This is a genomic window from Pseudoalteromonas sp. SMS1 (assembly GCF_021530565.1).
Classification (GTDB): Bacteria; Pseudomonadota; Gammaproteobacteria; order Enterobacterales; family Alteromonadaceae; genus Pseudoalteromonas.
Window position 1 is genome coordinate 173,014 of record NZ_JAKGBI010000013.1, and the last position, 57,671, is coordinate 230,684.

General features: G+C 40.8%; 47 protein-coding genes and 2 pseudogenes (2 of these 49 only partly in view). 31 read left to right on the plus strand and 18 right to left on the minus strand.

The features are described 5' to 3' along the window. The 7 genes from L1286_RS14605 to L1286_RS14635 all read left to right on the plus strand — a co-directional run. Positions 1-1,456 carry the 3' portion of a TonB-dependent receptor plug domain-containing protein gene (locus tag L1286_RS14605; RefSeq protein WP_235407797.1) on the plus strand. Its footprint begins 188 nt before the window's first position, so the window shows 1,456 of its 1,644 coding nt (coding positions 189-1,644); its start codon lies beyond the left edge, outside the window; its stop codon occupies positions 1,454-1,456. 60 nt (positions 1,457-1,516) lie between these two features. Continuing rightward, positions 1,517-2,074: a TonB-dependent receptor gene (locus tag L1286_RS14610; protein WP_235407798.1), complete on the plus strand. Its 558-nt coding sequence runs from the start codon at positions 1,517-1,519 to the stop codon at positions 2,072-2,074. A gap of 12 nt (positions 2,075-2,086) precedes the next feature. After that, positions 2,087-6,148 (plus strand): non-ribosomal peptide synthetase, encoded by a 4,062-nt coding sequence (locus tag L1286_RS14615; RefSeq protein ID WP_235407799.1) that lies wholly within the window; start codon positions 2,087-2,089, stop codon positions 6,146-6,148. Then, positions 6,138-6,515, plus strand: coding sequence for a hypothetical protein (locus L1286_RS14620; protein WP_235407800.1), 378 nt, complete (start codon positions 6,138-6,140; stop codon positions 6,513-6,515). The genes L1286_RS14615 and L1286_RS14620 overlap by 11 nt, the downstream gene beginning before the upstream one ends. A 2-nt stretch (positions 6,516-6,517) precedes the next feature. After that, on the plus strand, positions 6,518-7,267 hold the full coding sequence (locus L1286_RS14625; protein ID WP_235407801.1) for a hypothetical protein: 750 nt from the start codon (positions 6,518-6,520) through the stop codon (positions 7,265-7,267). Then, positions 7,267-8,136 (plus strand): mechanosensitive ion channel domain-containing protein, encoded by an 870-nt coding sequence (locus L1286_RS14630; RefSeq protein WP_235407802.1) that lies wholly within the window; start codon positions 7,267-7,269, stop codon positions 8,134-8,136. Before L1286_RS14625 ends, L1286_RS14630 begins: the two co-directional genes overlap by 1 nt. Positions 8,137-8,362: 226 nt before the next feature. After that, complete coding sequence (locus L1286_RS14635; protein WP_063373621.1) at positions 8,363-8,548, plus strand: YqaE/Pmp3 family membrane protein; 186 nt, start codon at positions 8,363-8,365, stop codon at positions 8,546-8,548. A 583-nt stretch (positions 8,549-9,131) separates the two neighbouring features. Here L1286_RS14635 and L1286_RS14640 read toward each other — a convergent pair. Then, a complete protein-coding gene (locus L1286_RS14640) occupies positions 9,132-10,772 on the minus strand; it encodes a methyl-accepting chemotaxis protein (protein WP_235407803.1) in 1,641 nt (546 codons plus the stop codon). A gap of 804 nt (positions 10,773-11,576) precedes the next feature. Between L1286_RS14640 and L1286_RS14645 the strand changes: the two genes are divergently transcribed. Further along, positions 11,577-12,002 (plus strand): hypothetical protein, encoded by a 426-nt coding sequence (locus L1286_RS14645; protein ID WP_235407804.1) that lies wholly within the window; start codon positions 11,577-11,579, stop codon positions 12,000-12,002. A gap of 207 nt (positions 12,003-12,209) precedes the next feature. Further along, entirely contained in the window at positions 12,210-12,455 is a 246-nt protein-coding gene (locus L1286_RS24305; RefSeq protein WP_442961734.1) for a DUF922 domain-containing protein, read from the plus strand. A gap of 314 nt (positions 12,456-12,769) precedes the next feature. Here the strand turns inward: L1286_RS24305 and L1286_RS14650 are convergent, their stop codons facing one another. Then, positions 12,770-13,669, minus strand: a complete 900-nt coding sequence (locus tag L1286_RS14650; protein ID WP_235407805.1) for a LysR family transcriptional regulator — start codon at positions 13,667-13,669, stop codon at positions 12,770-12,772. 120 nt (positions 13,670-13,789) lie between these two features. On the opposite strand from L1286_RS14650, the gene L1286_RS14655 reads away from it, so the two are divergent. The 5 genes from L1286_RS14655 to lepB all read left to right on the plus strand — a co-directional run bounded on the left by L1286_RS14655 (position 13,790) and on the right by lepB (position 19,129). Beyond that, on the plus strand, positions 13,790-14,749 hold the full coding sequence (locus L1286_RS14655; RefSeq protein WP_235407806.1) for an NAD(P)H-dependent oxidoreductase: 960 nt from the start codon (positions 13,790-13,792) through the stop codon (positions 14,747-14,749). A gap of 281 nt (positions 14,750-15,030) precedes the next feature. After that, a complete protein-coding gene (locus tag L1286_RS14660; RefSeq protein ID WP_235407807.1) occupies positions 15,031-15,423 on the plus strand; it encodes a hypothetical protein in 393 nt (130 codons plus the stop codon). Between the two features lie 810 nt (positions 15,424-16,233). Continuing rightward, complete coding sequence (locus L1286_RS14665; RefSeq protein WP_235407808.1) at positions 16,234-16,653, plus strand: helix-turn-helix domain-containing protein; 420 nt, start codon at positions 16,234-16,236, stop codon at positions 16,651-16,653. A gap of 72 nt (positions 16,654-16,725) precedes the next feature. Further along, positions 16,726-17,139 (plus strand): VOC family protein, encoded by a 414-nt coding sequence (locus L1286_RS14670; RefSeq protein WP_235407809.1) that lies wholly within the window; start codon positions 16,726-16,728, stop codon positions 17,137-17,139. A 1,351-nt stretch (positions 17,140-18,490) separates the two neighbouring features. Beyond that, complete coding sequence (gene lepB, locus L1286_RS14675) at positions 18,491-19,129, plus strand: signal peptidase I (protein ID WP_328284236.1); 639 nt, start codon at positions 18,491-18,493, stop codon at positions 19,127-19,129. 298 nt (positions 19,130-19,427) lie between these two features. Here lepB and L1286_RS14680 read toward each other — a convergent pair whose 3' ends face one another. The 4 genes from L1286_RS14680 to L1286_RS14695 form a co-directional block, all read right to left on the minus strand. Next, positions 19,428-20,315: a class I SAM-dependent methyltransferase gene (locus L1286_RS14680; RefSeq protein WP_235407810.1), complete on the minus strand. Its 888-nt coding sequence runs from the start codon at positions 20,313-20,315 to the stop codon at positions 19,428-19,430. Beyond that, positions 20,312-21,520, minus strand: coding sequence for an N-acyl amino acid synthase FeeM domain-containing protein (locus L1286_RS14685; RefSeq protein ID WP_235407811.1), 1,209 nt, complete (start codon positions 21,518-21,520; stop codon positions 20,312-20,314). Before L1286_RS14685 ends, L1286_RS14680 begins: the two co-directional genes overlap by 4 nt. A 1,038-nt stretch (positions 21,521-22,558) precedes the next feature. After that, positions 22,559-23,833 carry a sensor histidine kinase gene (locus tag L1286_RS14690; protein WP_235407812.1) on the minus strand — a complete coding sequence of 425 codons (1,275 nt, stop codon included), beginning with the start codon at positions 23,831-23,833 and terminating at the stop codon, positions 22,559-22,561. A 1-nt stretch (position 23,834) separates the two neighbouring features. Beyond that, complete coding sequence (locus L1286_RS14695; RefSeq protein WP_235407813.1) at positions 23,835-24,506, minus strand: response regulator transcription factor; 672 nt, start codon at positions 24,504-24,506, stop codon at positions 23,835-23,837. Positions 24,507-24,631: 125 nt separating this feature from the next. Here L1286_RS14695 and L1286_RS14700 point away from each other — a divergent pair, with 125 nt between their 5' ends. The 3 genes from L1286_RS14700 to L1286_RS14710 are packed head-to-tail and all read left to right on the plus strand — an operon-like array spanning position 24,632 to position 27,473. Then, entirely contained in the window at positions 24,632-25,666 is a 1,035-nt protein-coding gene (locus L1286_RS14700) for a glycosyltransferase family 2 protein (RefSeq protein WP_268832421.1), read from the plus strand. Further along, a complete protein-coding gene (locus L1286_RS14705) occupies positions 25,667-27,082 on the plus strand; it encodes an ArnT family glycosyltransferase (RefSeq protein WP_235407814.1) in 1,416 nt (471 codons plus the stop codon). Between the two features lies 1 nt (position 27,083). Continuing rightward, positions 27,084-27,473 (plus strand): GtrA family protein, encoded by a 390-nt coding sequence (locus L1286_RS14710; protein ID WP_235407815.1) that lies wholly within the window; start codon positions 27,084-27,086, stop codon positions 27,471-27,473. Between the two features lie 102 nt (positions 27,474-27,575). Here the strand turns inward: L1286_RS14710 and L1286_RS14715 are convergent, their stop codons facing one another. Beyond that, positions 27,576-30,116: a TonB-dependent receptor gene (locus L1286_RS14715; protein ID WP_235407816.1), complete on the minus strand. Its 2,541-nt coding sequence runs from the start codon at positions 30,114-30,116 to the stop codon at positions 27,576-27,578. Between the two features lie 153 nt (positions 30,117-30,269). Here L1286_RS14715 and L1286_RS14720 point away from each other — a divergent pair, with 153 nt between their 5' ends. After that, positions 30,270-30,794, plus strand: coding sequence for a YaeQ family protein (locus tag L1286_RS14720; RefSeq protein ID WP_235407817.1), 525 nt, complete (start codon positions 30,270-30,272; stop codon positions 30,792-30,794). Here L1286_RS14720 and yfaE read toward each other — a convergent pair. Both yfaE and nrdB read right to left on the minus strand, forming a co-directional pair. Continuing rightward, on the minus strand, positions 30,786-31,058 hold the full coding sequence (gene yfaE, locus L1286_RS14725; protein ID WP_235407818.1) for a class I ribonucleotide reductase maintenance protein YfaE: 273 nt from the start codon (positions 31,056-31,058) through the stop codon (positions 30,786-30,788). The two genes, L1286_RS14720 and yfaE, sit on opposite strands and share 9 nt — an antisense overlap. Continuing rightward, on the minus strand, positions 31,058-32,188 hold the full coding sequence (nrdB, locus tag L1286_RS14730; RefSeq protein WP_235407819.1) for a class Ia ribonucleoside-diphosphate reductase subunit beta: 1,131 nt from the start codon (positions 32,186-32,188) through the stop codon (positions 31,058-31,060). Before nrdB ends, yfaE begins: the two co-directional genes overlap by 1 nt. 985 nt (positions 32,189-33,173) lie before the next feature. Between nrdB and L1286_RS14735 the strand changes: the two genes are divergently transcribed. Further along, positions 33,174-33,962 carry a YwqG family protein gene (locus L1286_RS14735; RefSeq protein ID WP_235407820.1) on the plus strand — a complete coding sequence of 263 codons (789 nt, stop codon included), beginning with the start codon at positions 33,174-33,176 and terminating at the stop codon, positions 33,960-33,962. 58 nt (positions 33,963-34,020) lie between these two features. Here L1286_RS14735 and L1286_RS14740 read toward each other — a convergent pair whose 3' ends face one another. From L1286_RS14740 to L1286_RS14750, 3 genes are all read right to left on the minus strand, one after another. After that, on the minus strand, positions 34,021-35,985 hold the full coding sequence (locus L1286_RS14740) for a hypothetical protein (RefSeq protein ID WP_235407821.1): 1,965 nt from the start codon (positions 35,983-35,985) through the stop codon (positions 34,021-34,023). 282 nt (positions 35,986-36,267) lie between these two features. Continuing rightward, on the minus strand, positions 36,268-36,732 hold the full coding sequence (locus tag L1286_RS14745) for a nuclear transport factor 2 family protein (protein ID WP_235407822.1): 465 nt from the start codon (positions 36,730-36,732) through the stop codon (positions 36,268-36,270). Positions 36,733-36,770: 38 nt separating this feature from the next. Continuing rightward, complete coding sequence (locus L1286_RS14750; RefSeq protein WP_235407823.1) at positions 36,771-36,968, minus strand: hypothetical protein; 198 nt, start codon at positions 36,966-36,968, stop codon at positions 36,771-36,773. A gap of 287 nt (positions 36,969-37,255) precedes the next feature. Here L1286_RS14750 and L1286_RS14755 point away from each other — a divergent pair, with 287 nt between their 5' ends. From L1286_RS14755 to L1286_RS14770, 4 genes are all read left to right on the plus strand, one after another. After that, positions 37,256-38,785 carry a sensor domain-containing diguanylate cyclase gene (locus tag L1286_RS14755; RefSeq protein WP_235407824.1) on the plus strand — a complete coding sequence of 510 codons (1,530 nt, stop codon included), beginning with the start codon at positions 37,256-37,258 and terminating at the stop codon, positions 38,783-38,785. 120 nt (positions 38,786-38,905) lie between these two features. After that, on the plus strand, positions 38,906-40,312 hold the full coding sequence (locus L1286_RS14760) for a YfcC family protein (RefSeq protein ID WP_235407825.1): 1,407 nt from the start codon (positions 38,906-38,908) through the stop codon (positions 40,310-40,312). 284 nt (positions 40,313-40,596) lie between these two features. Beyond that, positions 40,597-43,161 (plus strand): putative bifunctional diguanylate cyclase/phosphodiesterase, encoded by a 2,565-nt coding sequence (locus L1286_RS14765; RefSeq protein WP_235407826.1) that lies wholly within the window; start codon positions 40,597-40,599, stop codon positions 43,159-43,161. Between the two features lie 401 nt (positions 43,162-43,562). Next, on the plus strand, positions 43,563-44,258 hold the full coding sequence (locus L1286_RS14770) for a hypothetical protein (protein WP_235407827.1): 696 nt from the start codon (positions 43,563-43,565) through the stop codon (positions 44,256-44,258). A gap of 40 nt (positions 44,259-44,298) precedes the next feature. On the opposite strand, the gene hemH is transcribed toward L1286_RS14770, so the two are convergent. Further along, on the minus strand, positions 44,299-45,318 hold the full coding sequence (gene hemH / locus L1286_RS14775; RefSeq protein WP_235407828.1) for a ferrochelatase: 1,020 nt from the start codon (positions 45,316-45,318) through the stop codon (positions 44,299-44,301). A 225-nt stretch (positions 45,319-45,543) separates the two neighbouring features. On the opposite strand from hemH, the gene L1286_RS14780 reads away from it, so the two are divergent. Beyond that, positions 45,544-47,094, plus strand: coding sequence for a methyl-accepting chemotaxis protein (locus L1286_RS14780; protein ID WP_235407829.1), 1,551 nt, complete (start codon positions 45,544-45,546; stop codon positions 47,092-47,094). Positions 47,095-47,236: 142 nt separating this feature from the next. Here L1286_RS14780 and L1286_RS14785 read toward each other — a convergent pair whose 3' ends face one another. Next, a complete protein-coding gene (locus L1286_RS14785; protein WP_235407830.1) occupies positions 47,237-48,445 on the minus strand; it encodes a tyrosine-type recombinase/integrase in 1,209 nt (402 codons plus the stop codon). A gap of 401 nt (positions 48,446-48,846) precedes the next feature. On the opposite strand from L1286_RS14785, the pseudogene L1286_RS14790 reads away from it, so the two are divergent. The 3 genes and pseudogenes from L1286_RS14790 to L1286_RS24310 all read left to right on the plus strand — a co-directional run. Beyond that, positions 48,847-49,310, plus strand: a pseudogene (locus L1286_RS14790) (transposase); the annotation flags it as partial. Positions 49,311-49,756: 446 nt separating this feature from the next. Beyond that, positions 49,757-50,215 carry an SMI1/KNR4 family protein gene (locus tag L1286_RS14795; RefSeq protein WP_235407831.1) on the plus strand — a complete coding sequence of 153 codons (459 nt, stop codon included), beginning with the start codon at positions 49,757-49,759 and terminating at the stop codon, positions 50,213-50,215. Positions 50,216-50,343: 128 nt separating this feature from the next. Further along, positions 50,344-50,478: pseudogene (locus tag L1286_RS24310) on the plus strand (integrase core domain-containing protein); the annotation flags it as partial. 212 nt (positions 50,479-50,690) lie between these two features. On the opposite strand, the gene L1286_RS14805 reads toward L1286_RS24310, so the two are convergent. After that, positions 50,691-51,509: a hypothetical protein gene (locus tag L1286_RS14805; protein ID WP_235407832.1), complete on the minus strand. Its 819-nt coding sequence runs from the start codon at positions 51,507-51,509 to the stop codon at positions 50,691-50,693. A 746-nt stretch (positions 51,510-52,255) separates the two neighbouring features. Next, positions 52,256-53,203 (minus strand): aromatic amino acid DMT transporter YddG, encoded by a 948-nt coding sequence (gene yddG / locus L1286_RS14810; RefSeq protein ID WP_235407833.1) that lies wholly within the window; start codon positions 53,201-53,203, stop codon positions 52,256-52,258. A gap of 211 nt (positions 53,204-53,414) precedes the next feature. On the opposite strand from yddG, the gene L1286_RS14815 reads away from it, so the two are divergent. Next, positions 53,415-53,939, plus strand: coding sequence for a peptide-methionine (S)-S-oxide reductase (locus L1286_RS14815; protein WP_235407834.1), 525 nt, complete (start codon positions 53,415-53,417; stop codon positions 53,937-53,939). A 225-nt stretch (positions 53,940-54,164) separates the two neighbouring features. On the opposite strand, the gene L1286_RS14820 is transcribed toward L1286_RS14815, so the two are convergent. Next, on the minus strand, positions 54,165-54,506 hold the full coding sequence (locus L1286_RS14820) for a hypothetical protein (protein ID WP_235407835.1): 342 nt from the start codon (positions 54,504-54,506) through the stop codon (positions 54,165-54,167). Between the two features lie 205 nt (positions 54,507-54,711). On the opposite strand from L1286_RS14820, the gene L1286_RS14825 reads away from it, so the two are divergent. From L1286_RS14825 to L1286_RS14835, 3 genes are all read left to right on the plus strand, one after another. Next, on the plus strand, positions 54,712-56,502 hold the full coding sequence (locus L1286_RS14825; protein ID WP_235407836.1) for an ATP-binding protein: 1,791 nt from the start codon (positions 54,712-54,714) through the stop codon (positions 56,500-56,502). 172 nt (positions 56,503-56,674) lie between these two features. After that, on the plus strand, positions 56,675-57,142 hold the full coding sequence (locus tag L1286_RS14830) for a hypothetical protein (RefSeq protein WP_235407837.1): 468 nt from the start codon (positions 56,675-56,677) through the stop codon (positions 57,140-57,142). Between the two features lie 126 nt (positions 57,143-57,268). Next, a complete protein-coding gene (locus L1286_RS14835; protein ID WP_235407838.1) occupies positions 57,269-57,604 on the plus strand; it encodes a hypothetical protein in 336 nt (111 codons plus the stop codon). Between the two features lie 66 nt (positions 57,605-57,670). Here the strand turns inward: L1286_RS14835 and L1286_RS14840 are convergent, their stop codons facing one another. Beyond that, on the minus strand, position 57,671 holds a 1-nt sliver of the coding sequence (locus L1286_RS14840) for a hypothetical protein (RefSeq protein ID WP_235407839.1). The gene runs 242 nt beyond the window's last position; a 1-nt sliver of its 243-nt coding sequence is all that appears in the window; its start codon lies off the right edge, out of view; the stop codon is cut by the window's right edge — 1 of its three bases falls inside, at position 57,671.

Here is a 57,671-nt window from a genome sequence, read left to right on the forward strand (position 1 = left end):
ATTGATGTTTTCAAGACGCGGGTTTGACGATGAAATTCAGCTTGTTCCCAGCAATAAGTTGATTTATGTCGCATTGGAGCCATACGAGTTTCAAGATACGGGATCACTAAATAGTCTACTGTCTACTGGAGGGAGACAAAGCCAAACGCTCGCAAGTACACCCGCCAGTGCCGTAGTTATCTCGCAAACCGAAATATCTAAATTCGGTTATCAAACGTTAGCAGAAGTGCTCAATCATATTTCAGGCCTTTACCTAGTTGAAGAGCACAGCTGGACTGGATCTGGACCTAACGTTGGAGTACGCGGTTACATGAGCAGCGGGGTTAATAATGGCCTACTGATCATGATTAACGGCGTTGCTCAATACGAAGATTATTGGGGCCAATTTCCATTAAATAGAACAGATATCCCGGTACAAGCCATCACCAGAATCGAAGTGGTCAAGGGCCCGATGTCAGTGACTTATGGCAATCAGGCGCTGCTCGGTACGATCAATATCATTACTCGAGCCGATACCAGCGAGTTAATGAGCGGGTCTCAAGATTTGGTAAGTTACTCGGTAAACAACCTCGGTGATATGCGTGCATCAGCTAAGCTTTCGTATGATGGTAACACGAATCACACATTTACATTTGGGGCTTCATACGACACAGGAAAATTTGACTCTCGAAGTTTGAATGCTGAGTCAAAATTCGCGTCTGCCTATGGCAACTCTCTGTCTGGACATTCTTTGTTTTTGGGGCTTTCTTCCAACTTTAGAAAAAACCTTGTACTCAATGCGAATATATCACAAGCGAAAAGAGGAATCTTGGCCGACTTGAGCTTTGCTTCAGAGCATTTTGGCAAATTTACAGGGCGTCAGTATGCAGACATAAATGGCACGAACTTAAGTCTCAGCTATCGGCATCCATGGCTTGATGGTGCAGCCCAAACAAAAGCTACCTTTGGCTACTTTACGCACAATTCACTGCAAGATTACGCCGCTGGTGGCGTGACCTACGGCTTCGCGAGTTATCGTTCAAAGGCGCTACAGTTTGAATGGGAGCTGTCTTTATTGGGTAGGAAGCTGTATCAAATCCCGCTTAATATCCGGTTTGGCGGACAAATGCGCCGCGCTTTAGACTTACACACTACATTTGATATTGGCACAGCAGTAGGGGTTACTGACCGATACATTGCGCTCGACCACGACGATACACTAGATACCCACTCGGTTTTTTTTCAATTAGATTATCAACTCAATGATATGTGGTTAGTCGATATTGGCGTGCGAGCTGAAGGTGTCTCCAGCTATCAAATGATTTTTGGATGCAAGGAACTTCTCAATGTGTGCAATGAGGCCCTGTTCTCGGAGCCGCCCACGCTTATAAACAGTCCTCGAGCTTTATATGAGCGAAAAGCAAATGTAGCCGCACTGACAACTGAATACACTCCAAAAGTGGCGGTTATTTTTTAAAAAGATAAATACCCCCGTTATAAAAATATTTATATTGTTGGGGGAAGAAAACCCTCCGATTTGTCTATTAGCTCTCAAGTGAGTGTGTATTACAGTGAATTAAATAGCTTGATTGTTCGCCATGGATTGCAAAGTTTTGCCCGAACCGGTGCTGTTAAAGGGGCTGAATTAACAGCAAAAATGACATGGGGCGGGCTATTCGCTCGGCTGGGAATCAATGATTACCGTGCGGAAGACTTTGAGATGGATAATCGAGTCCCTGCATCTCCGAGGTATCTGGCCCAATTGCGCGTAAGTACGACCTTAACCGAGGGGCTTGATGCCGGCGTATCACTCAGGTTAATGGATAAAATGTACAACAGCTTTTCTCATTGCGATGAACAACGCGGTTGTGAGTATATAAATCCTGAAAAACCGTACAGCGATAAAGCGATGTTAATAGATCTAAGCTTTACCGCTCCGCTCACTTTCGGCCTGCCAATGACAACGCAGTTTGGTGTAAAAAACGTATTTGGTACCCATCATACCCATCCAGTTTCTTCAAATAATGCTTGGTTGAAGCAAGGATTTCCTGCCGAGGCAAGGCGAGTATTTATGTCGTTCAAGTATCAGCTTTAAGGAGTATGGCGAATGTTTAGAAATATGATAGAGCGTTTGAGGTTTAGGGCTGACGCATTTCCAGATGCAATGGCTTTGTTAGATGATACACAGACCTTGAGCAACCTCACATTATGGGAAAAAGTTAGCAATCGTGCTCAGTGGTTTATAGAGAAAGGTATTAAAGCACAGGACAACGTTGCCATTTACCAAGCTCGTTCAGCAGATGCAGTGATAAGTATGCTTGCATTAATGAGCATCAGAGCCGTCTTTATTCCACTAGATAGACAGTTGAGCAACGATGGGATCAGCGCACGATTAAAAAAGGCACACTGCAAAAGGGTGGTTTGCGACTCCCCACCAAAGTTTCAAGTAGCTGGGGTTATAAGCGTTGATTTGACAAAAGAGCCCAAAATAGAAAGTACGCTGATCAAGTGTGAACCGTTTCGCTTTGGAGATTTAGTATACGTGTTGTTTACGTCAGGAACGACCGGAGAACCGAAGGGAGTTAAAGTAAAATATGACTCAGTTTATCGGCATTTAGCATGGAAAAATACGGTTTACCCTGTGTCAGGTCCAAGTATTGAGTTATTAAAAGCGCCACTTAGCTTTGATGTTTCAATTCGGGAGTTATTGGGGTTTTTGTTTTCAAAAAATGCGTTGTTCGTGCTCACTGAGGGGGATGAGAAAAGACCGGATATCCTGTGTCAAAAGATACATCAGCTGCACCTCACAGAGATTAGCGTAGTCCCCAGTTTTTTATTTGCATTATTGGCCTACATCGAAAAGTTCGTGCATATTGAAACACTCTCTTCGCTAAAGCGTATTTTAGTTGGTGGCGAGGTGTTGCCAAAAACGCTGGTTGATAAATTTATCCGGATTTTTGGGCGAGAGAATGTTGCGTTGATCAACCTTTATGGTCCCACAGAGGCGACAATTGAAGTGACACACTTTGATTGTTTATCAGGATCTTACACACACCTTGACTCTGTGCCAATAGGTCAGGCTATTTACCGAGATTCTTTGCACATTTTGGATACAGACGGCAAGCCAGTCCAAGAAGGAGAGATCGGAGAGCTTTACATTGTCGGCGAGCAAGTTGCGCTTGGTTACATTGGTACAAAAGAGCGAATGCAAAATGCATTCAAAACAAATTACTTGTCAGGAAGACGCTCATACAAAACGGGGGATCTCGTAAAACGTTTACGCGATGGAAATTTAGCATACTGTGGTCGTGTTGATCGTCAAGTAAAGCTCAACGGAAAAATCATCAATTTAGAAACATTGGCGTCAGAAATAGTGCCCTTGTTGCGTGCTGAGGACATTCGGCTAACCGCTAATACAGATGATGCCGCCCATACGTCGATTTACCTTTTTGTACTGGTGGAGGTTGTCATAAAAAGAGGGCTTACCCCAAGAGACATTCAACAGCATATCCTTAAACGCTGCCATGTACGTATCCCAACTGGGCAAATACTAACGGTGTTGTCGTGGCCAAAAACGCAAAGTGGAAAATGTGACTTAAAAGCGGTAGCAGATTTTGTAGTGTCCTGGCCAAAACAATCAGCAACGCGCAGCATGCTGGATTACAAAGCGGAAGGTATCGTTACTCAATTTGAGCAAGTAGTGCAGGCTGCACCTAATCGTACGGCATTAATTTTCGGTCAAGAGAGAATCTCATACAATGCACTAAATAAAAGGATAAATCGAGTCGCAAGTTGCTTACGGTATGAGCATAACATTAAGAATGACTGCATGGTGGCTATTTGCGCAACACCTAGCATTGATTTTATCACTGCAATATTAGGTGTGCTTAAAGCCGGTGGCGCATTTGTAACACTCAAAGCTGGAGACCTGTTTCAACCAAATGAAGCCTATTTGCAGTTATCAAATTGCTCACCAGTACTCCTGCTGACAGACACAGAGCATAAAGATAGGTTTGTTTATCCAAGGTTATGCATAGAAGAGCTTGCAACAGACACATACTTACCGACTCAAAACTTACCAAATTTCAGAACGCCAAAGAGTTTAAATTATTTGTGTTATACGTCTGGATCCAGTAGTGAGCCCAAGGGCGTATTGATTGAAGATTTTGGATTGCATCATCGTCTCTACAATAAGCAACAACGGGATCCTGTTAGGCCGTCTCAAGGGTACTTGCAATTGACGACACCACAATTCGATGGCGCGATTTGGGAACTATTTGGGTGGATATATTCGAGTAGTTATCTTGTGATAATGCCTGAGTGTGAGCGTACCAATCCAGAAAAGCTTTTACACTATATCGGCGAGTACAACATTGCTGAGATCTTGATGGTGCCAAGTCAATTGCATGCTTTTTTAAGTTATGTACGCACCCATAACTACGAACATACGTTAAGCCTGCTAACAAGAATACGAGTGGGTGGCGAGCAAGTACAGCGTGACACTATTGAATTGTTTAAACAAACAAATACAAAAAACAAAATCGCATTGATAAATAACTATGGCCCTACTGAAGCAACGATAGATGTATCTCAAAGGACGATACATACATTGGCGATTCAAGACCCAATTTCGATTGGCACAGCGCATGAAGGTGTTGAACTGTTAGTGCTAAACGAGCAACTAGAAGAAGTCGATAAAGGAGAGTTAGGTCAGTTGGCTATCGGTGGGATTGGTTTAATGAGGGGGTATATGAATGGTGGTGAGGTGCTTCAAAATGCATTTGTTGCGCATCCATACAACAGCCACAGCCAGCTTTATTTGACAGGGGATTTGGCATACCAAACAGACTGTGGCGAATTTGTCGTTGAAGGTCGAGTTGACGAGCAGATAAAAATTCATGGCAAACGCGTAGACCTGTCAGATTTAAGGCATGTTTTTGAAGAAGTACTGCCTTTTGACACCTTTAAAGTTTTGACTATGAGTACGACGCTAGGCACACACATCTTAGTGTTTTTATTGGATAGGGCTGTAAATAATTTGGCGTCATTAACCATGGAGGAGCTCAAACAACTGGTCAAGTTTAAACTGCCAGATTATATGGTGCCTAAAGCGTATTATAGCATTGACGAATTCCCCAGATTAGACAATGGCAAAATTGATCGGGCTGCGTTGCTGAGGATGCATATTGATAATGACCCCAATTCTGATCATGACGGGATGGACATAAGCTTATTTGGCGTGGTTAAACGAGTTTTTAATTTACCTTACATACCAACGGCGGATCAGCGTCTTGACGAGTTGGGGGCAGATTCTATCAATATTATCTCATTAGCTGCTGAACTAAAATCCCACTTGGGGTGGCAAGTTGAGCTGGAATTATTAACACCTGATCGAACATTACGCAGCATCAGTAAGTTACACTTTGGTGATGTGAATAGAGCCAGGTACATAACCTATAACGAACAACATAAGCCGACTATATTTTGTTTTCCGCCGGCATCTGGATTGGGGTTTTGCTACAAACCTTTGTCACAACAGCTTCAAAATAGGTCATTGGTGTCATTTCACTTTATTGAGTCTTGCAGCGACATTGTCGGCACGTATTGCGATGACATCAGTCGATTGAGACAAGCTGAAATTCACCTAATAGGGTTTTCTGGCGGGGGCAATTTAGCGATGCAAGTTGCGCAAATGTTGAGCGAGCGAAAAATCGATGTACACAGTGTAACACTTATTGATGCATTTATTCACACCGTGCCCTATAAGCGCTTACCAGAAAAAGTGCGCGCAATGCGTGATAAATTAACACAACAAACTTTAGCAGAGCTGACTCATTCTGGATTGCCAGTAAATATGATTCAAAACCGTATATTTGCGTACTACCAACATCATTGGCAAAGTCTACTCAATGACGAAAAGATAAATTGCCCGATTCTGCAAGTAAATGCACAGGACCAAGCGTTAATAAATGAGATTAATAGTGACCCTGAATTAGGGGAAGTATTGCACGATAACTGGTCTTTTTGGACAGAGCATCCCGATTCTACCAAGGTGTATGTTGATGCATCTCACTACGAAATGATGACTCGCCCGTACGTAGAGTGTATTGCAATACATATTAAAGATTTCATGGCGTCTATTAACACGGAGCAGGGCCATGAATATTGAGATATATGCCAACCAAAATAGTTCTGTTATCCAAAACTTTATAGATAATGCCCCACAAGGGGTCAATATGTATTTTGATAAGAATGAATTGGTAGATATGGATATTTACCTGTTCATTTATTTGCCAGAGGAATTGACCAATAAACACATTCCCCCAACATTACCTCAGTTGGTAGACTATTCAAACAAGCACCCTGAGAAAACCGTGTTTTGTTTTGCCGAAGAGCAAGGCGTAGAACAAATTACTGCCCATCAACTCAAATCTATAAGAGCAGTTGGGAAGCTAGTGGAAGAAAATGGCGCAAAGTGGTTGACGAAATTGCCTGCATCATTGTGTTCGCTCGAAATTGCAACGGAGAGGTCTTAGACATGTTGAAGGTAGAGCTCGTAACTGGCTTTGACCATTTGTACGATAAGGCATCAATTGATGCGCTATCATTGCATGCTCAAGCTGATGCAAAAGTACTGAGTGAGCAAGGCAGTTATCTCGACGCATTAGCGGACTCACTGCCATCCGAAGAGCAATTATATATTTCGTCTGTTGATTCCCTATTTAAACGTTACGAGGCCGGGTTTGGGCCCATAAAAGATTTCTTGCTTGGTTTGAAATTTATATCTAATAATCGCAGTGGCAGTATTAACGTGAGATTAAATATATTTGTTTTCTCATTTTTAGCGCATGCAAAAAATCTGGATTTAATGTTTGCCACAGAAGTGCAAGCGGCACATCGTGAACGTTTTTTGAGCTGGCAAAAGACGATTGACGAACTGGTATGCTTTGAGTCAAAGGGGCGTACTATGTCTCGTGAACATCTTAGCATCGTTAAGCCGTATTTAAAGCTACGTAAAATTCTTGAGCGAGACTCAGCTCGTAATGAGTTGGCCTTGTTAGCGTTGTTGACTTTTTCTTGTCCCATGCAAGAAAGTGAAATATATAAAATCCTAGGAGGTACCCAGTCAGGTCTCAAAGCACTCCTTTTTACATTGTTTGATACGGGGGTGGTCACTAAATCTGCAGGGCGGGTCACCATAGAAGAGCAGTATATTCCCATAGCTGTGTTTTTTGTTCGAGCAAAATTAGGGGTAGACCTTATGCAACTTGCTAAGCGGTGGGTGTAATGACCGAGCTTATCAAGTATTTTCAAAATATCTATGTTGCTGTGTATGTTGTGCTGCTTATTGCTAGTCAGTTTATCGTGTTAGCGATTTTTACTTTGGTTAAAACTCGACGCCGCTTTGTGCGTGCAAAAGCTGGCTTGTCAGCGCAAAAAATGTTGTCTCATGGCAACGAGCTAGCTCAGCACCGCCAATTTACTAAGGTACAAGCGTGGGTGTTTATTTGTCAGTTTTTCGGCTTACCGGTAGTGCTTTGTATTGTTGCCTATTTTGTGAGTAAACAGTCCGCAGACATTATTGACAGCCTGACAATTTCATTTTTATTAATGTTTTTTTGGTTGACGTTTGTTGGTACAGATGCATTAAAGTCTTTGTTGTCTGGCTTTGCGTTTAAGGTCTTAACAGGGTTTAACAAAAAGGTTCAAGTGGGTGATGTCATGCAGATTGCAGAGTGTAAAGGTGAACTTATTAGCCTAGATAGCTTTCATACTCAAATAAAGCAATCTAATGGGTACATAGTCACATTTCCAACAGCAGATATGTGGCATTTACGTTTTGCATCTGCCACGTCAGGGAGTGCAAGCGCCCCTTGTGAAATCCCATTCTATCTTGCGAGCTTCATCGAAGCAGATAAATTACAAAGTTTTGAACGCGGTTTGTGGAATGAGCTTCAAAACTCACGGTACGTGGATTTAAGTGAACCTATTAAGATTAACTTTAAACAAAACAGCGAGAACATAGAAGTGTGTGCGGTGGCGCACGTGGCGTTAGCTCGGAATGAGTCAGTGTTTAAAAGTGAGTTGTATAGAGCCATGTTATTAAACTGTGCCAAAGACCGTATCTGTTTAGCGAATAGTGAATGCACCTCATAATTTAGGGTTGTCACATGTTTAATTTAGGTAAATATTTTTGTGTGAAAAAATACAAGTTCTTTGCTTAATAGACTATCTTTTATTACGTAGTTGCACGGGCTGGACTCAGCGTATTCTGAATCATCATACAATGTGCCCAAAGCATGTATCGATAAAAGTGACGACCAGGCTGGTGAATCTCCAACACCAGATTTCCTCCCACATTAAAACAGTGTAGAGAACAAACATGAGCTCAAATAATATCAGCATAGTAAATTTAATCTTCGCTATTTTCTTACCGCCAATTGGGGCTTTTTTACAAGTCGGTTTTAGTGCGCATTTCTTTATCAATATTGTTTTGACATTACTCGGTGGATTACCAGGTATGATCCATGCTATTTGGTTAGTTGTGACAAATAAAACCGGTGACTAGATACAATGTGATGTTTTTAATAAACAAACTTACCAGTGTGTTAGTGGTGATGAGGGCGCATCGTTTGGTCCATCTTGGGCATGTTTTTCGTTTTAGATACGAATTCGTTAAATTAGATGACGGCGTTTATGAAATTGATGTAGCGTGACGTACATCCCTCATTCCGCTTTTGTGTATAGCACTGTGTTTAAAAAATGGGGAAACGATTTTAAAAAGTGTACGGCAGTACTCATAAAATGATATCTCAGCCAATTCAATCCCCGCTCTAGGTGAGCAAGGCCGCGACGTGTGGTTTTCGAAATCCTCGTACTCACTCGCGGTCAGTTTTACACTTGTCACTTGGCTTTTTTCATATTGGCAATCTTAGACGCCGATAAAAAGGGCTGCCCATGTTAAATGACCCTGGTCGTAGCTTTCTTTGCGCAAGACTCGGCTTTATTGGTCCTTTACTGCACCTTCCTGTTTTTACCCGTATTGGAAATAATAATTAATTCGTGACAAAACATTAATGTCTTTGACTGAGTAAGATGTAAAGGTTAACGCACAAAAGCGTGTGCAACAAACCTGATTGGCCTTTACGCGCTTATAGTTTAAAGCGAGACAACTCTTCGGTCAGCTGCATGCTGTCTTTATTGACTGTTTCAAGCATGTTGATCACTTTGTCTAGCTCTGCTATCGAGTCACTCGCTAAATCTCTTAGGCGAATAATATTGTTATCCATTTCTAAAGATGCGTCTGACTGTTGCACCATGGCCTGAGCAATATTGTCTACGGCAGCATTGGCGTCATGTTCAAGTTCCATCGCTTGTTTAAGCTGTTCTGAGACTTCTCTGACTTCATCTCTCGTTTCATCAGTTAATGTATTCCCGTTCACAACTTTATCTACAGCTTCACTCCCCATTCGTTGTAACGCGTCAACCGTCCCCTGTATTTGATCAATTGATTGCTGAGTCCTGTGTGCCAGTGCTCTCACTTCGTCTGCAACTACAGCAAAACCGCGACCTTGTTCGCCCGCTCTAGCGGCTTCAATTGCCGCATTCAGTGCAAGTAAATTGGTTTGTTCAGCAATCGATTTGATCACGTCTAGTACGACGCCAATTTCCTTGCTTTCAGAGCTTAGGTTAGTAATGACGGTCACTGATTCAGACATGACTTGTGATAGGGCGTTAATGTTCTCAACTGAATGCGCCATTTGGCTACTGGCCGAAATTAGGTTCTTGTCTGTTTCATTAGTACTTTGTGCTGCTTGGTCTGCATTGTTTGAAATGTCTTTAATGCTCACAGTGACTTGATTGATTGCTGATGCAATCGATTGAGTTTGTGCTTCCTGTTCTTGTATTTTTGTATGTATGGCACTCGTTGCATTGCGCACGTTATTGACAGATGTTTCAAGATGGTTGGCTGTTTCAATGATAGACTCAATGAGTGACTTGAATTTCCCCTGAAAATGATTAAATTGAACAGCGACATTACCTATTTCATCATCGTCATCTACTTCAATATACTTAGTTAAGTCACTTTGTCCAGACGCTAAATTTGCGAGGGAATCTTCCAGTTTTTTAGTGCGGCGTAACACAAAACGTTCGAACATCGTAACGAGTGTAACAATCATTATTATCAATACGATTAAAGCACCAATTAAAATGTAGTTTCGGATATTTGATGTTAATTCAGTCACGTTATCCAATGGCTTGGTCACTTCAAGCACACCTCTGACATCACCAAGTTGCCAGTTTGCCCTTGGCGTTAAGGGGTGCGTGTTGTGGCAGTTTACGCAGGCTTGTGCTTGCATTGTATCTGCGACTGCAATTCTCAAATATTGACTTCCATTTTTTTCAAAAAGTTTGGAGTAAACTTCTTTTGGGTTTGCCGTTAGGTAGCGCCATGCCTCTTGTTGAAATGAATCAAGCTGCCTTTGCTTGCGATTTGGGAAGGGGTATTCACTATAAAGCTGAACTTTAGTGCCTGATTGAGATATTAATTCGCTGAGCTCATGAATTAACGTGGCGGGCAAAGGAAGTGCATTCTCGTTATTTCGGTGTTCATAGTGGGGGGACATGCCGAATGCTTTCGCCTTAGCAATGACGTTTTTAGTGTAGTAGCCTCGCAGTGTTTTAAACTGGTTCACTGTTACGACTGCGTCATCGGACGTAATCTGTAGCATGGTTGATTTTATGATAGACGGTAAAATGGTTGCAACCAAAATAGCAACGATTACCATCATAAGTCCTAACGGGAGGACGAAGCGCCGCGTCATAGACTGACTTTTCATAGCGGGACCATCTTCACAATAACCCTGTGTCTTTAGAGCATAGTACAAACCAACGAATTACTCGTATTTTAGTATGCTAAAACCCATTGTAATTCTCGCTTGAATCGACGGTGCTTTCAAAGTAATCACCTCGCAAGCATTCAAAAAGTACCTAGTCATTTGGTTAGGTACTTTTTGAATCATTATCTAGGTTTAACTCCCGCAACCTAGCACAGTACGCATATTGTGCCCCCATACTAATTACATTTTTCTGCGTATAAAGAATTTTGCAATGAATATGCACATTGAAATGAAGGTTTGAAGCAAAATTTTTAATATCAAATTTATATATTGAGAGTTGCTTAATATGTGAAAAGGAATAAATACGGTGGGAATAATTTAACAGGGCATTGGATACTTATTGATGATAATCGCATAATTAAAAACAACTAGGTGTGCAAAAGTAAATTAATCATAAAATATTAATTAAGGTTTTCATATTGGTACTTATTTTCAGGCAGCTAGTTTGTGTTGGATGTGTTGATTTTATGTTATTTGACATTTGTATGTATCATTTTTTAATCAATAATAAATTCCATATTGATAAGTAAAGTAGAAATGCCTTTATTTCTTACAAAAAACATCTTTTCAGAAATAGTTAAATAAATACAGTTGCTTATGTGTTTTTTGTGGCGTGAGGCCGGTGTGTTGACATAGAGTGATGTGGGTGACACATTGATATTGGCAGTACAAATAAAATAATAAAAGGAAATTAAAATGAAAAAATATACGCTAGTGACAATTTTAGGCCTAGGTTTGGCGAGTGCTTCTGCATCGGCGCAGGACTTAGTTGTTGAGTGTCTAATAAGCGGCACACCTACACAACAAACTTTAACCCCTCATTTTTGCTATAGCCAAACAAATGTACCTGACGGTGGCGTTTACTTTAAATTGAAGTCGACTAAGCCCGTTGCAGATGTTACATGGTCCTATGGTGGCAGTGCTGGGTCTTGGCGGTGTAATGGTAATTCTTCTTGTTTTTACACGGTGTCTCGCCACGTGACCTATGGTTCGGTAGAAGCATGTGTCACGCGTGTTTTATACACAGATGGAACGTGGGAAAATGCGAACGCATGTGCAACCGGTGAGTTTTGGTATAGCGGCGGAGGCCCAAACCCCCTGGATAATAAAGAAGTGGAATAGGTCCAATTTGTACTTATACAAGGCTGCTTAGCAGCCTTGATTAGCTGTTGAAAAGTGAAAATACCATTATTGATATTTGCTAGATTTTCATGGCACTTCAGCGCTAAGGTTGCGCTCACATCAAAGTATGATTTATTAAAACTACTGAATCGTGCAACCCCGATAAAGAGAGACAATGGCACTTTTCATGGAAATGCTCAATATTAAATGAATTGGTACTTTTGGTGGATAACAAGTGACCAAGGATATGCCATATCAAAAGCCAAAACAGCGTTAAACCTGAAGTATACACTGCACAAACTGCGATCGTCCTTGCCAAAGGTAAATGCTGTTTGGTTGAGTCGCTACCCAAATTTATTAAAGCACCAAAAAAGCCAGAAATTTGCAAAAGAAAGCGCAAATAAAATGGACAGACAACTACTCAATTTTAAACCAAGAAAAACTGTACGTTAGTAAGTAAAGCAGGAAACAAAGTAGCTTTACAATTAATGGATGAATTAAAAGCAACAAACAAAAGGTATGATGCAACAACTGATCATGGAAAGAAAGAGTGCCTTGCTACTTGCGCACCGATACCTTAATAGTGCATTCATTCACCTTCATTTCGTGCCGCAGCAAAACAGTCGGTACCTGTATATGTGAGCATGACAACCAACTTTTTATCATACATTGACTTTCAACTCTTTGGCTAGTGTTGCTAAGCCTGTTTTATGTCACATGCTATAAAATTTCAGTCATGCTTATTGTAGAGCTAGGCGCGAGTGTTTCTATTGTGTCAGTTTTTCTACTAGATAGTCAATTAACACCCTGACACGCTTAGCTTTTTGCGCATTTTGATGAAAGTACAAATAGAGTGGAGAGTAGGGGTACCAATGGTTTTTTAATATCGGCATAAGCTGCTCAGTATCAAAGTAATTTTGCACCATTGGCGCAACAATACGACCTATCCCAAGCCCATTTAAAGCAGCATCGAGCATTAAATCTGTGTCGTTGACAATTAAGGCATGAGACATATCAACAGGGAGTGTTTCTCCGTTGTTATCGAGCAGTAAAGGTGCCAACTGGTTAGATGAGATAAACCGATATTGAATCAGTTTATGCTGCCTTAATTCACTTGGTGAGGTGGGTTGCCCATATTTATCAATGTAGCCTTTTGAGGCAAAAAGGGCTTCGCTCATTGGCAGAGTTAATCGCTTTGCAACCATACCTTCTTGAACGCGTTCACCGAACCTGATCCCCAAGTCAAAACCTTCTTTTAATATGTCGACAGTGGCATCTGAAATCGAAATTTCTAGTTCTATGTTCGGATAGCGCTTACAAAATTCGGCATAAATTGGCCTCAGAAGGCTTTGGTATACAAATCTTGGCGTAGTTAACCGTACCTTTCCAGAAGGATCTTTACCTAACTCGCTGATACCTTCTACCGCTCCTTTAAGTTGATCAACGGTGTCATGAGTGCGATCAAACAGGAGTTTTCCGGCTTCAGTTAGTTCAATTCGCCTTGTGGTACGTGTAAACAGGGGAAGGCCTAGTTCAGCCTCTAACGTTTTTAACGCATTACTTACAGAAGGAGGGGCAATTTCAAGCTTTCGGGCTGCTTTGGCAATACTGCCCTCTCTTGCAATGGTATGAAACATAATTAGTTGGTTGAATGTTGAACCGTTCATCTTAGCAGTAAGTCCATTATTAGTTATTAACTATTAATCTATTACATTTTTACCCTCTAATCATTATTAATAATGTAATTTAGACTGAAATTGTTTTTTAACTGTTCAAATGAGGCAATTATGAGTCAAGTTGTGGTGATTTCTGGGCACCCCAATTCACAGGGGTCTAATGCAAACCAAGTCATTCTCAATGCGTTAAATCAAGCCATTTCAAATCTAGATATTCGATATCTGGATAAACTATACGCCGATTATCAGATTGACATCAAAAGTGAGCAAGATGCACTCATTGATGCGGACATTATTGTTCTTCAATTTCCTTTTTACTGGTATTCCGTCCCTGCGTTGCTCAAAAAATGGGTTGACGAAGTTTTTGCGTATGACTTCGCGTTTGGTGCAAATGGAGACAAACTGAAAGGAAAGGATTTGATATTGTCCTTTACTGTTGGTGGCCCAGAGGAGTCGTACGACCCGCTAGGCTACAACCACTTTTCTATAGAGCAACTCATTTACCCATTAAAGCAAACAGCTTACTTGACAGGGCTCAACTTTAACAGACCCATTTATACCCATAGAATGGTGTACATAGAGGGGGTTTATAATAAGCTGGAAGATGTAAAAAATCGCGCTGCGTCTCACGCACAAAGACTTATTGAGCTCATTGATGAGCTCAAGAATACCCCTGAGGCAACAATCAAAAAGTTTGTAAAACACTGGTTTGAGAACTTTGATCTATTGCCAAGTGACTCAGCATTTTTTACAAAGTATCTGTCAGGCGATGTTACTTTGTCGATGCCTGAAGGGGTGTTTACAGGGCACAGTGGTTTTAGAGATTGGTACAAAGGGGCCAGAGAAACTTTTAAACCAAACTGTGAACATGTGGTCGAGCAGGTCACCGTCAATAAAAATGGGGAGGACTCTTACCTTGTGGAGTTACGTGTAAGGCTGATAGCAGACACATTTGCAGATTCTAAACTAAAAGGCGAGAAAATAAATCTACTGGTTAATGAGCTATGGCAGCTTAAAGTGAGAGAAAATAAAGAAGTTGAAATATCTCAATATAGTGTAGAGGTTTTGTAGCAAAATCTGGATAAGCATCCAAAGCTGGATTGATGTTTGTGGATCAGATGCGCACTTTCAACTGATTGTGTGTGATTTTTATCTTAAGGTAAATTCAAGTTAAATGAAACGGTGATAAAAGGAAATATTAGAAGCAGGTATGAGAGCGCATCATCAATATGGTAAAAAGCCATATAATAAGTTACTAAAAGGGCGTAAAATGCCATGCTTGTGCTTCTTCGCGGTCATTAAACCAAGTATTTTACACCCAGTAGCGAGGCGTTATGTTTCAGAGGGAATGTTTGCGTAAACCAACACTCATATACTCTTTGTCAGCTTTGATGTTTATCATTTCAATTATCCTAGATTTTCGTACTGGATTAGAAGATTATAAATTGATCTCGATTACAGTCGGGTTTATTTCTGTGTTTATTTATATAGGGTATAAAGCTGCAAAAGGCCCTATAAGCAAGGATGTAGATGTTGCAGCCAAAGCAGCTAGATATTCTGTATTGATTTTTATGTTGTTTGGTGCTGGCGCTATATGGTATTTGATTGAGCCATTGAAAATAGTTAACACTGGTAGGTATAAATATCATTCTTGGACTTTTGGAAGCTTTTTACTCTCAATAAGTTTATTTTGTTTGTATGTGCGTCTTTTAATGCTTTATAAGCTAAGTAATAAGTCTAATTGAAATTTAACAAGTGGATAAAGTCGGACGTCAGATTACTGGCAGTGTTCACTTTGTTCTCAATGTTAGTTCGCTAATTTTCTCCGCCCATCGGGGCGTTAGGTTCTTTATGGTGCAACTAATAAAATGGAGTTCAATTCATGCAATATTTACGACTATTAATTTAGTCGGGTTGATGGTGTTATCACTAGGTTATGGCTTCTCTGAGGATTCACCAGAGTATATGAATGTGTTCGTAACCCTTTGGGCAAGGTTTACGGAGTTGTTACTATTTCCGTTAAATGATTTATGGGTAAACCTCCCAAAAGGTAACTTCTGGGGTAGTGGTTTTGGTTCATTGTTAGTTTATATAGTCAACAGTATATTGTGGGGCGCAGCGATAACACTAAGCTTTAAAGTATATCGAAAAACCAAGTGCTAACACGCCAATTACTTGATAGCTGCTAAGCCTTGATTCAGTTTTGTACTTGCCGTGGTCGAGTTTTAAAAACATATCATAGGTGGAGATTACTTGTTGCTTTGGGGCACAGTGAACCATGAAAGGTGCATCTAGTTCGTCATAAGCCAAAAAGTATTCGTGTTTTCTGTAACTACGAAGGGTTGTTGCGCCATTCGTTCGTTACCTCGATTACTCAAACTATTTGGGCCTGCTTTGAACTGAGATTTATATTGGCATCTCACGTTTCTTACCAAAAGGTGAGACTCTCCATACAAAAATTAGCTAATTCAAGATAAGCATGGCAGGCTATATGTATTTAAAGCGGAGTCAGTTCCACTGCTGGGTAACATGCACTGTGAGGAGTGAAAGAATAGATGGCTATGGGTAGTAAGATAAAAAGGTTAAATGCTGGCTGGGAATTTATTGCAGAGCACTTTAACACGCCAGTTAGTTTATCTGATGTAGCGAATCATTCCTGTATGTCCTCTTATCACTTTTTGCGCGCTTTCAAGGACACGTATGGAGAAACGCCTCACGAGCTTTTGATTCGAATTAGAATCGAAAAAGCGAAGAAAATGCTAATTACAGAAAACTTCAGCGTCTCTGAAATTTGCGAGCGAGTTGGTTATATTAGCCTTGGCAGTTTTTCTTCATTGTTTTTAAAGCAGGCAGGTATGGCACCTACTGTATATCGACGTAAGCTTTGGTCGTTGTCTTCTGAAGCATATTGTTTTCCTTCACAGGCAATACCAGCATGTTATGCCTATCATTTTTTAGGGAAGTTGGCCAAGTGAGCAATATTGAAGAAATACCTTGATGATTATTTCTTTAGAATAAGTGAGGTCTTAACAACAGGAGATTGAAAAATGATCACATCCATAGCACATGCAACAATATACGTTCTCAACCAAGATGAAGCGCTGGATTTTTATAAAAACAAACTCGGTTTCGAAGTCGGTGATGACATGAAAGTAGAAGGCGGGTTTCGATGGTTAACAGTATATCCGAAATCTAAACCAGAGCTGCAATTGGTTTTGGCTGAGCCAAAAGAGGGACCGATGTTCAACAAAGAGGCTGCTCATAAGATAAGAAGTTTAATCGAAGAAGGGGCATTTGGCGCTGGCGTTTTCGAAACAGCAGATTGCCAAAAAACGTATGAAATGCTTGTGGCAAAAGGGGTTGAATTTATCCAGCCGCCTACTAAGCAGCTTTATGGCATTGAAGCTCTGGCATTAGACAACTCAGGCAATTGGTTTAGCCTAGTTCAACGCGAAAAATAAGAATATAAAGTGCGAAAAGCGTCGCTGTTTTCGACGCTTTTAATTTATTTGTAGGGGGCGTGAATCGGCATCAAATGCGCCCCTTTTCATGTACTGCGTGGCTCAGGCAAGCATGAAATAGTGAGGATGAGGGGCGCGTTAAATGGTGCTTGTGTTTATCCTAAAAAACATGATTAGAAGAAAATCACTACCTCAGCGGCAACGTTTTTAAGATAGGTAAACGATGTATTTACATAGATGATTACTTTACATATTATCTTGCGAGTACACTTAATGAGCAGGTGGCGGCGAATACCGCATATAAGTAACCAAGAACGAAAATCAATGGGGTCAGAGTGATTGATCTAAGTGAACAAAACGTCTGTTCATCTAATCTAGTCTTTGAAACTGATAATACGTCTCTTAATTACGTCTGTCATTAGATAGTCTAAGGAGAATCTACATAGATTTGGCCGCACGTCCAACATCTCACTTAAGTTTATATTGTTATAAAAAAGTGGTTTTTGCTTGTTTCCCGGTCAAAATTGAATATGCCCACAGTGGTTTATTACAAGGTTTAACTTACAAGGTATGTTCCTAATGAGCCTACTCAACTTGTTACGATCTCCAAGCGCATTTATGAGGCCTCAACACCGGTAAAAAGCACGCGCTATCCATCACTCAGTGATATGAGTAGCAGGTGATTAACTACTAATAACTAAGGCTATGCGCGTTTTTGTAATTGTTAGTTAAGCATTTATGGCGCTTAGCACTGCATGAGTTCCATGAGAAAAAGTGATAATACGTTCAGAAATAGTAAATGAGCAGCTAATCAACGTGGCTTTGTGGCGTTCCTTTCTTTTGATGTTAAATAGTGTATGCGACTCTTTTCCATATTAGCGTAGAGTATGCATCTCCCAGCGTAGCAAAATATCTAAATTTGACGCATTAGTGGTTATTTACAAATGCTTTATCCCATGTGAGTATGAGGGCTTTTTATATCTGTCGTTTTATGTGTCATGTTTTCAGCTGATATCCTGAAGAGTGCAATGATAGGGGAGTAAGAGGTCAATTGGAACATTTATGGAAGCCCAAGGGTTGGGTGAGTATTTTATATGGTTTAGTGTTACAACCATTTGCTTTTTTGTACGTCAATCGAGCCAAGTTGTTTTGGTTTTATTTAATTGCATTCGTATTGGGTGCCTTAATCGATTCAAAGCTACATGCAATACCAGACAAGGAAGCCTGGTATCAAAACATTAACTTCGTGTGGTTTATTCTAATAATTTGTCCTGTTCATGCATGTCTAGTATCTAGGAGGTATGACAAAGAGCAAGTCAGGAAATGGTATGCCAGCTGGTGGGCCACTTTAGTGTGTTTTATTATGTTTGTTGCATGTTTAATTATGGGAAGAGCTTTTCTTTATGAACCATTCTCTATTCCCGGAAAATCAATGAGCCCAACATTCAACCCCGGTGACCATGTAATTGTGAGTAAATATGGATATGGGAACTACAGATATTCAGGAATACAAATACACACAGCAGAACCAACAAAAGTGCTTCAACGAGGAGTGATTGTTGTTTTTCAACACCCTTTGGACCCCAATATTGATTTCGTCAAGAGAGTAATCGGGTTGCCTGGAGATAAAATAATCTACCGTAACAAAACTGTTTACATTAAACCTGCATGTATAAATGAGTCGGATGAATGTCCCAACTATAAGAAAGTTGAGAAAGAACATCAGTTTGCTCAAAAAGAAGGTGGTTCGGAATATGCGTATTACCAAGAGTCTTTAGACCCGGTGACGTACGATATTAAATTGAACAACGATCATAGAGATATGGTTAGCCGTTATTTTAATCAACCTGGTAGTCGGTCAGATGAATGGATAGTACCTGATAACCATTATTTTGTGTTAGGTGACAATAGAGACAATAGCCTAGACAGCCGTTACTGGGGATTTGTGCCCGATAGTAATATTATCGGTAAAGTCACTGTGAAGTGGTAATTCGTGACGATGTTATCAATGGGGTCAGAGTCATTGGTTTCATATACATTGGTTATTTTGGTTGTTATCAAGTTGCAGGTTAAACGTCTAAGATGGTGTTTGCCTCTGATTGCAAGCCCTATGGACTGAATAACGCCACGTTAAAGCCGTTTTTCAGTCCACAGGAGCTGATGTTTCTCGACCTTGCCTTGCAAGGTATCGCCTGTTTCATGGCAGCTTCATTTCAAGCTGGCTACGCTATTATGGCAAAGGTCTCGATACCTGAGTAAGGATAAAAATGGCGGTTGAGAATGTGTGGTCATTCAAATGTACAGTGCACAAAATATTCGCCTTGATACATCTTTTGCTGCAGTTTTCCCTGTATTTGCTGTGCGACTAATTCCTGTCCACCAGCGATAGAGTGAAGTTGGCATAGGTGTGTTTTTAAATAGCTTTGCATCGTGTGGCTATCGATATCCCACAATATAGGCTCTCCAAGCTTTTCTAAGTGTCGGTATAGCATTTTGGGCACAGTGTTTCTTGGGCTTTCTTTGGGCTCCAAAGTAGAAAACACAAACTGCGTTCCCGCACCAGTTAACGCTCGGATAGAATCAAAAATTGCGTTAACGTCTTTTTTGTTTAAATACATTAAAACCCCTTCGCAAATAAACAAGGTCGGTCGCTTTGGGTCGAACGCTTCGAATTCGGTCAGGGCAGTTTTTAGCTGTTGACGGCCAAAATCTACAGCTAAAAAGTGCATGTTTTGATTCTGATTAGTCCCTTGCTCCAAGGCTTTTACTTTTTGTTCCTGAGTAGCAGGGTGGTCAATTTCGATAAAATTGGCATTGGGGTAATCATGTTGAAGACGCCAGCACAAAGAGTCGAAACCTGCACCTAAAACGACAACTTGAGTGATACCGTCTGATAGTGCATCCAGTGTTATATGCTCAATATGTCGTTTACGCAATACATAATGCAGGGAAATACCTGGCAATAATAACCGTTCTCTCAGTTTTGCGAGTTTGCAAAACCACCAACTGCTGAGCTGTTTTAGTCTATGGCGGCCTTGTTCGCTACCTTGTAATATTTGTGTTGAGACCGAGATCACGTTGTCAGTTACCAAGGTACCATACTGTGAAGTTTTGGCAGCAAACAACAGTCCCTGAGCCACGGTAAAAGCAGTAGAACTGGCATTATTATCTTTCATGATAGCGCCTCATTGTAAAAAACAATGCTATTTTCAGTTAAGCCAATGCTGCCTGTCTTCGCCTTCTGTTCAAGAAACGCTTGGCTTTCGTCGCGTTCAACCCCAGATATCACCGAAAACGCATGTCCGCCCATTCTGACAACTCGTTGATGTGGCTTTTTCAGCATGGGTTGTGCGGTTTTTGCAAGTTGCTCAAGAAAGAACTGTAATCTTTCTTCGCGTGAAGCGTGGGCGTAAATCAATGCTCTTCGACCTACATCTCTAAGCTTCTGATCCATTACCTTGAGCACTTCTTTCATGTAGTTCTGATCTTGATTGACTTTGTTCCAGAAATCTATCTTCCTTAGAACGAGTAGATCCGTGTTGACAATGGCGGTGGCATTGACTTTACGTGCCTGTTCATCGATCAGACATGATTCACCAAACAGTTCTCCGGCTGTTAAAGTTGCCAGGTCAAAATCTTGCTGCTGATTGGTGGTGTCCATCGTTATACCTATGGCACCACTGCTTATTAGGTAAGCTTCATCTGGGTTTTCATCTGCGGCGTTAAAAATTGGAGTGCCTGCGCTGACTAGCAAGTATTCATAGCACAGTGCAAATAGCTCAGTCAGTTTTGAGTGTTTTCTGGCTCCACCAAACGCCCACTTTGTGATCTGCGCCATACTGCAATGCATGGGCACCATAGAGACGGAAATATGTTCATGTTGAATTTGTGCGCCAAGTGCTTTGAGACCCATGCGTTTGTATAGCGCCAGCGTTTCGATGTTCGCCGTTGTAATAATGTCAGTGACACCTCTGGCTTCGCCAATATCGCAACTCAGTTTAAACAGAGAGCGAAATAAATCACGGCGATTTCGCCATCTGGCATCTATCGCAAACATGCCAGAATTCGCCAACAGAGGGGGTGGCAAACCATGTGACTGGGCTTGCTCTATCAACTGAGAACGGTATTGATTAAAGTCGTACATTTGGTCTGCTGGCAAACGCAGTGCGCCGTCAATGACCACACGTATTGTACCAACTGGTGTGTCACCATCATAAGCAATAATGTTGTAGCTGTCGGGCATGCCGTCATACATATCCATAATGATACGCTGCGAATTTTTCTGCATATAAGCATATTCTTCAGCATAGACTTGGTACCTTAGCTGGTATACATGATTGAGCTCAACCGGGGTCGCGGCGACTTTTACTCTAATTGACATTGAACGGACTTTATAATTGTTTATTGCAAAACTGGATTGTAACGTTCAGTAAGAGAGTGGTAAACAGCACGTGCAAAGAAAGTTAAGATAAAAGTGTGACAAGAAATGATGATATGTCGAAGCCCAAGATAGTGACAAAAAGCAGTATGAAGAACAAAAGTAAAGCGACCAAGCCAATGGAGTTAAAGCCATAGTTTTGATTATGGGCATGTTTAAATCTGTATAATTCAGATGAAATGTTTAAATTTAAACTATAACTGTCCACTTTTATTTACATTAAAACTCTTGTCATGCAATCTTATCAGTCGATGCCTGTATATGTTTAAATTGGTTTTATATCATGTTACTGTTGAAAAATATCAGATATTCACCTAAGTAAGCATGAGTAATGTTCGGCATAGTCTATTAACCATACTTTTTATAGTCACTTTAATACCGCCAATGTTTTTACTGATTTTAGGAGTCATTTTTACAGCCGGTGCACTGGTTCATAAAGAGGTCGTTAGTCTAGTATCATTAACGATTTGTCTTTTTGGTATTTTAGGGTTTAAAGCTTTATTTTTCCTATTTAATAAAACAATAAAGCCTGAGTGGCATATGCCCTTATCGGTTCAAAGAATACGAGTTTATTTATTGTTAGGTATAATTGCCTTTGCCCCCGTGCCGTTTTTTATTTCAAACATACTGGGTTTGTGGCATAGTCTAATATGTATTTTACCATTAATTTTTGTTTTTATTTAGTTTATCTAAATCGTATGGTATTACAAAAAAACGTATCAATGGGTCGTTATCAATGGGACAAAGTAGTTGATTTGTTTGAGTATAAGTCAATTCGATAGGATTTAAATTTAAGTTATTGTGTATCAACGCCGATATCACAGGTCTTCTTAATTAATTACTTTGACTTAAACGCCAAGATAAACCTGCTCAAAATCTGGGACACTTTAGCGTGCTGTGTTGATGAACAACAAACGCTCAACGAGTGATTAGACCCATTCACAAATAGAACCCATTTAATTGAAACACATTTAGATGACTTTAACCTGCTACTATATGCGGGTTGAAGTTTATGCAAACTGTACAGCCACCTTGATCATTGTTTTGCATAGAGAAGTGCCAATCAAAGCGTTGGCAAAAGTCTTCGACGATGAGTAAGCCGAGCCCATGTCCTTGTGGATCATGAGAACCATCGAAACCGCAACCACTGTCGATAACCTTGAGCACCGAGTCGCTCATGTAAACCTCTATATGGCCCGACTCGGTAGCTGCGATGGCGTTTCTTATTAAATTGTTTAATACGATCGCTATCACGGGTGGACTAGCTTGAACGGTAGGCATACCGTCTATTGTACATTTCAAATCGAGCCGCTTTTCTTTGGCTAGGGATTGGTTTGATGAAATGATGCTGTCCAACTCTGTTGTGCTTACACGCCTTATCGGTTCGTTATGTTTTTCTCGTTCGTAACGCACCAGTGAAAGAAGGGCATCGGTCATGGTCGACATTTGTTTGCTCGCCTCCTGCACTCTGATCATTTGTCGCGATATAAAGCTATCTTCACTTGCTCTAAGAAGTAACTTCGAAGCGCCTTTAATGACTGTGAGAGGCGTTCTAAGTTCGTGGCTTGCATACCTAGCGAAAGATTGCTCTCGTTTAATTAGGTCATTCACGCGCGTCCTATACGCATTTAATCCTGTCGCAAGCGTTTGGAATTCATTGGCTGCGTCATTGGGTAAGGTAAAACTCGCGCTGGGGTCATTTTTATCTAGTTGAGTTTTAAGCGCATTGACAGGCTCTATTAAACGCTGAGACAACTTCATTAACAGTTTGGCGAAAATGAAAACAAGCACCACCACAAAGGTAAGGTTAATGGCAATCACGGTGATAAATTCATCGTAACTAATTTCTACTTCATCTACATAAGTGAGTAAAACAATCGGTTTTTCAAGACCATTTTGAGTAAACGTGCTCAAGTAAACCATTTGAGAACCGTCTTCAATATGCACTTCATCCAAAAAGTGACGTTTTCCGATGAGGTAGGGCTGGTATATTTTCGGTACTAGTGAAATATCGTTATAAGCAGTGGTAAGTAGATCGAGCTGAATGACACTGACCTCTGGATTAGAGTGGAAATAATGAATAGCTTCTTTTTTATCAATGAGTATCCGCCTTTCTCCCATTCTATCTTCTGCCCAATGCAAAGTTAACGTGATAAGCGTAAAGCAAAACAAGCCGATGATCGTTGAAACCGCCGCAAAAAAAAGAGCAAGGCGGCCTGTCATACTATGTGTATTACCAAGGTATCGTCGAATCATGCTAGGGCTCCAAACGAAATCCAACTTTAGGCACCGTGACTAAAACTGGGTGTTCAAAGGGTTTATCTAATTGAGTTCTTAGTTGATAAATATGACTGCGCAGCACATCATTGTTTGGCTCGTTCTCATGCCAAAGTTGATATGCGATTTCTTCTCTTGTTAACACTTCAGGGGCTTTTTTTAACAGTAGCTCTAAAATTGTATAGGTCGTAGGATTGAGCGCTAATAGTCGATTTTGCCTGTAGGCTTGGCGTGTCTTTTGGTCAATATATACCTCACCAAAACAGAGTTTTTGGCTTGAAAATTCTGCATTACTTCGGCGTATGAGTGCTTGCATACGCGCTTCTAGAATATCCAAATCGAATGGCTTGGTGAGGTAATCATCTGCACCGTGTTCAAATCCTTGTAAAATATCTTCTCGCCCATCTAAGGCTGTGAGCATTAATATGGGGGTGGTGTTACCGGATTCTCTCAGTTTATTGCAAATTAATAATCCACTCATGCGCGGTAGCATTAAGTCTAAAAGAATAATATCAAAGGTATGCTCGCTAGCGAGTTTTAAGCCTAACTCTCCGTTGTCTGCATAATCAATCTCCATACCGAGCGACTCAAAATAGTCAAACAATATGCCTGCAATTTCACGATTATCTTCAACGATTAGTAACCTTTTCAAGCGAACCCTCCTGCAATAAACCATTTATATTATGCACAATTGATGTGAAAAAAATGTCGACGACAACTCTTTCACTATGTTCCGTGTAGGCTAATTCTGCCTTTTAACGATACGGATACATACGTATGTCTTTTTCCAATACAACGATAAATATAAGCGCTTTAAATGAACACCGAGATATTGGACCCACTTTATCAGTTGTCGTTCCTTTTTATAACGAGTCTGAAGTACTCGCAGAATTTCATCAACGACTCAGTTGGGTGCTTTCTCAAATCAGTGGAACAACAGAAATTATCTACGTTGATGATGGGAGTGTTGATGGCAGTCAGGAGATTGTCAAAAGTTTTAGTGCGATTAACTGCACGATTAAGTGTATAGCGCTCAGTCGTAATTTTGGTAAAGAGAACGCAATGAGCGCGGGCCTTAAGCATGCACTAGGTCAGGCCGTCGTGATAATTGATGCCGATTTACAAGACCCACCAGAGCTTATCCCAAAAATGGTGTGCAAATGGCGCATGGGCTTTGATGTGGTCACTATGAAACGAACAAGCCGTGCTGGGGAGTCTTGGTTTAAGCGATTTTCTGCGGGGTGTTTTTATACATTGTTAAACAAGATGACCTCATTGAATGTGCCCGAAAATGTGGGAGATTTTCGACTAATGAGTGCAAAAGTCGTGAAGCACATTAATGATTTGCCCGAGCGTACTCGCTATATGAAAGGGATTTTTGCATGGCCAGGGTTCAAACAAACAACGATTGAGTTTGAGCGCGATGCTCGTTACCTAGGGCAAACAAAGTGGAATTACTTAAAACTGGTTGGTCTGGCTATGGACGGTATAACGTCATTTTCTATTCGACCTCTCAGAATAGCGACCATACTAGGTGCGATGGTTGCAAGCTCAGCTTTTATTTATGGCTTATTTATAATCACAAAAACAATGGTTTATGGAGAAGCTGTGACTGGTTATCCATCAACGATGGTCGTCCAGCTGGCACTTGGCGGTATCCAGCTATTGTCCATCGGTTTATTGGGCGAATACATTGGAAGAATTTTTGTTGAAGTCAAACAAAGGCCGCTTTACCTCATCGCAGACATACACGAGTGCAAGCAATCTGAAATTAAGCATGAAAATTTGGCATCAATAAGAGAGAACGTTTAGATGACCGTTAAACAAATTCACCTTTGGTTACTGTTGGCTTTCGCTCTGTTGCTTCGATTGATCTCTTTGGCGACTTATCCATTAATGGACACCACAGAGGCACGGTATGGTGAAATGGCGAGGTTAATGGTTGAAACTGGCAATTGGCTGACCCCCCAATTTGATTATGGCATCCCATTTTGGGGTAAGCCGCCACTATTTACTTGGATGAGCGCAACCGGAATCGAATTATTCGGACTTAATGAATTTGCCGTGCGTGTTCCCCACTGGTTGGCGGGTGTGTTAACCATTTGTTTGATTGGGCTACTTGCCAGAAAAACCAATAATAACGCTGTCGTTGCCGCAATTGTGGTTGCGACCTGCGGAATTTTTACGATTGCATCTGGTGCAGTAATGACAGATATGGCGCTGACGCTCGCATTGACAATGGCCATGGTTGGGTTCTATTTGTGCTGGTTGCAAAAAGATGAGCGCGCTCAAATTTGGGGATATGTGGGCTTTTTCGGCTTAGCATGTGGATTGTTAGCGAAGGGGCCTGTCGCCTTGGTGATAATGGCAATTGCGGTTGTACCTTGGTTGATACTGCAACATGGGTTTGTTGGGGCGTTCAAACAATTGTGGTATCGATTTCCGATTTTACCCGGTTGTGTGCTTATGCTTACTGTCGCGATGCCTTGGTATGTCTTGGCTGAGCTAGCAACCCCTGGTTTTATTGATTACTTTATTGTCGGGGAGCACTTTAATCGTTTTGTGGTTAGCGGCTGGGAGGGAGATCTATACGGTAATGCGCATGATAGACCTCGAGGTACAATCTGGTTATTTTGGTTGCAATCGGCCTTACCTTGGTCACTGGTGCTCCCAGTATTGATCTGGAAAAAGCGAAGTAAAAAAACAGATATTGAAGGAGATAATACCGGTCTATTTAGTTTTTTAATTTGCTGGCTATTGTCACCGCTTTTGTTGTTTACCTTGTCAGGAAACATTTTGCCAGCCTACGTTTTACCTGGGGTGCCTGCAATTGGTGTATTAATAGCGATGTTAGTTACGCAAAAAGACTTTAAATGGCTATGGGGAGCCTCTGCTATCATTCCGGTGATATTAATGATTGCTTTGTTGGTGCTCAACATGGGCAAAGCAGACAGTCGAAGCGACAGGGTGATTTTTCAAAAAGTTACATCTCAACTACCTATATTTTATATTGGCAAACGCCCGTTCTCTGGCCAGTTTTATAGTCAAGGACAAGCTAAATTGCTAAAAGATGTCAAAGTACTTTCTGCATTGAGTCAGTATCATCTCATTGGTCAACCTGAGCAGGTGAAAGCGTTCGTCGTACAGAATTCGCTAAGTTGTGAGGTGGATCATCAGTCGCCATCGGGCCGAGCACTGTTCACTTGTACTGCCACACCGAGTAAGTAACATGAGACAGGTGCTAAAATTTGCCCTCGTAGGCACAACTGGGTTTGCTGTAGATGTATCGATATTTACAGTTCTAACCCTCGGGTTGTCGTTACCAATAGAATGGGCGAGGGTGCTTGCTTTTTTGGTGGCGGCGTTGGTTACGTGGTTTGGAAATCGACATTTTACTTTTGGTAGTGCCAAGACCAATTATTTTGCATCTGAATGTCGACGGAGTTTAATCGTGTCCTGTATTACAGGGCTTATTAATATAACCATATTTAAAGGGATGACACTTTACTCGGCGGAGCATCTATTTGTTTACGTCGCTTTTATTTGTGGTGTGTTGGCTGGCATGATTTTTAACTATCTATTGAGTGCGTGGTGGGTGTTTAACCTAAAATCAGCGTAATGCGGATTACATAAGTGGAACAGACACAGGTAGGTAAATGTGAGAAATAAAAATGCTGCCACGAAGGACAGCATTTTGGTCTCTATAAAAGAAAGGAACTGTTTAGAAGTAAGCTCTAATTCCAAGCTTTAAGTTACGCCCAGGGAGAGGCGCCTGATCTTTGATGAACGAGCTATGTACAAAGCCAAGTTCATCCGTCAGGTTTTCTAGATTCATGTAGCCAACCATGTCGATACCTTGTAAATCAAAGTCATAGCTTAGGCTGGCGTCGACCAATGTGTAGCCTTTTGTAACTGTCTCATAAGACGTGATCTTATCTTGCTCAAGATAACGTGTAATCGTCATGTCAGCTTTAAACGGACCATTTTCGTACGCGTAGTTAATCCCAAGTTTGTTGCTTGGAATACGCGGTAGGTTTTGGCCATTGTCTAATTTAGCGCGTAAATGATCACCAAATACTTTTACGCGATTCACGTCGTTAATTTGATAATGCACATCAAACTCTAAACCAAATAACTTTGCATCTTGGCTAACATATTGATAAACATCACGTGCACCTTCATGCTCGTGGTCAGCCACTTCTAGACCATGCTCAGACGTAAAGAAGTAATTTGTCTTTTCCTGATAGTAGAAGTTTGAAATATCATTGTGGAAGACGTTAACAGTGTAACCAAAATCACCGATGAAACGGCGGTAGCTAATGTCTAAATTAGTCGATGTTTCTTTTTCAAGGTCAGTCGGCTCAAAATGGATCTCTGTGCCTTCAATTTCGTAACCAAGACCTAACTCATACGTGCTGGTTGCGATGTGTAGGCCATTAGACAATAGTTCTGCGGTTAATGGCGCACGCTCTGAACGAGATAGGCTAATCGCCACGTTCTCACCCGGTGCGTAATTATAAACGCCACCGATTGACGCGCTGATATTGGTCATTTCTAGCGTGTAGTCTGAGATTTGTGTGGTCTTGACCATGTCTTCATCATGACCGTGGTCATGATCATGATCGTCATGGCCATGTTCGTCGTGATCGTCATCGTGACCGGTGTGTGTTTCTGTAATACGACTTGAAAGTTCGAAGTCTTCAACGCGAGCACCAAGCTCTAGTGTAAAGTCACCAAACTCTTTCTCTTCTAAGATATAGAAAGCATGTGTTGTTGTCGTAGTTGCAGGGGTGAAGGCTTCAGCACCTTGCGCTTCATAATCACTATCGGAGTAGTGGTAACCGAAGATGCCGTGCCAGCCACCGATACGGTGTTCAAAGTTAGTACGAAGTTCCGTTGTCTTGTTCTTGAATACTGTGCCAACTGCACCACCTTCAATTTCAGCGTGCTCATAATCAGTGTAACCAGCACGTACTTGAACAGACTCTAACCAGTTATTGTGTAGCGCATAGTTGAATAGTGCTTGCCATCTGTCTTGTTTAACACGTGCGAATACATTGTGGTTTTCATCCGCGTGATCGTGTGCATCATCTTCACCATGATCTTCGTCGTGGCCATGGTCGTGTTCGTCGTCGTGTCCATGCTCGTCATGATCATGTCCGTGATCGTGGCTATGTGCCGGGATCCCGTAGTCAGACTCAATGCGGCCGAATGAAATACCTGCTGTAATATGGTCAGATACGTAACTTGTGCCGATGTTAAAGACTTCAGAATCGATGTAAGTGTTATCTACTTTTTCAGCGTATTCTGCAGCATGCTCTTCTTCACCTGCATGCTCTTCACCTTCGTGTTCATGATCATGGTCGTCGTCATGGCCATGCTCATCTTCGTGGTGTTCGTCATGGTCTCCAGGTAGTTTAAAGCTGGGTGTTTCGTAGTCATCACCTTGACGCTTCACACCGTCAAAGTGGAAATTAAAGCCTTCATGACCTGTTTCAAACAACACGGCATACGTGTTTGTGTTTGAGTTAGTATCGTGGCTATAGTTAACAGCACCTTGCGGCCCTTCGATAACGTCAGTCGGGATACGGTTATCAACCACGTTTACGACACCACCGATTGCGCCAGCGCCATACAGCAGGGTTGCTGGGCCGCGAAGGATTTCGATTTGTTCCGCGCCAAGAGCATCGTTTGTTGTTGCATGGTCAGGACCAACGCGAGACGCATCGCTGCTGTCTAGACCGTTTTGTGTGATCTTAACGCGAGGGCCATCCAAACCACGGATAATCGGGCTGGAAGATACTGGGCCGAAGTAGCTCGCATTGATACCAGGCAAACCTTTCAGTGTTTCACCAAGTGTTGGCTTTGCTGAATTTTTAAGTGTATCACCACTTACAACGGTCACTGGTGATGCCATTTCCATGTTGCTTTTGTGTAATGCTGATGCGTACACAACAATACTCTCAACAGAACTTGGCGTAAGGGTAACGGTGACAAAAGGAGAGTCAGGTTTAACGTCTAAGCGCTGATCAATAAAGTTATTTTTTGAAACATGTAACTGTGAAGCTGCGTCAACTTCGATTGTAAAGTTGCCTTCAGCATCCGTTTTAATTGTTTGTGATTTGCCGTGCAGGTGAACATTTGCATTGCTAAGAGGTAGGTTGTTGCTATCAACAACTTGTCCTTTTAACTCGCCAGCATATGCCGACGTTGACAGCATTACTGCGCTGACACTCAGTGAGATCAAAGATTGTTTAAACATGTTATTACTTATTGATTGTGTTAGTGATTGTGAACTTGTAATAATATAACACTTCATTTTTTTAAAAACAATGATGTTATACTATAACTTTATATTTGAATTATATGTGTCTGTTCCTATATTTTAACTAAAGTGTGTTAAGCAGAGTAAAGTATGACAGGACCATTTGTATTCAAAGTTAGGCTGACAATTGCTGATCTGTTTCATCAGGCAAATCACCTCGAAACGTTTACTACAGCATTACAAAAGGCGGAAACTCTTGAGCACTTTGTTTTAAAGCTCATTGGTTATTGCGCTTTGTCATACAGTGATAAAGTGCGCTGGTTAAGCAGCCGTGAGAAGTTTAGCCCTGACGTATGGCACGAAGATGACAGCGGATTAATTGAAAATGCGCTGTTTGTTGGTCCTGCTGAATTAAATGACATTCAAAAGTATGCAAAACTCTACAATAAGACCATTCTATTCATTGTACATGATGATGGTTGGTTTAATGCGTTAGAGCCGCATCTCATTGCATTACCAAACATTCGGATATTTTCAGTTAAGCAAATTTGGGTTGATGAGTTAGTAGCAGCATTAACACGTAGCTTGCATTGGGATGTGGTAATAGAAGAGGGTGCTATCGCAATAAGCAATGGCACCGATTATTTTCAAACAGAAGTACAAAAATTACGTTAGCTTAATCACAATATCGGTTATCGGCTTTGAGCAGCACAATAATACTTCACCATCTCGTACAAATGCCAAAGGCTCTTGATTGTAAACTGTTTCGCCTTTGACTAACTTAGCTCGGCATGCGCCACAATACCCTTCGCGGCATTGGTAAGGTACATCAACATTATTTTGTTCTAAAGTGCAGAGAAGTGAAGGTGACTGAGCCGCAAATTGCAGCGGCTCATCGTGGTCTTCAATCGTAATCGTCGGTTGTGGCCTTTCTTCCATTACAGGTCGAAATCACCAAAATCTGATGCGCTTACTTCTGAATCGATTTGACCAACTAAGTATGAACTGATCTCTGCTTCTTGCGGTGCGACCTGAACATTGTCTGACACTAACCAAGCATTGATCCAAGGTATAGGATTGCTTTTGTTTTCAAACTGAGCTGGTAACCCTACTGCCGTCATACGTACGTTTGTGATGTATTCTACATATTGACACAAAATATCTTTGTTAAGCCCAATCATTGAACCATCTTTAAATAGGTATTCAGCCCATTCTTTTTCTTGCTGTGCTGCTTCAACGAACATTTGAATTGCTTCTTGCTCACATTGGGCTGCGACAATTGACATCTCAGGATCGTCTTTACCTTCTTGCATGATATTTAAAATATGTTGAGTACCAGAAAGGTGAAGCGCTTCATCACGTGCAATTAGCTTGATAATTTTTGCATTACCTTCCATCAACTCGCGTTCAGCAAATGCAAATGAGCACGCAAAGCTCACATAAAAACGGATCGCTTCAAGAATGTTTACCGACATAATGCAAAGGTAAAGTAACTTTTTAAGCTCAAACAAGTTTATGTGTACTGTTTCGCCATTAATGGTGTGTTTGCCTTCACCGTACATGTTATAAATAGCGACTTTTTCGATTAACTCGTCGTAATACTTTGTTACCGAGTCGGCGCGCTCACTGATTTTTTCGTTTTCAACAATATCATCGAAAATTAGTTCAGGTTGCTTCGTCACATTACGAATGATGTGCGTGTACGAACGACTGTGGATAGTCTCACTGAATGCCCAAGTCTCAATCCATGTTTCTAACTCAGGAATTGAAACGATAGGTAGTAAAGCAACATTGGGTGAGCGACCTTGCACACTGTCCAGCAGTGTTTGGTATTTTAGGTTGCTTAAAAATATGTGCTTTTCATGTTCAGGTAAAGCCTGAAAATCTAGCCTGTCTTTACTTACATCGACTTCTTCAGGACGCCAAAAAAAAGATAATTGCTTTTCAATTAGCTTCTCAAAAATTGGGTATTTCTGCTGATCATAGCGAGATACATTAACAGATTGGCCAAAAAACATTGGCTCTTTTAGTTGATCATTATGTTTTCTGTTAAACGTAGAATACGACATAAATAATACTCGATACCAAAAATGTAGCGGGGTCAAAAGACCTAACCGCTGTAATGTTTACAATTTATCATGATCACAAAGTGATGACTCAGCGTTTTGCTATGCCGCTGATGGCGCACACAACAGTTCACCTTTTCACTTTGTGTCATCAAACCCAGAGCGTGTGTTTCAGTATACGAATGTATCACAGAATTCGATTCTACACCGCAAATAAATTTTTCAGATTTAGGCGATTACCGTCTTGACAAATCTTCATAAATAGCAATATCCACGTACTCTACTGATTTCAACAACTGTAAATATAACTAATAAATACAACGATTTATGTGTTGTTGAACTTGTTTTTTCGACTATTTAGTTAAGCTTGTGTTTTTACCAATCATCGGAGGATGTTTCATGCTTTTGAACGTTGCGATGTGGTTAAATACAGCATAGCTAAATTTTTCTATCAATCGACTCGCAGTTTAAAAAAATAGATACTTTTGTGTCGATTTAGATCCATTCTTTGGTAAGTCTTAGGAAATGTAACCATAAACATTGTGAGAATATACACAGGTAGTAAAACTTAACTCAATATGAGAACTGGCCCAACATCAGTAGGCTATCAATCGCCATTTTTTGGCCGCACAGTGTTTAAGTGGCATGTGTTCAATTCCATGTAGAAAAACAAATTGGCTGTGTAAGAATACTCTTATAGGGCGAACCAAAATAAGGCGAACCAAGTTGGCAAAGTGCCAGTTGTCATCTGCTTATTGTGCGCAATGAGTAAGGTTCGGCGAATGAGAGTGTCATCGTGCGATATTAAATGTGCCAATTGAAAATGCATTAACGAGTTTGAATCAGGTGTGGGCATCAAACACAATGCTGTGGTTTGCCGAAGCATGTATCAACTTTGAAACATAAATTGGGTATATTAACTCAAGCACGACAATCACAGGGTCCTAAAACGGACTCAACCTAATCTCAACATGAAAGAACAATCAATATGAGTGTAGAAACTGAGATCCAGCAAATTAATGAACAATTGCAACCCTATGCCTTAGAGTACGCGAAAGTGATTCCAACCGCGGTGGAACCTGAACATATATGGAGTAGTAAGTTTGCAGGCAAACCGTATTGGCCAATGGGAGAAACATATCCATGTAACTCTAGTGGAGCGCCATTGGTTTTATTGGCTCAAATAAACTTTGAAGAAGTACCTGCATTGGAGGGGTATCCGACAACGGGCATACTTCAGTTTTTTGTAGAAGATGACGATGAATTGTATGGTATGGATTTTGACGCGTCAGTAGATGAAACGCTTAGCAAGCCAGATGGTTATCGTGTTGTTTTCCACAAAGAGGTCATTAAAGATGAGACGATGCTTGAGCAGTGTTTGCCTAGCGCAGCTGTAGACTCTGATTTTCCCATAGCAAATGAATATTCATTGCAATTTGAGCTGGATAAAGAGCAACCTTCACCTACGGACTATCGATTTGAGAAAATATGTGGAGATGTGTTCGAAATGGACGAGGCTGTGGGAGAGTATTTATACGACAATTTTGAAAGCATGGGCTCAAAGGTAGGCGGCTATGCACACTTTACCCAAGAAGACCCCAGAGGGTATGAAAAACCAGATGAGCACTGGATACTATTGTTTCAATTGGACAGTGAAAACGATGAAGGCGTAGAAATTATGTGGGGTGACTGTGGTGTTGCAAACTTTTTTATTGAGCCAGAAGCCCTGAAGAAAGGGGACTTTTCTCGAGTCTGGTATAATTGGGATTGCAGCTAACCTTGCATAAACAGGTTAAGCCTGAATGGATAGGCTTAACCTGTTAGCGTGTAAAGGTTTAATTACCCCCGCCAGTAACAGACTGAACCGTTACTTCAATCGAGATGTTTTCGTTATTATGGGTGTAACGCATCATTTTTACAGATTGTAGGTCCGTATTTAAAAATATGCGAACCGACGGACCGTCGTCGTCACTACCATAATTGACTTGCACTCTAGGTTCTTCGGTAATGTTTTTACGGTCAAATATTGCTACTATGTCACTGGGTGTGTAGCTGATGCCAGAATCAAAGTCGACTGTGCCATCTTGTCCGATGATCACTGTCCCTCTACTATGGCCGTCTCCTGACACAACATACGTACCTGCAAGTGCAGTCAATGCCGCTAAATTAGGAATATCGTCTTCGCTAGCCTGCACAACAAATTGCCCCAATAAACCACCGCCAATAGCAAACAAGTTAATTTCATGGAGTTTGTCATTTAAAACCGCGACTGAATAGTTAAACCCATTTGCTTGATCGCTATAAACATATTCATCACCTTCTTTGTCAAAGCTATCTAAGGTAATTTCGTCTCCATTGGATGTATCTGGGTCAACGTCAATGAACAGTTTACCTGAGCTAGAAAAAGTAAACTGTACTTTTTGTCCATCTGTGTATGCAGAGCCACTCTCACTTAATTTAAATGTAAGGGTGAAAACTTTACTACTGAGCGCGTCTGGCAACATATCATCGGAAGAGTCGTCGTCAGAAGCATCGCTGTCTTTGTAGCCTGGGGTCCACGTGTAGGTGAGATCTGCTGTCACAGTAACACCTGATGTTGAAAATGCATACTTTACGCTCACCACGACCTTTTCACTGTTTGCGCTGACGAGACTAAATTCGAGGTTCGTCACGGTGATGCCTTGCGATTCAACCTGGGTTTTGATTTGCTGCTCAATGGCGTTGATATCTTCGGGGTTTGGTGCAGGGATGTTGTTGACCGTGATGGCAGGAAGCTCAGTTGTAATGCCTGCTGTGGTTGTGGTTCCTGTAATTGTGAGCGTTGACGTTGTGTCATCATTACCTTGATCGTCATCATTATCTTCATCGTCAGGTAAAAAGCCGTCGGGAATAAAGTCAAAGTTAAGATCGTCAAGATTTAACCCATTTAGAATGTCTTCTAGCCCTTCTAAAGTCTTTTTAATTTCATCAAGTAAAAAGGTACTACTAATATTACTTGCCAAGTCAGACACCCCGAAACTGTTCGCATAGTTGGTAATCTGAGTAGATAGGTCACTAATAAATGAATCAGCATTATAAATTGGGTTTTGAAATGCTTTATCGCCTACCTTGCCATCGAGCTGGTTATCTAAGAAATCTGCTTTCAGGCTATTGAGTATGGCCAAAGCTGGATTATCTTGAGTGGATCCCAGATTTGCTAATGCGGCCAGTGTCACCGCATAGATACCACCTTGGTCGTTATTGACTGACCCCGCTGCGTTTTCGGAGATGAGCTGTGGGGCTTGCAAGATGCTTTGTAAAGCAGGCGCCAGCGCTTTTCGAATCTGTTCATTGACTGCGTTAACAGAGCTCGCATCGGTTACATTCGCCGAGACAATTGAGTTTGCAGCGATCTCTGTGAGCGTGGTGACGCCAATTTGGCTTTGTAAGGTTGATAAGACTGCACGGAGTTTAGTGTCAGCAGGAAGCGGTAAGAATGTCCCTTTAGCTTCGTCAAAATACTCGGATTCGCTCGTTGGCATCACTTCTATCACAAAGGGGCCTGTTGTACCGGCAGGTATAGTCACAGTTGCACTGCCTGTTTCACCAGTGCTTCCGGTGGCTCCAGACACAAGTTGATTATTATTTAGCGTAAGTACTTGGATGTCTGCATTTTTAATCAACCCCAGAGATGGAGTGACGGTAATTTGGGTATTTTGCTCTAAGGGGGCTGGGTCATCATCGTCACTGTTTAAACATCCAGACAGTGACAATAGTGATAATCCCAACACAAGAAATTGCAATGGTTTAATGATGTTCATAGCACTTGCCTACAAGGTTAACTTAATCTGTATTGCTATTACATCCAAACAACGAGTCCAATCCTTGTAATTTCTTTGATAATACTATTTTCAATAGCATAATGCTGGCATTTGATACTTATCGCATAGTTCTTCCGGCTAAGTTGAAAATGCAGGAGCAAATAGCATCATTGAATGTAGACTAAATTCGAGGGATTTGTATGTATACGGCGCTAAAATTACGATTTCTGGTTAATAATTTTAATGATGCAAACTCGATACTGACGTTTGCATCCGATGTGTTCACAGTGTGTCAATGCGATCGACAATGACATCTCTATTTTTAAATTTACATTTATTGTTTGATAAAACAAGACTATCAATATACCTGCCGGACAAAACTTTGGTGGAGTCTGCGGCCTTTTTGTCTTTCATAAACAAAATAAAGTTTGAGGTTGCGCTTAACTGCCCTTGATCAGAGAGATAAACGTGAGCAGAAGTAAGTAGGTGTATCGATTTACTTTTTACCCTTGCTGACTCAAACCTAGTTGCAAGCTCTTTTTGGCCGTTTAGCTCAATACCCAGTTTTTCAACGGTAAAAGTCGCGTCCTCGGTGAATAGGTCCACATATTGAGAGGTGGTACCTTTGTCTCTTATCTGAGTATATTGATAGAGTGTATCTTCACATAGCTTTTTGGTGTTTTCATTGACTGCCGTTGTGGCACTACAGCCCGACAATAACACCAGCGGAAGCATTAGATATTTCATTGCAGATCCTTATTTTGTTACATGCTTCCAAACGAGCTTTATTTTTGCGTATGTTTACTCTTTTTTTTGCCTAAAACAAACCGGGAAGCGAGCGCGTACACAATGTACACCAAAATCAAAGAGTTTCCGAGCACCAAGATATCCTTGTCTTCAGTAGACAACCACAACATTGCTAGCGCGGCGATGGCGATAGTTAGGTGAGTGACTAAGGGGTTTGTTTTGCTCTTTTTGCGCATTATAGACCTACTATAGATATGGAACGTGCATTATAAAACGGATTACAGCCTTAAACCAGAACAACACACACAATGGCAAGAAAAGGGGCGGTATAATGGTATATTCAATGCACATAAAATTAAGATTGAATACAAGGCTAACTTAAAAATAGTATGCATAACATTGACCTAGAATAATCCAATAAATAAGAGCCAACGCTAAAATTTATGCAAATTGCAGGGAATTATTTTTAACTGTTATGGTTAAAGCAAAATTAAATACGTTACGAAAATTATTTCGGTTAGATTTGAAAAGGTTAATACTGGTTTTGGCGACATTTGGTGTGGTGTTTACATCGCTCAATACGCTCATTACGAGTTATCATGTTCACCGTAGCGCGTTCATAAAAGATACATTACACTCGAACCAGGTATATGCGTCCAAACTGGCACAAGTGACAGAGTTGTTTTTACAATCGGTGAATAGCCAGCTTCATGTCAGTGCGTACCATATATCGACACGGTTTAATGATTTAGCAGAGGTCCAAAAAGAACTAGAACGGTTAATCAGTCAAACGAACAGTTTTGACTCTCTGGTTGTCGTCGATACTCAAGGGCAGATTATTGCGGTCAAACCGGATCTTGATGTATTGGGAAAATCAATTTCTAAATCACAATTAGAAGCAGTAAAAAACCATCAGCCGAAAGTACTCGACCCTTTTGTGTCACCTGCAGGTAACTTAATGATTAGCCCAACATACCCGATTGTATCTGAAAACGGTGAGTACATGGGGTTTGTTGCTGGTGGGATATATTTACAAGGTAACACAATACTAAATCGACTATTGGGTAGGCATCATTATGAAGATGGCTCCTATTTATATGTGGTCGATGGGCAGGCTAGATTACTGTATCACATAGATACCGATAGAGTGGGTGACGTGGTGTCGGGTAACAAAGTCATCGCACAAGTGCTGCAAGGCGAAACGGGCGCTTCCGAGTTGATAAATAGTGCAGGTGTTTCAATGATAGCTGGTTTCGCTCCGATACCTATGACAGGTTGGGGGGTCGTTAGTCAAAGACCAATGTCTTCGATCTTAGACGAATTAGGCACCACTCATAGGAGTGTTATTTATTCAAGTATCCCTGCAACCATTTTTATTCTCGGGTTGATTTTGATAGCGGGTATTCAAATTGCTAAACCACTAACACGCCTTGCAAAACAGTTGGCTACTTTTGATCACGAACATGCAGATACAAATGGTGTTCGCGCTTGGTATTATGAAGCCGCAAATCTAAAACGTACTTTAGTGCGCAGTAACCGCTCGATACAAAAGGTCATAAAATCTCTTGATAATGATCGCAAAACCGACAAATTAACATCTTTACATAACCGTTTTTCACTTGAATTTTGGTTAAAAAATGCGATTCATTCCAATTTGAGTATGTCGGTTTTAGCCATTGATATTGATCATTTTAAGTGTATTAACGATTTGCACGGTCATATGACTGGTGACAAAGTACTAAAAGAAATAGCAAATGTGATGAGGCACAACGCCCGTTCTGACGATTTTATTTGTCGCGCTGGTGGCGAGGAGTTTTTAGCGTTTATGCCTAAATTAACGTTACACGAAGCTCTTGACGCTGCGGAGCGACTTCGGAAAAAAGTCGCAGCGCATACAATGCCAGAAGGTATAAAAGTAACCGTGTCCATTGGTGTATCCGACTGGTCTAGCGGTAATGCGTCTATTGAGCAGGCAATTGCGCTTGCGGATAAAGCTTTATATAGAGCGAAACACACAGGTCGCAATAAAAGTTGTCACATTGCATCGGTTTAATCTTATTTTTAGGGCCATAAACCGCAAATCATTTACATTCTTTTAGCTTAGGCAATGATCTTTGTCTTAAATGTGGGTAATATGCGCGCCAAACTACATAACTATTATTTGGAGCAGTAAATGGGACAACAGTTGAAAGTGCCACACACGCTCGTGCTGTTACTCGGCATGATGGTGGTTGCACTACTTGCTACTTGGGTAGTACCACAAGGATTTTTTGAGACCAGTGTTACAGAGAGCGGCCGTAAGATGGTTGTTGCTGGAACGTATCAGTTAGTAGAACAAAAAGAATACCTTACTCCTTGGGATTTACTTACAGCCATTCCAAAGGCATTTGCCCAAGCACAAGATGTTATTTTCTTTGTACTAATTGTGGGTGGTGTATTAAGTATTGCCCGTGCAACTGGTACGGTTGATGCACTGATCGGTCGCTTGTTAGAAAAGCACGGCACAAAACCACAGCGTCTTATTTTTATGGTGGTGTTTAGTTTTGCTCTGGCATCCAGCACTATCGGCACGGCGGGGGAGTACATACCATTTGTGTTGATTCTGGTTGCATTGTGTAAAGCGATGAAACTTGATGCCATGACTGCGGTTGGTATGATTGTTGCCGGTTATGGCATTGGTTACGGTGTGTCAGCATTCAACCCATTCACTGTTTTGATCGCACAGCAAATTGCGGATATCCCTGTTTATTCAGGCATTGAGCTCCGTTTAGCTATTTTTATCCCATTTGTACTAATTGGTTTTCATCATGTTTGGAGCTATGCGAAGCGCGTATCTCAAGATCCAAGTAAATCAATGATGATAGGGGTACCTTGCCCGTTAGAAGGTCAAGCAAAGCCTAGTTATCCAAAATTGAATAAACGCCATCAAACGATTTTATTTAGTTTCATTGTGACGCTCTGTATTGCAGTCTGGGGCATCGCGACTAAAGGTTGGTACCTTTATGAACTAGGTGGTTTGTTCGTTGCCTGGGGCGTTGTAATTGCAATATTAGGAAAGCTATCTGCTGATGAAACCGCTGAGCGTTTTATTGAGGGTGTTTCTGAGCTTGTTACCACCGCAGTTCTGATAGGTGTTGCTAGAGGTATAGCCCTTATCCTAGAGGATGGCCAGATACTACATACGCTTGTCTATGGTATGTCGTCTCCGCTATCGCATGTTGCGGCAGAGATCTCAGCAGTCGGCATGCTTGTAATTCAAACTTTCTTGAATACTTTTATTCCGTCTGGTTCAGGGCAAGCATATGTGACGATGCCACTCATGGTTCCGGTAGGTGATTTGGTGGGAGTGCCACGTCAAGTTGCTGTGCTTGCGTATCAATTTGGAGATGGCTTCTCGAATATGATCATCCCGACTAACGCAGTACTGATGGGTATTCTGGGCATGGCTGGTGTTCCTTATACACACTGGTTCCGTTTCTGTTTACCGTTAATAGGTAAATTATTGCTCGCTGCGTCTATTGTTTTAGTCCTTGCAGTAAGCTTCGGTTATGGGCTAGATGTGCAGCCTATTATTGAGTAAATTGCAAATTTATGTCATTTTGAAAGCCGTCTAAAAGACGGCTTTTTTATATGCTTTTCCCTCATATACACTCATTTTTATCTTTATTATTGATGTAAAATACTAAATAAAATATTGATTTATAAGAAACAGCTGTGTTGGTCAGTTGTCTATATATTTGTTATTACTTATTGATATTTTATTGATCTACCTTCATATTTATATTCGGCAATAAAACTAATATTGCTATTTGTATTATTTCCCGTTCATAGTAATAACTATAATTATTAAAAGATTGTTAAACGATGAAGCTATCATTCAGTACTTTTTATAATTTACCAAGTAGCGAAGCTCGTTACGAATTGGCGCTGAACTTGATATACGAAAAGTTTCAGCCAGCTCATTGTTTAATAGGCAAGTTTATCGATTCAGATACACGAGTGAAAACGGTGGCTTATGCAGTAGACGGGGTGAAGTCAAACTACATCATTTATGATTTAGAAGGCACACCGTGTAAAGATGCGAAAGATAGCCAAAGTGTGTGTTCCATCAGTTGCAATCTACAACAGATGTATGCTGAGGACGAAATTTTAAAGATATTCGATATTGATGGCTACCTAGGTGTAACGTTAAGAGCCTTAGACCATAAACCAATCGGTATCATGGTCTGCCTGTTCGATGAGCAAATTGAGATTTCGAGCGACGATAAACATTGGTTTAGAGAGTTGAGCCTGTTGGTTGGTGCAGAGCTTAACCATAACCTTGAGCTTGCAGCACAAGAAATCTTGGTTAAACAATTGGCTAAGGGCGAGCGTATTGCGAGGCTCAGCTCTTGGTCATGGAATATCAGCAGAAATAAGCATATTTTTAGCCAAGAAATGAGAACCCTCATTAATTATCCGTGTGATGAACCGCTGAGCTTTGAGCGGTTTTGCGATTGTCTGATTGGAAAAGACCAAAAAACCTTACGCGTAGTAATGCAAAAATTGCGTAATGGGCAAATTGACCAAGTGGATATTAATGTCTCTCATCAGGATAGAAATCAGTTTAAAGGCCTGTTTCGAGTCATTGGACGCGTAGAACGTTCTGAAGAACAAGAAGATGAACGGGTGTTCAGTGCAACGATCCAAGATATCACCTATATCTACTCACTCAATCGACAACTTGAACTCACTAACGTTGTATTCGAACACGCTACTGAAGCGATCATGATCACCGACCATGAAAACCGAGTGGTTATGGTTAACCGTGCTTTTGAACGACTTACTGGGTATTCGGATACCGAGTTGTTAGGTCGAAATCCGTCCGTGTTATCGTCTGGACAACATGATGCTGAGTTTTATCAGAAAATGTGGGCAACTTTGTCTTCGCAAAATACCTGGAAGGGTGAGATATACAATCGCAGGAAAAATGGTCAAATATTTCCTGAAGAACTGACTTTGAATATCGTGAGAGATGACCAAGGTGATGTACTCAACCATGTCGCCATTTTTAGAGATATCACAGAATGGAAGCGGAATGAGGCTCAACTTACTTTTTACGCGAATCATGAACCGCTCACCGCATTACTGAATCGCCGTTATTTTATGGATGTGGTCGAGCAAAAGATCTCAGCGAGCCGAAGCTGTTCTCATCCCTGCTCTTTGTTATTTATCGGACTTGATCATTTTAAAGAGGTGAATGATATTTATGGTCCAGAAATGGGTGACAAGGTGCTTGTTTCAGTTGCTAAGCGGCTGAAGAATGGGCTAAGAAAGCAAGACACAATCTCTCGCTATGGTGGCGATGAATTCGCTATTTTGCTTGACAAAACCAATGAAGATAGCGCTTTACTGATTGCAAATAAACTAAGTGATAAATTAAAGCAACCCTATGTATTTAATGAATTAACAATAGAGTTGAGTGCCAGTACTGGTGTTGCACAGTTAGATTATAAGCACCGCGTGACGGCTGCTAAGTTTATTAGAAATGCAGCACATGCACTCGAAAGCGCCAAGAAAAACAATCGCGGTAATGTGGCTTTACACAATCAGGAGATTCAAAATGCGCATTTAAATAAAATTGCGCTGAGAGACAAACTGCGAGCAGCGATCAAGCACAAGCTACTGAACGTATATTATCAGCCAATCATTGAACAAAATAGTGGGCGTATTGTTAAGTTTGAGGCCTTGGTCCGTTGGTTTGATGAAGAACAGGGTATGATCTCACCGGGGGCATTTATCCCAATTGCGGAAGAGTTTGGTTTTATTCACCAAATAGGCCAGTTTGTGCTTGAAAGAGCCTGCTTGGACCTTCGACATATACATGACCTAGGGTATAAGGATGTGAGTGTTTCCGTAAATCGCTCCGTTAATGAGTTCAAGGTGAGTAACAATCAGTTTGATTTAATTTCTAAAGCGATAGAGCTGGCAGGCGTGCCTTACGAAAGTTTGACAGTGGAAGTCACAGAATCGATGGCGACGAACCGATACACATGGGACCTACTTAAAGACCTACGTGACAAAGGTGTCGAGATTGCGCTAGATGATTTTTGTACGGGTTACTCATCGTTGAGCCATATCATTGACAATCAAGTCGACTATCTGAAAATTGACAAGTCCTTTGTTGATAGCCTGATGCAGGACAAAAACAAACAAATCATGATTTCTTGTTTGGTTAGTATGGCACAGCAGCTTGGTATCAAGGTGATTGCAGAAGGCGTAGAGTCACAAGTACAGTTACAGATGCTCGCTGAGTTGGGGTGTGATCATATTCAGGGTTACTACTACAGTCCAGCAAGGCCGTTAAACGCGTGTATCACTTTACTGGAAGAGTTTAACGCGCCAGAAAGGGATAACGCGATTTTAGCTGAAATTAAGCAACGCTTTTAAAATCTAATAAACACAAAAGTCGCTAGAGATGGTGGTTTTTGTGTTTATGGCCTCCCCAATAATAGAGATCACCCTCGAAAACAAAAGCATAAAGATTATTTGGGCACTATCAAGAAGATAACACTTCATGTATCCAACGAATCTCCATTCAATGCTCATTCTTTCAAAGGAAAGTTATCGCTTAATGCCTTATTAAAGCTAAAAACTCTGTCTAAAGTAGGGAGGTTGTTGACATTCTCCTGTACAATGCCGCTGCGCTTATAGAAAATAGCGTCCTTAAAATAAAGAACAAACTTTCAAAACCTAATACCACGAACTGGATGAGGCGATGCCGGCTTTTCGCCATGGCAATTCTCCACGGTGCGTTGTTGTGGGTCATGAAGTACATCTACGGAGTTTCAATGAAGAACATTTTTATACTCGCATTACTACTATTATCGGTAAATTGTTTTGCGCTAGAAAGAAGGGATTATACGGAAATATCAATACAAGATATCATTGCAGATACTCAGGCTCAGCCCGAAGGCGCTGCGGACAATCATATGACCCTAGTATGGTGGGTTCCATTTGAGTACTGGGCATCGATTATGTCACGAGATCCTAACCTAACAGAACAAATGAAAAAGCAAATGTTAGACGTCCTAAAAGACTATTTGGTTGTTGGTATTGTGCAAGCAGACGTGTCTGCGATGGGGGTATTTAACTATTATTCTCAAAGTTATGTAGAGAAAAACCTGAAGGTTAATTACAAAACTCCCAATTCGAAAGGTCTAAATTTAACCCCTTCAAACAAAGTGTCAGAAGAAATGACCATGCTAATGACTCAAGTGAAGCCTATATTACAAGGTGCAATGGGAAATATGGGGTTAAACTTCCACTTTTTTATCTTCGATGACAGTGACAATAAAGGCGCCCGTGTGGTTGACCCTCATCAAGAAGGTAACTTTGTGATGAGTCTGAAAAATAAAGCAGGTGTCGAGTTAACCGCCGATTTTAAAACGCCACTCAACTCACTCTTTGTACCAAGAGTTTGTCCAAATGGTGAAGAAGCGCATGTTTCGTGGAAATACTGCCCTTGGTCAGGAAAAAAACTCTAAGTTCGCAGCAATAAAAAAAGCCACCTAATGGTGGCTTTTTTTATAGGTGCGGTTTCAATATGTCATAGAAAGCCGCAATGTGGTCGTCTCTATCATTAAGCGCAGGAATATAGTCGTATCGTTTTCCTCCGGCTTCGATAAAGTACTCTTTATTTTCCTCTTCAAGCTCTTCGAGTGTTTCCAAGCAATCGGCACTAAAAGCAGGGCTCAAAATAGCAACATGTTCATTACCATCCCTCGCGAGTTCTTTTAGGGTATGGTCCGTATAAGGTTTTAACCATTCAGCTTTGCCAAAACGGCTCTGAAAAGTCGTCATCACTTTTTCTTTATCCAGACCAAGGTGTGACACCACTGCTTTGGTTGTTAAATGACAAAAGCAATGATAAGGGTCGCCATTTAGTAAAAACTGTTTCGGGGTACCATGGTAGGAAAACAAGAGCTTATCTGGCATTGGGTTGCTTTCTAGATATTCTTTTACTGAGTTTGATAACGCTTCTATGTACTTAGGATGATCGTAATAGCCATTCAAGAAATGAAGTTGTGGTACCCATCGCCACTTGGTCAAAACACGGGAGACGGCATCAAATGTCGAGCCTGTTGTTGCACTTGAATATTGCGGGTAGAGCGGCAATACCACAATATTCGTGATACCTTTTTCGCGTAGTTGCTCTAAACCGGACTCGATGGATGGGTTACCGTAGCGCATGGCCATGACGATTTCGACATTGTTGTGGCCCTTGTCATTAATCAGCTTTTGCAATTTTTCACATTGCTTCTTCGTGATATTAATAAGTGGAGACCCATCTTCGGTCCAAATGCTTTGATAAGCTTGGGCTGATTTACTTGGCCTTACTCTCAATATAATACCATGGAGGATCATCATCCAAAGTACTCTTGGGATCTCAACAATTCGCGGGTCTGATAGAAACTCCCTTAGATAAGTTCTTAGAGCGGGTGTAGTTGCATCATCGGGGCTTCCCAAGTTGGTAACTAATACCCCAATTTTACTGTTGAATCGATTTTCATGTGGGTTGTCAGTAATAGCTGAAAATCTGGACACTTAACGCTCCTTGGTAGTTTTAAAAACATGGATATTTTACAACAAACAGAATACGTGAAAAATCTATTTTTAGATCTGATTTCGGACAGGTATTACAAAAATAGATGTAAAATACTTAAAATCTAAGTAATTTGGCTGAAATTGGTTGCCTAATTGCTATATTAGACGTATGTTGCGTAGTCCAGCGTCGAGTTTAAATATAATTTGCAGAGAGTTTTAAGTTAAATGCGAGTTAATCAACCAGTTACAAATCGTGAACAACGTTTTGCAAAACAAGATAAACTTATTTCAGTTACCGATCTTCGAGGTATTATTACCGACTGTAATGAGCATTTTATAAACGTTAGTGGCTATTCAAAAGAAGAATTAATAGGTCAGCCACACAACCTTGTTCGGCATCCCGATATGCCTGAGTTGGCGTTTAAAACAATGTGGACCCAGCTGAAAGCTGGTAAGCCATGGATGGGGATGGTTAAAAATCGCTGTAAAAACGGCGATTTTTATTGGGTGAATGCATACGTAACCCCGATGACAGAAAACGGACAAGTAATTGGTTATGAATCCGTTAGAACATGCCCAAATCGAGAAGACATTGAACGCGCCGATGCGTTATATAAAACGGTTCGTACTGGGGGCAAGCCTAAGTTTGAATTGCCTAAATTAAGAACCGTTTGGCCTTTGGCTGCGTTTACAACTGCACTGGGACTATTCTTTTCAGGTTATGAAACGGGGGCGTTTTCATGGTTGATGCTAAATAGTATGGCCATATTTGGTTATAACCGATATCGTGACAACGAACAGCTTGACCGAATTAACCAAGTGTTAAAACACAGCTTTTGTGATGATGTTTCACAAAAAGTGTACTCTCCATGGCAGGGTAAAATGGCTGAATTGCATGTGAAGTTACTCAGCGAGCATGCTCATTTAGATACCGTTATTACTCGTATTGAGCACGCATCGAAACAGGTCACCAGTGGCGCTGAGCAAACGACAGAAATGAGTCGCTCGACGACAGAGCAACTGACGCAGCAGCAACAAGAAACTGAACTGGTAGCAACTGCGATGAATGAGATGGCAACGACCATTCAAGAAGTTTCGCATAATGTACAATCTACGTCCTCAGATGCAACAGATGCTTTGGCACTGGCAAAAGAAGGTGCTAAGAGTTCGGAAGAAACGAAAACATCGATAGTGAACCTTGGGTCAACGGTTGTTGATATTAAAGATTCGGTTTTGGGTGTAGCAAGGCAAACAAACAAAATAGCCGATGCGGCACAAATTATCGAGCAAATTGCTGAGCAGACAAACTTATTAGCGCTCAATGCGGCTATTGAAGCTGCAAGAGCTGGTGAACAAGGTCGAGGCTTTGCTGTTGTTGCTGACGAAGTAAGGCACCTTGCTCAAAGAACGCAAGAGTCCACAAAAGAAATTCATGCGATCATCGACGAACTGACGCAAAGCACACAAGAGTCAGAAGTGATAGCACAACGCGGTGAGGCAGAGTCTCAGGTTGGCATCGAAAAGTTGAATGAGTCTACGCAAAAAATTGAACATATTTATACGCTTATAGAAACTATGAGCGTAAATAGTATGCAAATAGCCGCAGCAGTAGAAGAGCAAGCTACTGTGTCTGAAGATATTAACAAACAAGTTGTTAATATTGCAGCATTGGCTAACACAAGTGTTAACTCGTCGCAAGAGAGTCAAATGATTAGTGAAGAGCTCACACGCGTCGCAAACGACATGCATGAATTAGTTGTACGATTTAAGCGCTAAGCCAAGGAAATTAGAAGAAGGGCCTTTATGGTCCTTTTTACAACTCTCATAAAGAACACATCATACATGGAAAGTTGCTTAAATCATAGCAATTATTGAAGGGGACACACTGTAAAGATACTACCAGAGCATGGATGTTGTATTAAAGCTTTCGCTTTAACCCTGATTTTGCGCGCTCTTTAACATTTGTCTGAATGTATATTTGATCTGTTGTGGCAATTTTCGCATGCCCCAAGTCTTCTGAAAGATGTTTCAAGGGCCTAGTTTGTGCATCGTGTGTAGCACCGGTATGTCTTAGCCAGTGAGTCGTCGCTGCTTCAAGACGCTCTGACTCTTCATCGAACCCGTCTAGCTTCAATTTTTCAATTGCTAAATCAAAGCTTTCTTGGACAATCCGCCTTAATTGACGAACATTCATGCCACCTTGTCCTCTCAGTTTATGAATAATCGGGTGTGGTTCATCAACTCTAGGGAGCGCGGTTAATCCGCGCGATAAGCGATAACGTTTTAGGTAGTCAACAAAGTCATCACTGAGCGTAACATCTCGAAGCTTATTACCTTTACCCATGATACGTAAAAACCAAAATCCGTCTTGGTCTTGCCAAAAGTGACTCATCACAGGAGACCATTGTGGCCGCTCTGATAATTCAGAGATCCTTAAATACAGTCCTTTTAAGCATGCTAGTGTGAAAAGGTTTCGCTCTAGCTTTGGTTGTTGTTCACACAGATCTTTGGTAACACCAAAAACGTACTCCCACTGTAAGTCGCTCAACGTGTCTGGCATTTTGATTTGTGATTGGACGACTAAATAGGGGCAGTTCTTTTTTACAACAGGGACAAAGTTCGCGAAAGATTTTTCTTCTAAGATAGCGAATTTATAAAAGACATTTAGTGCAGTGAACATTGATGCAAGTGTTTGTTGGCTGACACCATTCTCTTTGTATACAAAAGGCCGCCAATTAGGGTTCACTTGGCGAAGACCTTTGTCATTTTTAAATCTCCACTGTACTGAATTGGCAAGCCAGTCTTTGTCAGGCTCAACAACAAACTCCACGTAGGCCTCTATATCATCCCGTTTTAAGTCAAAAACCGACTTTTCTTGGACAAGCCAACTCCACAAGTGAAATCGTTCTATCTCATTTCTGAAGCGGTTGAAAGTGGCTTCAGACTTGCGACCATAGACATACAAAAACTGATATAAAAACTTTAACTCGTCCAAGCATAATTTTCGTTCGAGTCGATTATTATTTAAAAACTCATACATAGCAGGGTATTCGCTATGTAAAGTATCATCATCTAAATGAGCAATGAGATACCTAAGCTGTTTTAAAGTGTCGACCAACGGCGTCATATATCGTCTATCCAGCGCAACAAAGTTGCCAAATTATATGTATATTTATTCAGTGTTGTCTAGCATAGTTTATCTGGTTCAATGCCTTAAGTGCACCGAACTCAATAATACGCTTACTGTGTTTCTTAAAGAACTCGATACAACAGTGACTTTTTTTGTCCTATCTCAGTGCGACATCTATTTGTCTATTCACACTATGCCAACTTGAAAAGTGAGGGGTGCAAAACAGTATTATAACCTGCTTGCAACTTGCCCTTATCGCTACAGGCTGTAAGTTTTGCTCGGTTACATTTATCATATTGTTGGCTTTTCCACACTTTGCATAAAGCACTTGACTGATAAAGCCATAACTATACGCTGGCATATGCAATTTAAAGGGCCATGATATGGGCAGGTTTATAATCGTCCACAGAGCAAATAGAGAGAATGGGTGCACAGCTCGATTTAGGGAAGAGCGTCTTAAATCACAAGCCTTGCTAAATGAAGCCGCGGTGGTTGCATTTTTAGCGTATGTGGAATTGAATCCAGTAAGGGCAAAAATAGCAGAAACGCCAGAAGGGTCAGAGCACACGAGCATTAAAAAGCGAATTGAAACGGCCAAAACGGGTAGGCAGTCTAAATCTTTCATTCGCTTTGCTGGCAACCCAACAAAGAACATGCCAAAAGGGCTACTTAAATACTATTTGGAAGGTGTTGATTTGACCTGTCGGTTTAAACGTGGTTTTGTCACAGACGCTCAGCCCTTCTTGGCAGACTTAATATTCAACCTGAAAATTGGCTAAAACTAACGATCCAATTTACGAATGTATTTAAAGGATCATTATTACAAGGTAATAGGTTACTCACGCCCGAAAATCATCTATAAGTGCAATTGAGAGTAAATTACCTAAATAAGGAAAAATGCCAGTCTTGTTCAGAAGGATCATTTTTTCTGTTTTGAGATTAAGCGAATTGTAATTGAGGTATAAATAAAGTTGGGTGTCATACTTTATCTGCACTGTTGATGTAATATCTGCTATCCCAAATTCGGCTCATAGAGGTAAGTATTCGTAAAAAAGTTTATGATGATTGGACTAATTCAGATTTTATGAAAAGTGGCTACGAACCAATCTAACCTACACCATATCTCAGCTAAGGAACCTGTTCCTAAGGTTGAGTTACCTACGACAGCGCACAAAACATATCATAGGTAATTGCATGGATTGATTGAAAATGGACGTAGTTTCCGTAATCCCCCTTTATTGTTATAACAATATAACCTTTTACAGTAGAATATTTGCAGCAAAGGGCTAAAGATTTTTAGTAGCGGAAATGAAATATATTACTGATTTAATTGAAAAGATAGAAGGAAAAGGTCATGAGCTTTTTTGGTATGGCTCTGCTTCTTCTGACGAAATTTTAGAACTAGAAAAGTTAGTTGGGGTCAACCTGTCTACCTCATTTAAGTCATTTTTGTCGCAATTTGGCGGAGGAGGCGTGGTTGAGTCAGAGATATCCGGTATAGAAGAGAATACAGCTTCTTCAGATAATGGGCGTAGCGTATATGGAGATACTTTAACTTGCCGTGAAGACTATTCACTTCCAAAGTACCTTGTCGTTATTTTTTTTAAAGATGATGAAATATGCTGGTGCTTAGACTCCACCGATGTAAATAGTGAAGGAGAATATGCTGTTGTTAGCTATAGCTTATTTGAAAGAAGAATAGACAATAGAATTGCTACAAGTTTTAGCCAATTTTTTATGGATTATTTGGAATTAAGAGCCGCTTAGCTTAGAGAGTAGTATCGGCTTACCACTAAGGCTAGTCGCTATTTTTGGGAATAGATCAACCGGTAAATAGTACGCGTTTAGTGTCTGAACAATTACAAGCGGAACATGATTTTCTGAAACAAATTTGAGTAGATAACGGGCCTGAATTAATATCAGCACGTCTAACTGACTGGTGCGAAACGCACAATGTTTAACTAGTTTATATACAGTCTGGCAAACCACAACAAAACGGGTTTGTTGAACGCTCCAATGGTTCATTTAGATGAGAATGTTTAGATACTTACTTGTTTGAGTCACTCAGTTAAGAGAAAGAGTGGTGTGGTTCTGTACAACAATGAACGCACACATGACAAACTTGCCCGCTGTTTTACAGGTGTCTCATTAACCGGGAAGTGGACAATAACTTCGTTGTACGCGTGTACAAATTGACCTTTCTTAATAAACGAGTGGCACACCACTATTTATTTCACTTTAATCAAGGAGCAGGGTCAAATTCAGACATAAGAGTAAAGTTTGGATCTTCTGTGTATTCAGATTGTCCAAATAATAGCTTTCTCAGTATAATCTGAATTTCTCTCTGGTCGCCTACATCGCTGTCAAACAAACCTGACCACGCTTTAATATGGACAACACCATGCTCTTCATTTACTTCCAGCCAAGTAAGGTCATTAAGTGCCGCTCTGTCTAGGTTTACCGCTTCAAAAAAGTGCTTACTTAACCACATCTCTGCGGACACAGCTTCAATATAGCCAGATTTAAAACGCCAATGTCCAGGGTTAACACGCGTATCCACTATGGACTCTTCCAAAGGAGGTGGGTACCCATTACTGATCTTGGGTAAGTGTTCATGGGACCAGTTGTAAATATCATATGTACAAAGCGAATCACTGTTTTGCTTATGGCTGTAATCTTGATTAATCAGTCTCGCCATAACAAAGTTTGGGTGTTCCAGTACCGGTCCCCACCAATTTTCACGAGCTCTGATCAGTTTATCAAAACCTTTTACCAAAAGTTGGTCAATACCCCAATCAGATAGGTGAATATAACTAATAGAGTGAGTCCCCTGAAGTCCTGATTCCGTATGGCTAATCGAAAATCGGCTAGCCTTTGTGGTATCTTTTGCTTGGTTTTTTGTGTAGTTTTCAACCTTAATGGTACGACATGTATTAATATTTACCAGCTTTTGCAAGCCCTCATACTGGATCAAACCATTACTAAAATCCGCTATTTCCCAAAGCTTAAGCGCTTTGGGAAAACTATTGGCTAAGAAGTTTATATTCAAAAATAGGCTCATTGCCCCTTGCACTCCTTAAGTACAATAATGATACCATTTTGGCTTGCAAATTTACGTCAATACTCGCAGAAGCTAAACCACTGGGTTGAACGCGCACGCCCAGTGTGCGGTTAGGTCTAGCAACCTCCGCACCACTACTGCCTCTTTTAACACGTTGCGCCAAATCTTCAATATTCTACCTTTTGTATACTTAGCCGATAAGCTCGCTCTAAGCGTCGTCATTAATGAGCCTTCTGCGTGTGTCCGTTTATTAGTTACTGCGTCAACAATCCATCTTAGTTTCGCGCAATCAGTTAATGTACGCACTTTTACTAAATAAGAAAAGCTAACCTTGTTTTAAAAGGGCAATTGTTTCTGTTTTTTGAAACTTACAGAAGTGTAATTGTGGTATAAATATTAATCTAACGATGGATTAGTTACCTACACTGTCGAGCAACGTATTGATATTGACTGACTTTGGAGCCAAAAAAGCAGAGGGTTATAATACTTAGGCGAGCTTAAGATAGAACAGGGACAAATTTATTGCTTAAACTAGGCGCTTGGAGTTCTGTTTAACTATGTAGTTAAAGATGAACTTTAAAATAAACGGCAATCGTACCGAAAGCATTGGCAGACTTTTCCTCGATATTTTAACTTAGCAGTACGGTGAAACTGTAGATGGCACAGGCACACAACTTACTTGCTGAACATATTGAAACAAGTTAACCGCGTAACAGGGTTAGTTAAGTCTCTGGCTTCTTTAATAATTAACCATGGCTAGTACATTCATCCTCAGAAGCATTATGCAGAGAATCACTTTGACACTTATGCATACGCGTGGACTGCCAACATAGCAGAGACCCAAGAGTAACGGTTATGACGCCAATCCAAAAACCTGAGGTTAGTTCTACATTAAGAATGATGGCGGCGAAGATGCCAGAAAACACAGGCGTGAAGTAAGATATCGCAGCTAGGACAATCATATTTCCGCTTATAATGGCCTTGTTCCAAAGGCCATATCCAAGGGCCATACCGCCACCAGCCAAAAGTAAGACAAAGGTGCTCGCGAATGAAAAATTATGCACGAACCCCACATTCAATAAATACCACTTACTCCAAAGTGTTAAAGCTGTAAAAATGAAAAACAGTGTAATGGCGTTTTGACCATTTGAAATTGCTTTTGTGAGATTGCAGTAAACAGCCCAGATAATTGCGCCAGAAAATGCCATTAAAAACGCGATAGGGTTGCTGTGAATATTGGAGGCAACACCGTTGAATAGAGTGATGAAGTCGCCTGATATCACTAAACATACCCCACTGAATGCCAAGATGCATCCAGGCATTAACATGAGTAAGTTTGCTTTACTTTGTCTTGATATGATTGCGCCGACAACAGTAAAAGCAGGCCAAAGGTAGTTTACGATAAGCACTTGCGTTGACTGTTCTCTGGAGTTTGAAAAACCTAGAGAAAGCGATAAGCAAATCTCATATGCGACAAATAGTGTGCCACCTAACAGTACATATTTTTTGGGGTACTTGGTTATTTGAGGTATACCTAAAAACGCAGCAAGAAACATGGCAGCAAAAGTGTAAACAAGCGCAGCGCCGCCAATAGCACCAAAGTCTTCAGTTACAATACGGACTAAGTGCAATACTGCACTCCAAATAAGCACAGCAAAGACACCATACATTGTGCATCGGTATGGACTAGGCAATCTAAAGCTCCTTTAAAAATTGAAATTATAAAGCCTTTATTTTTAGATTATATCGATTTGAATCAAAAAAAGACGATATTAGTCATATAATTGTATATATCTTACGTTGTATAAGTACATCAACTTGGGAGCGAGCACGTACTCTGTTGTGGTAACATTTCGTGCTATTTTGAGTAATTACAGTGGGTACTCAAATAAGTTTGAGGTAGACATGATTGAAAAGCTAGGACTCGGTGGCAGTTGTTATTGGTGTACAGAAGCAATATTTGGCTCATTGCGAGGTGTTAAGCAAGTCACGCAAGGCTGGGTAAACAGCTTTAAAGAACAAAGCTGGTTTTCAGAGGGAATAATTTTAGACTTTGACAACGAAGTGATTAAATTACGTGATCTCATTGAAATACATTTGTACACGCACAGCGCAACCTCAAATCACAGTCGTCGGAACAAGTACCGCAGTGCGGTATATTGTTTTGAAGATACTCAGTATACTTGTGCAGTTGATTGCCTCATACAATTGCAGCCAAACTTTGATAATCCAGTAATTACTAAAGCACTTATGTTCAATGAATTTAAGCCATCACCACCGCATTATCAAAACTACTTTTATACAGATCCTAAACGTCCATTTTGTAAAAATGTGATCACGCCTAAGCTAAAAATGCTAATTTCTAAATTTGGAAACAAAGTTGAATATGACCAAGTTACCCAAGCATTAAGCACGCATGACAAGCCTTAACGAATTTGAAGACATTTTCACAATATGGCACTTGGTTCGTTTTAGTGAAATGAAAATTTATCTATTGCCGAGTAATGCTTGACGTTCATTCGGTTTAATAGATTGTTTTGTCTTATTTTTATGCAATTTACCATCTATGGATAAGATATGCTAACCGAGTCACGGTGAGTAATTACTGAATAAGGTAGCCCAGCGAAACACTGGGCTCTGGATTCTGGTTAGTTGTTAACCATGATTCTCGTGGAAGTGTTCACCGTGCTGATGATGCCAGTGACCATCGTGGTTGTACTCAACACGACCATGCTCAACTCGGCTTTTATGGCCACAATCTAATCCATGGCCGTGCTTGTGTTTGTTGTGCACTTTGACTTTTGCTTCATGGGTTTCGCCAGCATGGCTGTGATGGTCGTGACCATTGTGATTGTAATCGAAATGGTCTTTGTGCCACTCTGCTGCGTGCCCGCAATTATAACCATGGCTGTGGGCATGCTCCTCATGTGCTTTATGCTCTGTTGCGGCTACAGAACAGGTCATACCTAACGACAGTGCTAATATAATTTCCTTCATAGAGTTTCTCCTGATTGTGAATTAATCATAAAAAACTATAGTGAACGGTTGGCTTTTAAACAAGCACCTAGCTTCATTGCAAATTCTACAAGGTAATTAATGGTTTACAGTCAATTTGACAAGGGAGTCACACAACTTTCTATCGTATTTTTTATTCGTTGCTAATATTTTATGGTGAGAAGTGAATTTATAGGGAATAGAGTGCATGCGCAGTGAATTTGGAACAGAGCAAAGCAAGTTAAAGCTCAACTTTTTATTGGTAATTTTGACTGGAGCTGGATTAACCTTGGTCTCTTGGTTTTTTTATCATCAAGTTGAAAAGCAATGGCACATATATTCGTCGGATATCCAAAAAGTTTATTTGTTACATGACGATCTCGTTCAGCATCTAGGTTATGGAGGGTTTATCCATGATTTTAAAAACTTAGTGTTAAGAAAAGATGCTAAACGTTATGAGCCTAAGCTGCGAAAGTCTCTATCTGAAATCCATGAAATACTATTCCAATTAGCATCTTTTGATCAATACAGCGATGAATCTATCGAAGTCATTAAACGTGTGATTAGTGAATATGAGAGAAACCTTGAAATAGCACTTACCCTAATCAAAAACAATGCATCAAGTGAAGAGATAGATCGCACTGTAAAAGTAGACGACTCAAAAGCCTTAACAGCCTTGGCTAAATTTCATATTGGTAGCGAACGCCAATTAAATGAAGCACGCGTTATGGTGGATCGAAACTTCTTAATCGCCAACACAATACACTTTGCCAGTGTTGTCGTTTTTATCGGTGTTTTAATTTTATATTTTTACAAACTGAGTAGTTCTATTCGAAAAGAGCACCAATTGACGTTAAAAGCGCTAGAAGGTTCACGAGTAAAGTCGGAGTTTTTGGCAAATATGAGTCATGAAATAAGAACGCCCCTGAATGGAGTCATGGGTTCTCTGCAAGTTTTGCAATCTAATCTCACTGATAAAAGTAACCTCGAAACAGCAGGTACCGCACTGTTTTCTTGCCGCAGTTTGTTAAAAATCATCAATGACATTTTAGACTTTTCTAAAATTGAAGCCAATGAAATGTCGATAGAGCAGATTGATTTCTCTTTATTTAAAATAGTAGCGTCGATTAAATCTGACTTTCAATGTGATGCGCAAGACAAATCTATTTATTTAAAAATAAACATTGCACATGATGTAAATGAAGGCTGGGTTGGTGACCCTGTTAGGCTGCGGCAGGTACTTTTGAACCTCGTATCGAATGCCGTAAAGTTTACGCATGAAGGCGGGGTCACTTTGTCTATTTTTAAATCCGAAAGTGCCCATTGCACTGGACTCACATTTGAAGTGGTAGATACAGGTATTGGGATGTCTAGAAGCGCTCAGTCTCGGCTATTTGAGCGATTTAAACAAGCCGATAATTCGATTACCAGAAAGTTTGGGGGGACGGGGTTAGGGCTGGCCATTACTCAAAAGCTCATTACTTTGATGGACGGCACAATAACCGTCACCAGCAAAGAAGGAGAAGGGAGTACATTCGGCGTGTTTTTGCCTATGCAAGTCTCGAAAGTATCAAATTTTGACACACCACCACGCGAAATTACAACACCAGACCTCAGCAATAAAAAAGTGTTAGTGGCAGAGGACGATAAGATAAATACCACAGTTATTCGGGCTATTCTAGCAAAGACGAATGCCGAGCTCCTCTTTGCTGAGAATGGGGTTGAAGCCGTTGAACTTTATCGAGCGTCATTACCAGATTTGATTTTAATGGACATTCAAATGCCTGAAATGGGTGGCGTAGAAGCATGTGAATTGATCAGGTTGCAGGATACTGAGATCCCAATTGTGGCCCTAACAGCCAATGTTCTTAAGGAAGATATTGAAAAGTATCATCAAACAGGGTTTACATTTCATGTTGGAAAGCCAATAGATACAAGTACGCTATACGCAACAATTTTAAGGTGTATTGAAGCAGAGCCTGAGACCATTGGTGGTTGATAATTAATCTACATTCCAATGTTAACAGCGATTTAAAGCAAGGGACTTTGACTAGTCAGTTTTAAGTTCAAGAGTTTGGTACATCTTTTAATTTGTCACTTTGCTATTTTTATTGCTAAACCTACATTTATTACATACTGCATTACAAGGTAATCATCGGGAGGGAGTCACAATGGCATTTAAAACTTCTACTACTGCGCAAGACGCGTATATTGAGCTGTTTGATATCAGTACACCTGAAATAGATCATACGTTGGCACATGAGTTACTGGTGTCAAAACTCAATGAAGTGGCACTCAGCCTTTGGTCAGTTCCAACAGAAAAGCATTGCGTTAGAGATACTTTAGTGTTTGAAGTGTCCAAAGCCCTAATGGAAACTAAAAAGTATTTTCGTTCTTTGGAGTCCAATGCACCTAGAGACAACGAAGTAGAAGGCAGGCTTGTCATGTTGTGGGGGTTGGCTGCAATACCAATTAAATTAATAGACACGGAATTGGCTATTTTACTCACTGAAAGGGCGGAGGTTTGGCTACACCCAGAAGGGTGGACACAAGATGAGCTTGTTGAGTTTGGTAACAAATTACAAATTGTATCTCGCACTTTTATGCGACTTTCATTCCCAATCTCTGTTTGGCATTAAATACAGGTAACTCATGGAGATGAAAGCAACACTAACAAAGTGTTTATCAAAACAGATTTGTTAAGGTTGAATTGTCCATTGGTTGAACTAGATTTAAACAGCACGCATAAAACAGGGAATACATATATGTCTTGCTCACAATCACATAAACATTCTGACCATGTTCATGGTCCAAATTGCGGTCATACTGCCATTAATCATAATGGGCATATAGATTATCTTGTGGATGGTAAATTGCACCATCCACATGGTGATCATTGTGATGAACATGCAATAGAAGTGTCGGATACAAATCCAAATCAATGTAATCATGCAAATGTAGAAAAGGACCATGTTCATGGACCTGGGTGTGGCCATGAAGCTATCCAACATGGTGATCATACCGACTATATTGTGAATGGCCGGCTGGAACACCAGCATGGTGATCACTGCGACGATCATGGTCCAATTCAACTTGCGTGACTAAAAATAAACCGGGGGTTGAGCATGTTTATCACATGCCCCTTTCCCGAGTTTACCTGTCAAAGGT

Coding starts and splice junctions, on each gene's coding strand:
- L1286_RS14710 (WP_235407815.1), top strand. CDS start 27,084: ATGAGACAGGTGCTAAAATTTGCCCTCGTAGGCACAACTGGGTTTGCT.
- L1286_RS14625 (WP_235407801.1), top strand. CDS start 6,518: ATGTTGAAGGTAGAGCTCGTAACTGGCTTTGACCATTTGTACGATAAG.
- L1286_RS14760 (WP_235407825.1), top strand. CDS start 38,906: ATGGGACAACAGTTGAAAGTGCCACACACGCTCGTGCTGTTACTCGGC.
- yfaE (WP_235407818.1), bottom strand. CDS start 31,058: ATGGAAGAAAGGCCACAACCGACGATTACGATTGAAGACCACGATGAG.
- L1286_RS14830 (WP_235407837.1), top strand. CDS start 56,675: ATGGCATTTAAAACTTCTACTACTGCGCAAGACGCGTATATTGAGCTG.
- L1286_RS14630 (WP_235407802.1), top strand. CDS start 7,267: ATGACCGAGCTTATCAAGTATTTTCAAAATATCTATGTTGCTGTGTAT.
- L1286_RS14690 (WP_235407812.1), bottom strand. CDS start 23,833: ATGATTCGACGATACCTTGGTAATACACATAGTATGACAGGCCGCCTT.
- L1286_RS14685 (WP_235407811.1), bottom strand. CDS start 21,520: ATGTCAATTAGAGTAAAAGTCGCCGCGACCCCGGTTGAGCTCAATCAT.
- L1286_RS14620 (WP_235407800.1), top strand. CDS start 6,138: ATGAATATTGAGATATATGCCAACCAAAATAGTTCTGTTATCCAAAAC.
- L1286_RS14735 (WP_235407820.1), top strand. CDS start 33,174: ATGAGTGTAGAAACTGAGATCCAGCAAATTAATGAACAATTGCAACCC.
- L1286_RS14740 (WP_235407821.1), bottom strand. CDS start 35,985: ATGAACATCATTAAACCATTGCAATTTCTTGTGTTGGGATTATCACTA.
- L1286_RS14785 (WP_235407830.1), bottom strand. CDS start 48,445: ATGACGCCGTTGGTCGACACTTTAAAACAGCTTAGGTATCTCATTGCT.
- L1286_RS14835 (WP_235407838.1), top strand. CDS start 57,269: ATGTCTTGCTCACAATCACATAAACATTCTGACCATGTTCATGGTCCA.
- L1286_RS24305 (WP_442961734.1), top strand. CDS start 12,210: ATGAATTGGTACTTTTGGTGGATAACAAGTGACCAAGGATATGCCATA.
- L1286_RS14715 (WP_235407816.1), bottom strand. CDS start 30,116: ATGTTTAAACAATCTTTGATCTCACTGAGTGTCAGCGCAGTAATGCTG.
- L1286_RS14680 (WP_235407810.1), bottom strand. CDS start 20,315: ATGAAAGATAATAATGCCAGTTCTACTGCTTTTACCGTGGCTCAGGGA.
- L1286_RS14750 (WP_235407823.1), bottom strand. CDS start 36,968: ATGCGCAAAAAGAGCAAAACAAACCCCTTAGTCACTCACCTAACTATC.
- L1286_RS14805 (WP_235407832.1), bottom strand. CDS start 51,509: ATGAGCCTATTTTTGAATATAAACTTCTTAGCCAATAGTTTTCCCAAA.
- L1286_RS14720 (WP_235407817.1), top strand. CDS start 30,270: ATGACAGGACCATTTGTATTCAAAGTTAGGCTGACAATTGCTGATCTG.
- L1286_RS14655 (WP_235407806.1), top strand. CDS start 13,790: ATGAGTCAAGTTGTGGTGATTTCTGGGCACCCCAATTCACAGGGGTCT.
- L1286_RS14825 (WP_235407836.1), top strand. CDS start 54,712: ATGCGCAGTGAATTTGGAACAGAGCAAAGCAAGTTAAAGCTCAACTTT.
- L1286_RS14615 (WP_235407799.1), top strand. CDS start 2,087: ATGTTTAGAAATATGATAGAGCGTTTGAGGTTTAGGGCTGACGCATTT.
- L1286_RS14745 (WP_235407822.1), bottom strand. CDS start 36,732: ATGAAATATCTAATGCTTCCGCTGGTGTTATTGTCGGGCTGTAGTGCC.
- L1286_RS14640 (WP_235407803.1), bottom strand. CDS start 10,772: ATGATGGTAATCGTTGCTATTTTGGTTGCAACCATTTTACCGTCTATC.
- L1286_RS14780 (WP_235407829.1), top strand. CDS start 45,544: ATGCGAGTTAATCAACCAGTTACAAATCGTGAACAACGTTTTGCAAAA.
- L1286_RS14795 (WP_235407831.1), top strand. CDS start 49,757: ATGAAATATATTACTGATTTAATTGAAAAGATAGAAGGAAAAGGTCAT.
- L1286_RS14670 (WP_235407809.1), top strand. CDS start 16,726: ATGATCACATCCATAGCACATGCAACAATATACGTTCTCAACCAAGAT.
- L1286_RS14815 (WP_235407834.1), top strand. CDS start 53,415: ATGATTGAAAAGCTAGGACTCGGTGGCAGTTGTTATTGGTGTACAGAA.
- nrdB (WP_235407819.1), bottom strand. CDS start 32,188: ATGTCGTATTCTACGTTTAACAGAAAACATAATGATCAACTAAAAGAG.
- L1286_RS14650 (WP_235407805.1), bottom strand. CDS start 13,669: ATGAACGGTTCAACATTCAACCAACTAATTATGTTTCATACCATTGCA.
- L1286_RS14645 (WP_235407804.1), top strand. CDS start 11,577: ATGAAAAAATATACGCTAGTGACAATTTTAGGCCTAGGTTTGGCGAGT.
- L1286_RS14820 (WP_235407835.1), bottom strand. CDS start 54,506: ATGAAGGAAATTATATTAGCACTGTCGTTAGGTATGACCTGTTCTGTA.
- L1286_RS14705 (WP_235407814.1), top strand. CDS start 25,667: ATGACCGTTAAACAAATTCACCTTTGGTTACTGTTGGCTTTCGCTCTG.
- L1286_RS14700 (WP_268832421.1), top strand. CDS start 24,632: ATGTCTTTTTCCAATACAACGATAAATATAAGCGCTTTAAATGAACAC.
- L1286_RS14770 (WP_235407827.1), top strand. CDS start 43,563: ATGAAGAACATTTTTATACTCGCATTACTACTATTATCGGTAAATTGT.
- L1286_RS14765 (WP_235407826.1), top strand. CDS start 40,597: ATGAAGCTATCATTCAGTACTTTTTATAATTTACCAAGTAGCGAAGCT.
- L1286_RS14635 (WP_063373621.1), top strand. CDS start 8,363: ATGAGCTCAAATAATATCAGCATAGTAAATTTAATCTTCGCTATTTTC.
- L1286_RS14665 (WP_235407808.1), top strand. CDS start 16,234: ATGGCTATGGGTAGTAAGATAAAAAGGTTAAATGCTGGCTGGGAATTT.